General features: G+C 61.3%; 61 protein-coding genes and 1 tRNA gene (2 of these 62 cut by a window edge). 34 read left to right on the top strand and 28 right to left on the bottom strand.

The features are described from left to right. On the top strand, positions 1-1109 hold the 3' portion of the coding sequence (locus ACRANW_RS11625; protein WP_479431944.1) for a DEAD/DEAH box helicase. Its footprint begins 361 nt before the window's first position; the window shows 1109 of its 1470 coding nt (coding positions 362-1470); the start codon falls outside the window, past its left edge; its stop codon occupies positions 1107-1109. Between the two features lie 233 nt (positions 1110-1342). Here the strand turns inward: ACRANW_RS11625 and ACRANW_RS11620 are convergent, their stop codons facing one another. Next, the gene (locus ACRANW_RS11620; RefSeq protein ID WP_479431943.1) at positions 1343-3643 is read right to left on the bottom strand and encodes an ATP-dependent helicase; all 2301 of its coding nucleotides are present in this window, start codon (positions 3641-3643) and stop codon (positions 1343-1345) included. A 272-nt stretch (positions 3644-3915) separates the two neighbouring features. Between ACRANW_RS11620 and ACRANW_RS11615 the strand changes: the two genes are divergently transcribed. Next, positions 3916-4401, top strand: a complete 486-nt coding sequence (locus ACRANW_RS11615) for a hypothetical protein (protein WP_479431942.1) — start codon at positions 3916-3918, stop codon at positions 4399-4401. Here the strand turns inward: ACRANW_RS11615 and rsmD are convergent. From rsmD to ACRANW_RS11600, 3 genes are read right to left on the bottom strand one after another with little or no spacing between them, the layout of a single operon-like run. Further along, positions 4398-4979, bottom strand: a complete 582-nt coding sequence (gene rsmD / locus ACRANW_RS11610) for a 16S rRNA (guanine(966)-N(2))-methyltransferase RsmD (protein WP_479431941.1) — start codon at positions 4977-4979, stop codon at positions 4398-4400. The genes ACRANW_RS11615 and rsmD overlap by 4 nt on opposite strands. Continuing rightward, positions 4976-6100 (bottom strand): pseudouridine synthase, encoded by a 1125-nt coding sequence (locus tag ACRANW_RS11605; protein ID WP_479431940.1) that lies wholly within the window; start codon positions 6098-6100, stop codon positions 4976-4978. Before ACRANW_RS11605 ends, rsmD begins: the two co-directional genes overlap by 4 nt. Before the next feature lie 42 nt (positions 6101-6142). Further along, positions 6143-7312: an aromatic ring-hydroxylating oxygenase subunit alpha gene (locus ACRANW_RS11600; protein WP_479431939.1), complete on the bottom strand. Its 1170-nt coding sequence runs from the start codon at positions 7310-7312 to the stop codon at positions 6143-6145. Positions 7313-7384: 72 nt separating this feature from the next. Here ACRANW_RS11600 and ACRANW_RS11595 point away from each other — a divergent pair, with 72 nt between their 5' ends. After that, positions 7385-9142 (top strand): AmpG family muropeptide MFS transporter, encoded by a 1758-nt coding sequence (locus ACRANW_RS11595; protein ID WP_479431938.1) that lies wholly within the window; start codon positions 7385-7387, stop codon positions 9140-9142. Positions 9143-9326: 184 nt separating this feature from the next. Here the strand turns inward: ACRANW_RS11595 and ACRANW_RS11590 are convergent, their stop codons facing one another. The 12 genes from ACRANW_RS11590 to radC form a co-directional block, all read right to left on the bottom strand. Further along, positions 9327-10622 carry a bifunctional folylpolyglutamate synthase/dihydrofolate synthase gene (locus ACRANW_RS11590; protein ID WP_479431937.1) on the bottom strand — a complete coding sequence of 432 codons (1296 nt, stop codon included), beginning with the start codon at positions 10620-10622 and terminating at the stop codon, positions 9327-9329. A 7-nt stretch (positions 10623-10629) separates the two neighbouring features. Then, complete coding sequence (accD, locus tag ACRANW_RS11585) at positions 10630-11484, bottom strand: acetyl-CoA carboxylase, carboxyltransferase subunit beta (RefSeq protein ID WP_479431936.1); 855 nt, start codon at positions 11482-11484, stop codon at positions 10630-10632. Continuing rightward, entirely contained in the window at positions 11481-12275 is a 795-nt protein-coding gene (gene trpA / locus ACRANW_RS11580; RefSeq protein ID WP_479431935.1) for a tryptophan synthase subunit alpha, read from the bottom strand. Before trpA ends, accD begins: the two co-directional genes overlap by 4 nt. Next, complete coding sequence (locus tag ACRANW_RS11575) at positions 12272-12490, bottom strand: hypothetical protein (protein WP_479431934.1); 219 nt, start codon at positions 12488-12490, stop codon at positions 12272-12274. The genes trpA and ACRANW_RS11575 overlap by 4 nt, the downstream gene beginning before the upstream one ends. Continuing rightward, complete coding sequence (trpB, locus tag ACRANW_RS11570; RefSeq protein ID WP_479431933.1) at positions 12487-13713, bottom strand: tryptophan synthase subunit beta; 1227 nt, start codon at positions 13711-13713, stop codon at positions 12487-12489. Before trpB ends, ACRANW_RS11575 begins: the two co-directional genes overlap by 4 nt. Continuing rightward, a complete protein-coding gene (locus ACRANW_RS11565) occupies positions 13710-14342 on the bottom strand; it encodes a phosphoribosylanthranilate isomerase (protein ID WP_479431932.1) in 633 nt (210 codons plus the stop codon). The genes trpB and ACRANW_RS11565 overlap by 4 nt, the downstream gene beginning before the upstream one ends. Positions 14343-14351: 9 nt before the next feature. Beyond that, the gene (locus ACRANW_RS11560; protein ID WP_479431931.1) at positions 14352-14831 is read right to left on the bottom strand and encodes a GNAT family N-acetyltransferase; all 480 of its coding nucleotides are present in this window, start codon (positions 14829-14831) and stop codon (positions 14352-14354) included. Positions 14832-14854: 23 nt separating this feature from the next. Beyond that, a complete protein-coding gene (gene pyrF, locus ACRANW_RS11555; RefSeq protein WP_479431930.1) occupies positions 14855-15541 on the bottom strand; it encodes an orotidine-5'-phosphate decarboxylase in 687 nt (228 codons plus the stop codon). Further along, positions 15538-15921 (bottom strand): LapA family protein, encoded by a 384-nt coding sequence (locus ACRANW_RS11550; protein WP_479431929.1) that lies wholly within the window; start codon positions 15919-15921, stop codon positions 15538-15540. Before ACRANW_RS11550 ends, pyrF begins: the two co-directional genes overlap by 4 nt. 76 nt (positions 15922-15997) lie before the next feature. Then, entirely contained in the window at positions 15998-17308 is a 1311-nt protein-coding gene (gene purB / locus ACRANW_RS11545) for an adenylosuccinate lyase (protein ID WP_479433932.1), read from the bottom strand. A 70-nt stretch (positions 17309-17378) separates the two neighbouring features. Continuing rightward, positions 17379-19277: an acyltransferase family protein gene (locus ACRANW_RS11540; protein ID WP_479431928.1), complete on the bottom strand. Its 1899-nt coding sequence runs from the start codon at positions 19275-19277 to the stop codon at positions 17379-17381. After that, complete coding sequence (radC, locus tag ACRANW_RS11535) at positions 19277-20011, bottom strand: RadC family protein (protein ID WP_479431927.1); 735 nt, start codon at positions 20009-20011, stop codon at positions 19277-19279. The genes ACRANW_RS11540 and radC overlap by 1 nt, the downstream gene beginning before the upstream one ends. A gap of 181 nt (positions 20012-20192) precedes the next feature. Between radC and ACRANW_RS11530 the strand changes: the two genes are divergently transcribed. The 8 genes from ACRANW_RS11530 (at position 20193) to ACRANW_RS11495 (ending at position 26710) form a co-directional block, all read left to right on the top strand. Next, a complete protein-coding gene (locus ACRANW_RS11530; RefSeq protein ID WP_479431926.1) occupies positions 20193-23291 on the top strand; it encodes an intermembrane phospholipid transport protein YdbH family protein in 3099 nt (1032 codons plus the stop codon). Between the two features lie 107 nt (positions 23292-23398). Next, complete coding sequence (locus ACRANW_RS11525; RefSeq protein ID WP_479431925.1) at positions 23399-23566, top strand: YnbE family lipoprotein; 168 nt, start codon at positions 23399-23401, stop codon at positions 23564-23566. Between the two features lie 28 nt (positions 23567-23594). Beyond that, positions 23595-23975: a YdbL family probable chaperone protein gene (locus ACRANW_RS11520; protein ID WP_479431924.1), complete on the top strand. Its 381-nt coding sequence runs from the start codon at positions 23595-23597 to the stop codon at positions 23973-23975. Positions 23976-24104: 129 nt separating this feature from the next. After that, positions 24105-24452, top strand: a complete 348-nt coding sequence (locus tag ACRANW_RS11515; RefSeq protein WP_479431923.1) for an AtpZ/AtpI family protein — start codon at positions 24105-24107, stop codon at positions 24450-24452. 101 nt (positions 24453-24553) lie between these two features. Beyond that, positions 24554-25315, top strand: coding sequence for a F0F1 ATP synthase subunit A (locus ACRANW_RS11510; protein ID WP_479433931.1), 762 nt, complete (start codon positions 24554-24556; stop codon positions 25313-25315). Between the two features lie 63 nt (positions 25316-25378). Further along, a complete protein-coding gene (locus tag ACRANW_RS11505) occupies positions 25379-25603 on the top strand; it encodes a F0F1 ATP synthase subunit C (RefSeq protein WP_054118254.1) in 225 nt (74 codons plus the stop codon). A gap of 89 nt (positions 25604-25692) precedes the next feature. After that, positions 25693-26187, top strand: coding sequence for a F0F1 ATP synthase subunit B family protein (locus tag ACRANW_RS11500; RefSeq protein ID WP_479431922.1), 495 nt, complete (start codon positions 25693-25695; stop codon positions 26185-26187). Continuing rightward, a complete protein-coding gene (locus ACRANW_RS11495; RefSeq protein ID WP_479431921.1) occupies positions 26180-26710 on the top strand; it encodes a F0F1 ATP synthase subunit B family protein in 531 nt (176 codons plus the stop codon). The genes ACRANW_RS11500 and ACRANW_RS11495 overlap by 8 nt, the downstream gene beginning before the upstream one ends. Before the next feature lie 66 nt (positions 26711-26776). On the opposite strand, the gene ACRANW_RS11490 is transcribed toward ACRANW_RS11495, so the two are convergent. The 4 genes from ACRANW_RS11490 to ACRANW_RS11475 form a co-directional block, all read right to left on the bottom strand. After that, complete coding sequence (locus tag ACRANW_RS11490; protein WP_479431920.1) at positions 26777-27769, bottom strand: NADPH:quinone oxidoreductase family protein; 993 nt, start codon at positions 27767-27769, stop codon at positions 26777-26779. Between the two features lie 3 nt (positions 27770-27772). After that, a complete protein-coding gene (gloB, locus tag ACRANW_RS11485; RefSeq protein ID WP_479431919.1) occupies positions 27773-28528 on the bottom strand; it encodes a hydroxyacylglutathione hydrolase in 756 nt (251 codons plus the stop codon). A gap of 121 nt (positions 28529-28649) precedes the next feature. Further along, entirely contained in the window at positions 28650-30356 is a 1707-nt protein-coding gene (rpsA, locus tag ACRANW_RS11480; RefSeq protein WP_479431918.1) for a 30S ribosomal protein S1, read from the bottom strand. Between the two features lie 396 nt (positions 30357-30752). Further along, positions 30753-31379, bottom strand: coding sequence for a (d)CMP kinase (locus tag ACRANW_RS11475; protein WP_479431917.1), 627 nt, complete (start codon positions 31377-31379; stop codon positions 30753-30755). Between the two features lie 20 nt (positions 31380-31399). On the opposite strand from ACRANW_RS11475, the gene dcd reads away from it, so the two are divergent. Continuing rightward, a complete protein-coding gene (gene dcd / locus ACRANW_RS11470) occupies positions 31400-31966 on the top strand; it encodes a dCTP deaminase (RefSeq protein WP_479431916.1) in 567 nt (188 codons plus the stop codon). Positions 31967-32002: 36 nt separating this feature from the next. Here the strand turns inward: dcd and ACRANW_RS11465 are convergent, their stop codons facing one another. From ACRANW_RS11465 to aroA, 4 genes are read right to left on the bottom strand one after another with little or no spacing between them, the layout of a single operon-like run. Next, positions 32003-33031 (bottom strand): proline iminopeptidase-family hydrolase, encoded by a 1029-nt coding sequence (locus ACRANW_RS11465; RefSeq protein WP_479431915.1) that lies wholly within the window; start codon positions 33029-33031, stop codon positions 32003-32005. Then, positions 33028-33270, bottom strand: coding sequence for a hypothetical protein (locus ACRANW_RS11460; protein WP_479431914.1), 243 nt, complete (start codon positions 33268-33270; stop codon positions 33028-33030). The genes ACRANW_RS11465 and ACRANW_RS11460 overlap by 4 nt, the downstream gene beginning before the upstream one ends. Next, positions 33267-33539, bottom strand: a complete 273-nt coding sequence (locus tag ACRANW_RS11455; RefSeq protein ID WP_479431913.1) for a CBU_0592 family membrane protein — start codon at positions 33537-33539, stop codon at positions 33267-33269. Before ACRANW_RS11455 ends, ACRANW_RS11460 begins: the two co-directional genes overlap by 4 nt. Further along, positions 33536-34852 (bottom strand): 3-phosphoshikimate 1-carboxyvinyltransferase, encoded by a 1317-nt coding sequence (aroA, locus tag ACRANW_RS11450; protein ID WP_479431912.1) that lies wholly within the window; start codon positions 34850-34852, stop codon positions 33536-33538. Before aroA ends, ACRANW_RS11455 begins: the two co-directional genes overlap by 4 nt. Before the next feature lie 184 nt (positions 34853-35036). Here aroA and ACRANW_RS11445 point away from each other — a divergent pair, with 184 nt between their 5' ends. The 19 genes from ACRANW_RS11445 to ACRANW_RS11355 all read left to right on the top strand — a co-directional run bounded on the left by ACRANW_RS11445 (position 35037) and on the right by ACRANW_RS11355 (position 49889). Continuing rightward, positions 35037-35372 carry a TIGR02300 family protein gene (locus tag ACRANW_RS11445; protein WP_479431911.1) on the top strand — a complete coding sequence of 112 codons (336 nt, stop codon included), beginning with the start codon at positions 35037-35039 and terminating at the stop codon, positions 35370-35372. Between the two features lie 87 nt (positions 35373-35459). After that, positions 35460-35535: transfer RNA gene (locus tag ACRANW_RS11440), tRNA-Ala, on the top strand. Positions 35536-35667: 132 nt separating this feature from the next. Beyond that, complete coding sequence (gene ffh / locus ACRANW_RS11435; RefSeq protein ID WP_479431910.1) at positions 35668-37146, top strand: signal recognition particle protein; 1479 nt, start codon at positions 35668-35670, stop codon at positions 37144-37146. 60 nt (positions 37147-37206) lie between these two features. Then, positions 37207-37689 (top strand): 30S ribosomal protein S16, encoded by a 483-nt coding sequence (gene rpsP / locus ACRANW_RS11430; RefSeq protein WP_479431909.1) that lies wholly within the window; start codon positions 37207-37209, stop codon positions 37687-37689. Between the two features lie 6 nt (positions 37690-37695). Further along, complete coding sequence (gene rimM, locus ACRANW_RS11425; RefSeq protein ID WP_479431908.1) at positions 37696-38196, top strand: ribosome maturation factor RimM; 501 nt, start codon at positions 37696-37698, stop codon at positions 38194-38196. 4 nt (positions 38197-38200) lie between these two features. Beyond that, positions 38201-38746, top strand: coding sequence for a glycine-rich domain-containing protein (locus ACRANW_RS11420; protein ID WP_479431907.1), 546 nt, complete (start codon positions 38201-38203; stop codon positions 38744-38746). Next, a complete protein-coding gene (locus ACRANW_RS11415; RefSeq protein WP_479431906.1) occupies positions 38746-39549 on the top strand; it encodes a TIGR04222 domain-containing membrane protein in 804 nt (267 codons plus the stop codon). Before ACRANW_RS11420 ends, ACRANW_RS11415 begins: the two co-directional genes overlap by 1 nt. Positions 39550-39678: 129 nt before the next feature. After that, a complete protein-coding gene (locus ACRANW_RS11410) occupies positions 39679-40128 on the top strand; it encodes a hypothetical protein (RefSeq protein ID WP_479431905.1) in 450 nt (149 codons plus the stop codon). Continuing rightward, complete coding sequence (gene trmD / locus ACRANW_RS11405) at positions 40125-40877, top strand: tRNA (guanosine(37)-N1)-methyltransferase TrmD (RefSeq protein WP_479431904.1); 753 nt, start codon at positions 40125-40127, stop codon at positions 40875-40877. Before ACRANW_RS11410 ends, trmD begins: the two co-directional genes overlap by 4 nt. Further along, positions 40864-41232, top strand: coding sequence for a 50S ribosomal protein L19 (gene rplS, locus ACRANW_RS11400; protein ID WP_479431903.1), 369 nt, complete (start codon positions 40864-40866; stop codon positions 41230-41232). The genes trmD and rplS overlap by 14 nt, the downstream gene beginning before the upstream one ends. A 144-nt stretch (positions 41233-41376) precedes the next feature. Beyond that, entirely contained in the window at positions 41377-43620 is a 2244-nt protein-coding gene (locus ACRANW_RS11395; RefSeq protein WP_479431902.1) for a S9 family peptidase, read from the top strand. Between the two features lie 79 nt (positions 43621-43699). After that, positions 43700-44725: an aspartate-semialdehyde dehydrogenase gene (locus tag ACRANW_RS11390; RefSeq protein WP_479431901.1), complete on the top strand. Its 1026-nt coding sequence runs from the start codon at positions 43700-43702 to the stop codon at positions 44723-44725. A gap of 5 nt (positions 44726-44730) precedes the next feature. Then, positions 44731-45297 carry an aspartate-semialdehyde dehydrogenase gene (locus tag ACRANW_RS11385; protein ID WP_479431900.1) on the top strand — a complete coding sequence of 189 codons (567 nt, stop codon included), beginning with the start codon at positions 44731-44733 and terminating at the stop codon, positions 45295-45297. Between the two features lie 7 nt (positions 45298-45304). Beyond that, entirely contained in the window at positions 45305-46066 is a 762-nt protein-coding gene (locus ACRANW_RS11380) for an alpha/beta fold hydrolase (protein ID WP_479431899.1), read from the top strand. Positions 46067-46143: 77 nt separating this feature from the next. After that, complete coding sequence (locus ACRANW_RS11375; protein ID WP_479431898.1) at positions 46144-47994, top strand: M2 family metallopeptidase; 1851 nt, start codon at positions 46144-46146, stop codon at positions 47992-47994. Then, the gene (locus tag ACRANW_RS11370) at positions 47991-48443 is read left to right on the top strand and encodes an ATP-dependent zinc protease family protein (RefSeq protein WP_479431897.1); all 453 of its coding nucleotides are present in this window, start codon (positions 47991-47993) and stop codon (positions 48441-48443) included. The genes ACRANW_RS11375 and ACRANW_RS11370 overlap by 4 nt, the downstream gene beginning before the upstream one ends. A 24-nt stretch (positions 48444-48467) precedes the next feature. After that, the gene (rimK, locus tag ACRANW_RS11365; protein WP_479431896.1) at positions 48468-49373 is read left to right on the top strand and encodes a 30S ribosomal protein S6--L-glutamate ligase; all 906 of its coding nucleotides are present in this window, start codon (positions 48468-48470) and stop codon (positions 49371-49373) included. A 49-nt stretch (positions 49374-49422) separates the two neighbouring features. Next, the gene (locus tag ACRANW_RS11360) at positions 49423-49704 is read left to right on the top strand and encodes a hypothetical protein (protein ID WP_479431895.1); all 282 of its coding nucleotides are present in this window, start codon (positions 49423-49425) and stop codon (positions 49702-49704) included. Then, complete coding sequence (locus ACRANW_RS11355) at positions 49704-49889, top strand: hypothetical protein (protein WP_479431894.1); 186 nt, start codon at positions 49704-49706, stop codon at positions 49887-49889. Before ACRANW_RS11360 ends, ACRANW_RS11355 begins: the two co-directional genes overlap by 1 nt. A gap of 24 nt (positions 49890-49913) precedes the next feature. Here ACRANW_RS11355 and ACRANW_RS11350 read toward each other — a convergent pair whose 3' ends face one another. The 4 genes from ACRANW_RS11350 to rpsF all read right to left on the bottom strand — a co-directional run bounded on the left by ACRANW_RS11350 (position 49914) and on the right by rpsF (position 52696). After that, on the bottom strand, positions 49914-51350 hold the full coding sequence (locus tag ACRANW_RS11350; RefSeq protein ID WP_479431893.1) for an AMP nucleosidase: 1437 nt from the start codon (positions 51348-51350) through the stop codon (positions 49914-49916). A 141-nt stretch (positions 51351-51491) separates the two neighbouring features. Continuing rightward, complete coding sequence (gene rplI, locus ACRANW_RS11345; RefSeq protein ID WP_479431892.1) at positions 51492-52094, bottom strand: 50S ribosomal protein L9; 603 nt, start codon at positions 52092-52094, stop codon at positions 51492-51494. Between the two features lie 12 nt (positions 52095-52106). Beyond that, entirely contained in the window at positions 52107-52331 is a 225-nt protein-coding gene (gene rpsR / locus ACRANW_RS11340; protein WP_017665523.1) for a 30S ribosomal protein S18, read from the bottom strand. Continuing rightward, positions 52331-52696 carry a 30S ribosomal protein S6 gene (gene rpsF / locus ACRANW_RS11335; RefSeq protein ID WP_479431891.1) on the bottom strand — a complete coding sequence of 122 codons (366 nt, stop codon included), beginning with the start codon at positions 52694-52696 and terminating at the stop codon, positions 52331-52333. Before rpsF ends, rpsR begins: the two co-directional genes overlap by 1 nt. Before the next feature lie 207 nt (positions 52697-52903). On the opposite strand from rpsF, the gene ACRANW_RS11330 reads away from it, so the two are divergent. The 3 genes in view from ACRANW_RS11330 to chrA are tightly spaced (at most 33 nt apart) and all read left to right on the top strand, a layout consistent with a single transcriptional unit that may run on beyond the window. Continuing rightward, positions 52904-53866, top strand: a complete 963-nt coding sequence (locus ACRANW_RS11330; RefSeq protein ID WP_479433930.1) for a DUF808 domain-containing protein — start codon at positions 52904-52906, stop codon at positions 53864-53866. Beyond that, on the top strand, positions 53863-54498 hold the full coding sequence (locus ACRANW_RS11325; protein WP_479431890.1) for a glutathione S-transferase family protein: 636 nt from the start codon (positions 53863-53865) through the stop codon (positions 54496-54498). The genes ACRANW_RS11330 and ACRANW_RS11325 overlap by 4 nt, the downstream gene beginning before the upstream one ends. A gap of 33 nt (positions 54499-54531) precedes the next feature. Beyond that, on the top strand, positions 54532-54811 hold the start of the coding sequence (chrA, locus tag ACRANW_RS11320; protein WP_479431889.1) for a chromate efflux transporter. It continues 1043 nt past the right edge of the window; only the first 280 of its 1323 coding nucleotides appear in the window; its start codon is at positions 54532-54534; its stop codon lies off the right edge, out of view.

Below are 54811 nucleotides of genomic sequence, written 5' to 3'. Positions count from 1 at the left end.
ACGGCGTTGATGTATTGATCGCGACACCGGGCCGGCTGATGGACCTGTTTGAGCGTGGCAAGATTATGCTCAACGGCTGCGAATTGCTGGTGATCGACGAAGCTGACCGGATGCTCGACATGGGCTTTATTCCCGATATCGAGTTCATCTGTTCCAAGCTGCCGGAAACCCGGCAGACGATGCTGTTTTCGGCCACCATGCCGCCGCCGATTGAAAAGCTGTCCAAAAAGTTTCTGACCAATCCCAAGCGGATCGAAGTCAGCCGTGCTGCTTCGACCAATGCCGATATCACAGCCTTCAAGGTGCCGGTAAAGTCGCGATCGAAGAAAGACACGCTGCGTTGGTTCCTCGAGAACGATCTCGTTGAAACTGCCATGATCTTTGCCAATCGCAAGACCACTGTGCGCGACCTTAATCAGAGCCTCGCGCGGCTTGGTTTCCGGTCATCCGAAATTCACGGCGACATGGATCAGTCGAGCCGGATCAAGGAGCTTGATCGGTTCAAGGCGGGCGAAGTCAATATTCTCGTGGCGTCCGATGTTGCCGCACGCGGTCTCGACATCAAGGGCGTGTCCCACGTGTTCAATTACGACACGCCTTGGCATCCCGATGATTACGTTCACCGCATCGGGCGCACGGGCCGCGCAGGCGCCAAGGGCCGCGCCTTTACCTTCGTATCGGAAGAAGACGCCGAGGCGATCAGCAATGTCGAAAAGCTGACCGGCAGCGCGATCAAGGTGTTCGGCAAGGAAGACGTTCGCGTTGACCTGAGTGCGGCGATTGCCAAGGCCTATGCGGCCAAGGTGGACGAACCGCGTGACGAAAGCAGCGAGGAGCGTCCCGCACGCAAATCCCGCCGCGCCCGTGAAGATCGCGCACCCCGCGAAGAAAAGGCTCCCCGCGAAGAACGGGCTCCGCGCGCGGAAAAGGCGCCGCGCGATGAGCGCAGCGAACGCCCGAGCCGTGAAAGGGCCGAGCACCGCACCGACCGCGTCACCGCCAGTGACAGCGCCAAGCCCCGGCGCCGTTACAACGAAGATGATACCCCGGTTCCTGCAGGCGAGTGGAACGGTCCGCGCCCCAGCTTCCTCGACGTGGGATTTCGTTGATAGTCGGTCGCTTACGGCAATCAGGATCTTGAAGGCCACGGCACCGGCGGCTCAAGCAAATGTTATTGATTGTACGACACCGTCAACGGAAAGTCAGACAAGCGCCATTTTTTCGATTTCATCGGGCTCGAATTGAGCAAAAGCATGAAAAGTCAGATCGGTAGCCCACCAATCCACACTGCAACCATGCACGATATGCTTTGTCGTTTGGTAATATTGCCGACTGCATCTCTTCAGCCCACCACCGTCACAAAGCTATCCAGAACCCGCTTTTCGCCGGCGTCTTCGAATTGGATCGTCAGCTTGTTGCCCTCCTGATCAATCACGCAGCCAGTGCCGAACTTGGCGTGCGTCACCATCGCGCCAATGGCAATATCGCTGCGGGCTGGCGCTGCAAAGCTTGCAGCGGAGCGGGTGCTTTCGCGTAACCGGACCGGCTTGGCATCGTATCCCGAGCTCAATGCGCGCTGCCAGCCAGGGCCGCGCTGCTCCGCTTTGCCGGGATGATCACGCGCAACGTGGGCGAAGGGGTCTTCCTGCTCGCTCCAGTTCGCGCGCCACAGCGAAGCACCGCCCGTCAGCGTCGTTTCCTGTTCGATATGCTCTTCGGGCAAATCTTCGATGAAGCGTGATGGGATGGAGCTGGTCCACTGGCCATAAATTCGTCGGTTTGCGGCGTGCAGAATAGTGCAATGCCGCCGTGCGCGAGTGATCGCGACATAGGCAAGGCGGCGTTCTTCTTCGACCGCGGCGAGGCCGCCTTCGTCGATGGCGCGCTGTGAGGGGAACACCCCTTCCTCCCAGCCGACACAGAAGACATTGTCGAACTCGAGACCCTTGGCGGCATGGATCGTCATGATCGTCACTGTTTCTTCGGCGTCCGAACGGTCATTGTCCATGACCAGGCTGACATGCTCGAGGAAATTGCCCAGACTGTCATATTCTTCCATCGCGCGGGCAAGTTCGGTCAGGTTTTCAGCGCGACCGGCGCTTTCGGGCGTACGGTCGGCAGAGAGCATGGCGTTGTAGCCCGATTCTTCTAACACCAGTCGCAGCAGATCCGACGGCGTCATTGTTTCCGAAGCTTCGCGCCAGAACAGAAACTGTCGCATCAGCCCGCCGATGGTGGTTGCTGACCGCTTGGGCAATTCGTCGCTATCGGCCAGTTGCAGCGCGGCCGCCGCAAGCGGCAAGCCAGTGCGGCGCGCATGGCTGTGCATCTGTTCCAGCGCCTTGGCACCCAATCCGCGCTTGGGCTGATTATGAATCCGCTCGAACGCCAAATCGTCTTGCGGCTGCGCGATCAGGCGCAGGTAGGCCAGCGCATCGCGTATCTCGGCGCGTTCGTAAAAGCGGAAACCGCCGATAATGCGGTAATTGATCCCGATCTGGATGAAGCGGTCTTCAAATTCGCGGGTCTGATATTGCGCCCGCACCAGAATGGCGACCTGATTGAGCGCCGCGCCCTCACGCTCCAGCCGCTCGATCGTCTCGCCCACCCGGCGCGCTTCTTCGGGCGCGTCCCACACGCCGATGACCTTGACCTTGTCGCCGCCGTTGACTTCGGTCCACAAGGTTTTGTCGTGGCGCTGCGAATTGGCGCGGATCAGGCCTGAAGCTGCGCCCAGGATGTGCGGGGTGGAACGGTAATTCTGTTCCAGCCGGATCACCTCTGCGCCGGGAAAGTCCTTTTCAAACCGCAGGATATTGGCCACCTCGGCCCCGCGCCATGAATAAATCGACTGGTCATCGTCGCCCACCACGCAGATATTCTTGTGCTCTTGGGCGAGCAGCCGCAGCCACAAATATTGGACCGCGTTGGTGTCCTGATATTCGTCCACCATGATGTAGCGGAAACGGCGCTGATAATCGGTCAGGATGTCGCGGTGCTGTTTGAGGATATTCAGCATGTGCAGCATCAGATCGCCGAAATCGCAGGCGTTCAGCGCCTTCAGCCGCTCCTGATAGCGGGCATAGAGCTGTGTTCCCTTGCCATTGGCATAGGCCTCATTCTCCACCGCATCGAGATCGGCGGGATTGAGACCGCGATTCTTCCAGCGATCAATCAGGCCTGCCAGCTGCCGCGCAGGCCAACGCTTCTCATCAAGATCGGCCTCCACGATCAGGGCTTTCAGAAGCCGCAACTGATCGTCGGTGTCGATGATGGTGTAATTGGATTGCAGGCCAACAAGTTCGGCGTGGCGGCGCAGCATCTTGGCGCAAATCGAATGGAACGTGCCGAGCCATGGAATGCCCTCCGCCCCCGGCCCCAGATGATGCGCCACGCGCTCCCGCATTTCGCGCGCGGCCTTGTTGGTGAAGGTGACGCACAGGATTTGCGAGGGATAGGCGCGCCGTGTTGCCACCAGATGCGCCAGACGTGACGTCAACGCGGCGGTCTTGCCGGTGCCTGCGCCCGCCAGCATCAAAACAGGGCCCTCGGTCGCGAGGACGGCCGCGCGCTGCGGCGGATTAAGCCGCGCAGCATAGGCCGGAACAGGGGTAGGGGCGGGCGAGGGCAAATTGTTGTTCATGATATTGTGCGAACAGGTAGGGAACAATGACGGCAGGGGCAAGCCGCCAGGCAGTCCTTGGCTCACAAACTGCTGCGCCCCTCGGGTCACTTTGCCGTCTTTCAGTCACAATTACCGACGGACTGCACCGACCGCGCGATGATCGGCCCGATGTCAGAACGGTGGCCGGAACTTGCTCACCCATATGCGGCTTTATCCGAACAATAGGGAAACAATTGCCTCACATTTTGATGCGTTCGTCTGGTCTGGCCAAAAATGAAATGGAGATATTCATGACCAAGTATTTCAACACGTTCGGTCTTTCGGTAGCTGCTTTGGCGCTCGCCGCGACCCCGGCAATCGCTGGCGCGCAAGATCAAACCATGCCTGAGCCGGTGCCGGGAACGTCCACGCCGCCGACCGGCGATGCGTCGATGCCGCCGATGGATGACACCACGGCGCCTTCAATGCCCGGCACCACGCCGCCGCCGATGCCGACTGAGACGCCGCCGCCTGCAACTGCGGCTCCCGCGTCCGCTCCGGAACCGACGCCTGAGCAGATGGCGATGATGCAGGAATGGCCAGCTGAAAAGCAGGCCTCGTATCAGGCTTGGACGCCCGAGACCCAGAATTACTACTGGTCGTTGAGCGAAGACCGCCAGGAGATGTTCTGGCGTCTGACTGATGACGACAAGGCGGCGCTTCCCAAGCTTACCGAAGCCCAGCAGGAGTCCGCTTGGGCTCAGATTAAAACGAAGCTTGCAGAGATGAGCAGCTAGGCTTCGGCTTCAGCGATTTTCGGGTCGGCATCAGGTGCGCCGAGCTTCAACAAGCTCAGTTTGCCCTTGCCGACCCGGCGTTCTGCCTCAAGCTTCAGACCTTTTACGCTAAAATCTTCCTTGAAGCTCGTCTCGACAGCAATCCATGTTTCGGGACCGATCCACCCCAGGCGCAGCAGGCGATCGAGTGCAACTTCGCCCGCGCCCGATTGGTAGGGCGGATCGGCAAGGATCAGATCAAGCGGACGCTGCGCAGCCCGCAATTGCATGACGGACGCCGCTTCGACGCGTGACCTGGCCCCAGCGCCCAGTGCTGTCACATTGGTTCGAATCACGTCCACTGCTGGGCGGTCCTGTTCCACGAACAGGCAATGCGCGGCACCTCGTGACAGGGCTTCAAGGCCCAAGGCGCCGGACCCTGCAAACAGATCGGCAACCTGCAACCCCTCAAAATCGCCCAATCGGCTGGTCAGCATTGCGAACAAGGTTTCGCGCGCGCGATCTGCCGTTGGCCGCGTGCTTTCGCCCTTGGGCGCGATCAGCTTTCGCCCGCGCCATTCGCCTGCAATGATCCTCATTTGCGCGGCGCTCGTGGTGGGGTGTTTCCGCGCGTGGCGGGCGGACGCTTGCGCGAACCTGTGCCTGAACGGGGGCCAGAGCGCGGTGCACCGGGGCCGCCAGCGCCTTTGCGCGGCGCATTCGTCAAGGTCTCCCGATCCTTGCGCGGGGCAGGCGAAGCTACCGATCCTCTACGCGGAGCGCCCTTCGCGGCTTCGCCATCCTTGCGGGCAAACGTCGTGGCTTTGGCAGCTTCAGGTTTTGCAGGGCGCGCAGTTGGGCCGTTGCGGGACTGCGGGCGGGCGGGGCGCGGTGGATTGGCCGCGGCGATTACGACCTTTTCGGCCTTTTTCACGCCCCCACGCGGGATCGGCGCGCCGGTCATTTCCGAAATGAAATGCGCCACCGGCTTCCCAAGCAATTCCACCGCCTGGCCGCGCGGCAGATCACCGATGTTGAACGGGCCATACCCGGTGCGGATCAGCCGATTGACCTGCAGGCCCAGATATTCAAGTATTCGGCGCACCTCGCGGTTCTTGCCTTCCGTGATCGTCAATTCGATCCACAGATTGCGGCCTGACGAACGTTCAAGGTTCGCATTGATCGAACCATAGCGCATCCCGTCGATCTCGACCCCGTCCATCAGATCTTCCAGCTGGCTCTGTGTCACCGCGCCAAAGGCACGGGCGCGGTAGGTGCGCGGCACATTGGTGGCGGGCAATTCCATCGTGCGCTTCAACCCGCCATCATTTGTGAGCAGCAACAGGCCTTCGGTGTTGAGATCAAGCCTGCCGACCGGCATCAGCCGCGGCGTATCGCTGGGCAGGGCATTGCGCAGCGCGGTGTAAATCGTCGGGCGGCCGGTTGGATCGCGTTCTGCCGTGATCAGACCGGTGGGCTTGTGAAAGGCGAACAGGCGGGTGGCTTCGGCGGCGGCAACCGGGTTGCCATCCACCGTCACACCCTTGAGGCTCGCAAGAATTGTCGCCGGGGTGTCGAGCACCTTGCCATCCAGCGCCACGCGGCCTTCTGTGATCATGCGTTCGATCTCGCGGCGGCTGGCGATACCGGCGCGCGCCAGCAGCTTGGCAATGCGGTCGCCTTCGGGACGGGTTTCGGAGCGGGGGGGCAGGGTCGGCATGGCGCGCGCCTAGAGCATTTCTTCAGGAAATGCGACCAGCGATCACACGCCTTGTGACGCCGCTTCCAAGGCTTCGCGCACGATCTGGTCAAACCGCGCAATCCCGCCTTCCAGCGTGCCGAGCGTGAGATGGGCGATCGCTCCTGATGAAAGCCCCTGCTGGCCAAGTTCTGCCGCACGGAAATCTTCCGACGCGAAGACTTCGCCGTCGAGCAAGTTCCAGCTTTTCTCCCAATGCGCCAGCGCCTTCTCGGTCACAGGGGCTGCGGGGATCATCATGAAGTCCTCGACCAGCGTCACGTCGGCCGCCTGCGGCATCAGCACCATCACGTTCACGTAATCGGGACTGGGGACAATGATGGTCGCAGGGAGAAGCTGATAAGCGAACGTCACCACCCGCCGCAGCGCCGCCATGTCGGTCAGATCGACCTGCTCCATTTCCTCTAGCCGACCGACGGCGGAGCGCTGGTGGGGCCCAATCTGGTCGCCTGCGGTGATCCCGTCCTTGAAGAACGGGCCAATGGTGCCGGCGTGAAGCCGTGTCACGTGATAGCTTTCCAGGAAGGCATCCATGATGAGCTTCCAGTTGCCTTTTACCGCGTGCGTCTTGCGCCGGAACAAATGGGCGGCGCCAAGGCCGAAACTGTCGAGATCGCTGCCCAATTTCCGGGCATCGCTGAAATCGGCGCTCTCATCCGGCGCAAACCAGATCAGCCCACCGGCCTCAAGGCTGGGGAGTTCGACCAGCCCGTAATCGGCCTTGTCCAGCCCCGGAAAGGTTTCGGGCCGGGGAAGGGCCAACAATCCGCCATCAAGCCGGTAGGTCCAGGCATGATAGGGACACACCAGCCGCTTGGCGCATTGTGCCTGGTTGCCTTCGACCAGCCGCGTGCCACGGTGGCGGCAGACGTTGAGGAAGACGCGGGCGTGCCCCTGGGTGTCGCGGGTTATCAAGAGCGGTCGGCCGGTGGCGTCATGTGGCACCGCCATGCCGGGCTCGGGCAGCAGCGCGGAGGGGCAGAGCACCTGCGGGAGACGGTCGAACAGCGCAGTTTTTTCGCGGGCAAAGTGTTCGGGGCAGGTATAATTGCTGGCCGGCACCGTCTGAATGGCGCCCGCAACCTTGGCGTGGCCATCCCGGATCGCTTCCGCAAGCGCCAATTGACCCGGTGTGGGGCGCAATGTGGGGACAGTGGTTTCCCTAAAGTTCATGCTCTCTTCCCCAAACCTCTGCCGCGCGGCTAGTGTCGCAGAATTTGGCGCCAACGGGAAGGACGCTAGTGCATGGCCGAGGATACTAATGTGATGGCCAAGCCGGGTTGGCGGACGCTGATCGGCGCGCTGCGAAGCCCGAAAACGGGTTACATGGTTTTGTTTGGCTTTGCGCAAGGATTGCCGCCTGCGCTGTTTTTGGGCACGCTTTATGCGTGGCTATCCGAGGCTGAGGTTGATCTGGAAACGATGGGGGTCTTCTCGCTCGTCGGCTTGGCCTATGCGTTCCAGTTTCTGTGGTCACCTTTGCTCGACAAGGTCGATATTCCGGTTTTGCGGCGGCTGGGCAAGCGCAAGCAGTGGATCGCACCGATGCAGCTTGTGATCGGGATCGTATTGGTGGTGATGAGCTTTCTCGATCCCAAGAATGCCCTCGCCTCCTTCAGCCTGCTGGCGGCCATCGGTGCCTTTGCCAGCGCCACGCAGGATATTGCGATCAACGCATGGCGGATCGACGTCGCTGACGAAGTGGCGACGATCGACATTTTGTCGACCATTACCCAGATGGGGTTCCGCCTAGCGTCACTGGTGGGCGGCGCGATTGGTTTGATCATGGCTGACCGATACGGCTGGCCCTTCGTCTATGTCATGTTTGGTGGATTTATGCTGGCCATCGGGATCGCTGGCCTGTTTGCACCTGATGCCCACGTCACCGAAGACCGCGTGGCCAACACCGCGCATAATCATGATGAAGTGGCCGAACTCTACAATGTCGGGGAAGTGACCGTAAAGGTGCGTAACCGCGCGTTGCTGGCGGTTGGCCTGCTATGGACGTGGGCTATCGCAACTGTGATCATTTTCATGGTCCGGTCGATGACCGAAAGTCCCGAGACGCGTCCTGATGTGACGATTTTCACGACCACATACGGACCGCTGATTGTGCTGGCGACGATCGTGTTGCCGGCCTTTATTGCTGCGTGGGTTGTGAAACAGAAACATGATGGCGCAAATGTCATCGCGGCATCGCCGGGCGGCCTTGCAGATCACAGGGTGAAGTTTACCGACCACCTGTACCGCGCTCTGGTGCTGCCGCTGGTCGAATTCGTTAACCGGATGGGCTGGTCCCTGATGCTGGTCCTTGCGCTGGTGCTGACCTACCGGATCACTGACTCCGTCTGGGGCGTGTTTGCCTACCCCTTCTACCTTGGCGAGTTGGGATATACGGGCGAGGAAGTCGCGTTCGCTTCAAAGATCCTCGGCATTTTCGCGATCCTGGTCGGGCTTGCGCTGGGTGGGTGGCTGATCACCGTGTTCGGGCGCATGTTCATGCTCACCTTGGGGGCGATCATCGCTGCCGCGACGAACCTGCTCTACGCCGATCTGGCGCAAGGCGGAGCGATGATGCAGGCAGCAAGTGATGCCATCGGTTTCACCTGGCTGGTCAACATGACGGCGACCGGGCTTGCCCCGCTGTTCTTTGTTGCCGCGCCGCCTTCGGAGGGACTGGCGCGGCTCGCCTTCACGATCTTCTGGGAAAACCTTGCCATCGGAATCGCCGGGGCTGCCTATATTGCGTGGCTCTCCAGTATCGTGGCCAAGCGCTATGCGGCGGTGCAGTTTGCGCTGCTCACTTCGTTGACGCTCCTGATCGGAACTTTAGGGCGCGGCGCGCTGGGCCAGATGATTGAGGATCGCGGCTATTACTTCGTCTTTATCTTCACCGCGCTGATCGGAGTGGTGGCCGTTGTGCTGTGCGCGTTGGAATGGTGGCGGCACGCCCGCTCAGACGGGAGCCCAAGCGCGCCTCTTCCGGCGCCTGCGCGGGTGTGACCGATTGGCCTGCGGCTGTGGTTTGGCAGGACTTTCCTACTTCCGCTGGCACAGTCACCTTGCCAGCGTGACAAGCAACCTTCGCCCTAGTGTTGCCGATATTAGAACCGAACTGACGCGGCGAGAGCTTTTCTGTTTCTGGACAGTGTCTCATGTGTCTCCAACACGAGAGCGGGCAAACTGCCTAATCAGGCAGTTCGTCGTTCAGCCGCAGCACTTCGCCCGCAAGATAAAGCGAGCCTGCGATAAGGATGGGCAAATCGTCCGAAGGGACGCCAAGCAGTGCCTCCCCCAGATTGCCTGCAGCCCCTGCGCTTGGTCCGAAGGCACTGGCCGGATGGCATTCATGCCCCGGCACAGGAACAACGGTCAGCGTTCGCACGCGCTCGCCCAGCGGATCGATGATTGCGCGCGGGTCTTTGCCTTCGATCATGCCGAGGATGAGATGCAGTGGCCCGTCGAAATGTGCGGCAATCACCGCACCCGCGCTGGGGTTGTGGCCGCCATCGAGCCAGACTGTCTGATCCGCGACGAGCGCGGTCAGCGGCCCATCACCCATGCGCTGCATCCGGGCGGGCCAGTTTGCGTTCCGGACCCCTGCCAAGATCGCATCGCCAGACACAGCAATGCGGGTCTGCGCACGCAGCATCGCTACAGCGAGGCCAGCGTTGGTCATCTGGTGTCCGCCAATCAGCGAAGGCGCAGGAAGGTCCAAGTTGCCGCGTTTGTCTTCGAAAACCCCGTTATGCGCACCGATGTACCAATCCTTGTTGTGGGCAAGGAGGTCGGCGCCAAGACGCTCTGCCATGAGCGCTATCTCGCGATTGGCCTCCTTGCCGTTATCCATGGCAATCAGCGGCACACCCCGCTTCGCAACCCCTGCCTTCTCGAACGCAATCCGCGCCATTGGTTCCGTGGGCACCCCGTCCTCAGGCGCGAGCAGGAAGCGTTCGTGATCGAGGCCCAAGGCGGCAATCCCGCAGGCCGCCAGCGCCTCGGGCTCCAGCACGTTGGTGGCATCGAAGCGCCCGCCCATGCCGACTTCAATCACGCAGGCATCGGCTGGCGTGCGGCTGAAGGCGAGGAACGCGGCGGCGATGGTGATTTCGAAAAAGCTGGGGCCCAAATCCTCGCCCGCATCCAGCACTTCGGCCAGCACGGCTGCCAGGGCCTCGTCCGAGATCAGCTCCCCCGCCAGCCGGATACGCTCGTTGTAGCGCACCAGATGCGGCGAGGTCGTAACATGAACCCTGTACCCTTGCGCCTCCAGGATTGCGCGCAGGAACGCGCAGGTGGAACCCTTGCCGTTGGTGCCCGCCACGTGGAATACCGGTGGCAACTTGCGATGCGGACTGCCGAGGCGGTCCATCAGGGCGCGGATTGTCTCCAGCCCTAGCCGCCCTTGCGGCAGGCTCAGCGCGGAAAGCCGATCAAGCTGCGCCTGAACGCGCGGGTCGTCCGACCGACCGAAGTCACGCATCGGCGCGTTACGCCGCCTTTACCGGAGCGAGATAATCCAGCACGATCGCCAAGGTTGCCCGCAGGTCGCGGCGGGGGACGACCATATCGACCATGCCGTGCTTGTGCAGATACTCGGCGCGCTGGAAGCCTTCGGGCAGCTGTTCGCGGATCGTGTCCTGAATCACGCGCTGGCCGGCAAAGCCGATCAGGGCGCCGGGTTCCGCGATATGGATGTCGCCGAGCATGGCGTAACTTGCGGTCACGCCGCCGGTGGTGGGATCGGATAGCACCACGATGTAGGGCAGCCCCGCCTGCTTCAGCCGCCGGGTCATCACGGTCGCGCGCGGCATCTGCATCAGCGACAGGATGCCCTCCTGCATCCGCGCACCGCCTGCCGCGGTCACCACGACATAAGCGCAATGGCGATCGAGCGCCTTTTGCGCGCCTTCGCAGAACGCCTGCCCCACGGCCATGCCCATGGACCCGCCCATGAAGCTGAAATCCTGCACGCCGACCACGGCAGGCCGGGTGTCGATCGTGCCCGAGCCTACCACGAAAGCGTCCTCATGCGGATTCGCAGCGCGCGCGGCTTTCAGCCTGTCCGTGTATTTCTTGGTATCCTTGAAGCCCAGTGGATCTTCGGTCACCTTTGGCAGGGGCAGCAGCTCAAAACCGGGGTCGAGCAGCAACGCCAACCGCGCATCCGCGCCGATGCGGCCGTGATGATCGCATTTTGGACAGACGCTGAGGTTGTTCTCATATTCGGCGACAAACAGCATTTCCTGGCACGAAGGACACTTGATCCACAGGTCCTTTTCTGTGGTGGTCTTCTGCTCGGAGGTAAAGCCCAGCGAATTGCGGACACGGGTCAACCAGCTCATTGCGCATGCTCCTGTCGGGCGGCGTGGACGGCCGTTGCGAGGGCCGCTGTGAGTTCCCTTAGCTTGGCCGGAGCCTGAGCGCCATATTCGCCGCAGATTTCCACCAGCGCCGAGCCGACGACCACGCCATCTGCCACGCGGGCAATGGCAGCGGCCTGTTCGGGCGTGCGCACGCCGAAGCCGACGGCAATCGGCAGATCGGTCGATTGCTTGAGCCGCGCCACGGCTTCCTCGATGCTGGCCTGCACCGCCTGCTGCTTGCCAGTGATCCCTGCGACCGAAACGTAATAGATAAACCCTGCCGATCCTTCGAGCACCTGCGGCAGGCGCGCCGCATCGGTGGTCGGTGTGGCGAGGCGGATCGGAGCGATGCCAGCAGCGCGCAGCGCCGGGCCGAGCGCGTCGTCTTCCTCGGGCGGGATGTCGACGCAGATCACGCCGTCAACGCCAGCATCAGCCGCAGCCTGCGCAAACCACTCCGGCCCGCGCCGAACCATCGGGTTGGCATAGCCCATCAGTACCAGCGGAATATCGGGGTGGCGTGTGCGGAATTCGGTCGCGTAGCGCAGCACGTCCGCCGTGGTCGTGCCCGCGCCGAGGCTGCGCAGATTGGCGCTCTGGATCGCGGGGCCATCGGCCATCGGATCGGTGAAGGGCATGCCGAGTTCGATCACATCCGCGCCGCCTTCGACCAGCGCATCGAGATTGGCCGCCGTGTCGCCATCGCCTGCGGTAATGAAGCAGACGAGCGCTGGGCGGGGGGCGGCGAAGGTTGAGGAAAGGCGGGTCATCGGTTCCCAAGTCTCTTAGATGGCAAAGCCCGACGAAATCTTTTCACTTCAAAAATAAGCATTCCCATGCTTGCAAAAGTTGCGCGCACATAAGCCCGCATTTCGACTTCCCAGCCATTGCCAAATAACCAATCCATGAATGGAGAACCGATGTAAGCTACAAACCCAAAGACAGAAAAAATTCGCGCCAACCCTGACAAAATAGCAAAGATCAAAGCTCCACTCCCAGCTTCTCCGCCACGGTGAAGATGTCCTTATCGCCGCGCCCGCACAGATTCATCAACACGATGCTGTCTTTGGGCATGGTCGGCGCGACCTTGGCCACCGCTGCAATCGCGTGAGCAGGCTCCAGCGCGGGGATGATGCCTTCGGTGCGGCACAGAAGCTTGAAACCTTCCAGCGCCTCGTCATCGGTGACGGCGGTGTAATCGACGCGGCCCGATTCTTTCAGCCACGCGTGTTCCGGCCCGATGCCGGGGTAGTCGAGGCCAGCGCTGATCGAGTGGCCTTCGGTGATCTGGCCGTCTTCGTCCTGCAACAGATACGTGCGGTTGCCGTGGAGCACGCCAGGCGATCCGCCGAGCAGGCTCGCGGCGTGTTCGTCACCGTCGAGGCCATGCCCCGCCGCTTCGACCCCGAGCATCTTCACGTCAGCATCGTCGAGGAACGGGTGGAACAGCCCCAGCGCATTCGACCCGCCACCGATGCAGGCGATCAGCAGATCGGGCAGGCGGCCGGTGCGGCTCAGCATCTGCGCGCGCGCTTCCTTGCCGATCACGCTCTGGAAATTGCGCACCATTTCTGGGTACGGATGCGGCCCGGCGGCGGTGCCGATGATGTAAAATGTATCGTGGACGTTCGCGACCCAATCGCGCAGGCCTTCGTTCATCGCGTCCTTCAGCGTCGCGCCGCCGCTGGTGACGGGGATGACCTCCGCGCCCAGCAGCTTCATGCGGAACACGTTGGGCGATTGCCGCGCGACGTCTTCGGCGCCCATATAGATCACGCAAGGCAGGCCGAAGCGCGCGCAGACCGTCGCGGTTGCCACGCCGTGCTGTCCCGCGCCGGTTTCCGCGATGATGCGGGTCTTGCCCATGCGGATCGCGAGCAGGATTTGCCCGATGCAATTGTTGATCTTGTGCGCGCCGGTGTGATTGAGCTCGTCACGCTTGAACCACACCTGCGCGCCGCCAAGCTCTTCCGTAAGCCTCGGCGCGAAATAGAGCGGGCTGGGGCGGCCGACGTAATGTTCGAGCAGATCGTCGAACTCGGCCGCAAACGCCGGATCAGCCTGCGCGGCGCGGTATTCGCGCTCCAGATCAAGCACCAGCGGCATCAGCGTTTCAGCGACATAGCGCCCACCGAACTGGCCGAAATGGCCGCGCTCATCGGGCTGCGTGCGGAAGGAGTTGAGGGGCGTGTTTATAGGGATGTTCATACAAGGACCGCTTTGCAGAAGGCAGCGATTTTGTCCACGTCCTTGATCCCCGGCGCGCTTTCCACGCCCGAGGAGGTGTCCACCAGCGGCGCGCCCGTCAGCCGGATGGCGTCGGCGACGTTGGCAGGGGTAAGCCCGCCTGCCAGCCCCCACGGCGTCGGCGCTTTGTAGGCGCGCAGCAAATCCCAATCGAAGCGCGTCCCATTGCCGCCCGGAAGGCCGCTCGCAGGCGCATCGAACAAAAGCCGGTCTGCCGCGCCGTGGAAGCGGGCCGCACTGGCAAGTGAGTCCGCGTCTTTAACACCCAGCGCGCACCAGGCCTCGATCCCGGTTTCAGCGCGGAAGCGGGCGAGCGTTTCGGGGGTCTCGTCGCCGTGAAACTGCACCACGTCCGGGCGCACCTCACGCACCGCTTCGGCCAACGCGGCGGCCGCAAGGTTTACGACCAGCAGCACGACTTTGACGGTCGGCGGCACCAATCCACGCAGGCGCGCCGCTTGTGCAAGGCTGAGGTGACGCGGACTCTTTTCGAAATGGACCAGGCCGACATAATCCGCTCGCGCCTCGGCAGCGGCGGCCAGAGTTTCGGGCGTCGATAGCCCGCAGATTTTCACGAGAGTGGCAGTCATCGCGTTGCCTTAAGCCGGACCGAGCGGTTTTTCCAGCACCGCAAAGGTCAGCGGCGGATCGCGCAGTACCGGGAAAGGCCGGGTCTCGCCCGTGCGGACATAACCGCGCCGTTCGTACCACGCGATGAGACTTGTCCGGCTGTCGATTACGGTCATTTCCATCGCCGAGATGCCAAGGCCGCGGGCATGATCCTCCGCCGCATTAAGCAATTGCCGCCCGACCCCTGTCGATTGCAGGGCGGGCTGAACGCACAACATCCCGAGATAGGCGAGCGCGGCATCTTTCACCGTCACGGCGACGCAGCCGATTGGCGCTTCACCATCATGCGCGCTCAGAATTGTGACGGCGGGATCGGCCAGCAGCGCCTCTACCTCACCCGGCGCGACACGCTCGTCATCGAGGATATCCGCCTCATGGTTCCACCCACGCCGCGCCGAATCGCCGCGATAGGTCGCTTCAAGCAGGGCTTTGAGGGCAGGGGCATCCACCTGGGACGCCGCAAGGAAGCGGATCAAAGCGTCGCCTCGATCGCGCGCGCCGCTGCCTCCGGGTCTTCTGCGCGAGCGATGGGCCGACCGATGACCAAAACGCTGGCCCCATTGTCACGCGCCTGCCGCGGGGTGACGACGCGCTTCTGATCGCCGGTCCCACCGCCGTTCTTGGCGCCGGTGGGGCGCAGGCCGGGTACGACGAAAAAGCCATCCTTCCATGCCTTGCGCACCATGGCGACTTCCTGGCCCGAACACACGATCCCATCCAACCCCGCTTCGTGCGCGAGTTCCGCAAGCCGCATCACTTGCGTTTCGGCGCTGCCATAGACGCCGGTGGCGGCAAGGTCCGCCGTATCCAGGCTGGTGAGCATCGTGACGGCGACGACCTTGCACCCTTCGGCGGCGGCAGCCTTGGCATCCTCCATCATCGCGCGACCGCCGCTAGCGTGGACGGTGACGATGGCGGGTTCATAGACGTGGATCGCCTGCATCGCCTTGGCGACGGTATTGGGGATGTCGTGGAACTTGAGGTCGAGAAAGATCGGCAGGCCCAGATGCGCAATTTCATGCACGCCGTGCGCGCCGTGGGCGCAGAAGAATTCAAGGCCCAGCTTCACGCCGCCGATATGCGAACGGACCTTTTCAACCAGCGCCTTGGCAGGTTCCAGGCCGGGCACGTCGAGTGCCAGATAGATGGGGTTGCTCATTTTCCGCTTCCGTCTGCGCCATAATCGCTGGGGCCGAGAGGATCGGCCGTTTCTACCGGTTTTGTGCCGGGCTTATCCACAGGGCCATCCACCGCCGGAACCACGGGCACGTGCGTGTCGCGCTGGCGTGCCATCGCAGCGTTCTGCAGCGAGGTTTCCAGCGCGCGGATCCGACGGTTCTGGCTCCACACCACGCTGCGATGCAGCACCCACATCGGCACGAAACCGGCGATGAAAGCGAGCGCCGCCAGCACCGGCACCTTGGTTTCGAGCACGAGGTTCTGCCACAGCGTCAGCTCAACAGGCCGCCAGTTGTAGATCGCGAAGATCAGGAAACCGAGCGCGGCCAGAACCCACAAGATAGTGCGAAGGATCTTCACGGTGATTGCCTCTCCCGATGGCCGCTGACAGGGCTGAACCTAGGCCATTCCGGCGATGAGTCCAGCATCCCCGCCGTCACACGAACACCCGCGCAAAGATCGTGTCGACATGCTTGAAATGGTAACCCAGGTCGAACAACTGGTCGAGCGCTTCGGGTGTCAGGCGTGCGGTGACATCGGCGTCCGCTTTCAGCAGATCAAGCAGGTTCAGCGCGCCGTCGGCTTCCCACACCTGCATCGCGTTGCGCTGCACCAGGCGGTACGAATCGTCGCGCGTCAGACCGGCTTGTGTCAGCGCCAGCAGCACACGTTGCGAATGAATCAGTCCGCCCATGCGATTCAGGTTCTTTTCCATGCGCGCAGGATAGACCAGCAGCTTTTCCACGACCCCGGTCAGCCGCGCGAGTGCGAAGTCGAGCGTGATGGTTGCGTCCGGCCCGATGAACCGCTCCACTGAAGAATGCGAGATATCGCGTTCATGCCACAACGCGACATTCTCAAGCGCGGGCGTGACAGCAGAACGCACCAGCCGCGCAAGACCGGTGAGGTTCTCGGTCAGGATCGGGTTGCGCTTGTGCGGCATCGCTGACGATCCCTTTTGGCCGGGAGAGAAATACTCCTCAGCTTCCAGCACTTCGGTCCGCTGCAGGTGACGGATTTCGGTGGCGAGGCGTTCGATGCTGCTGGCGATGACGCCCAGCGTGGCGAAATACATCGCGTGGCGATCCCGCGGGATTACCTGCGTTGAGACAGGCTCGACGGCCAAGCCCAGCTTGTCGGCAACATACTCCTCCACCGCCGGATCTATATTGGCAAAGGTGCCGACCGCGCCGCTGATGGCGCAGGTCGCGATTTCTGCCCGCGCCGCCACCAGCCGTGCACGGCAGCGGTCGAATTCGGCATAGGCCTGTGCCAGCTTCAGCCCGAAGGTCACCGGCTCGGCATGGATGCCGTGGCTGCGGCCGATGGTGGGCGTGTATTTGTGCTCTTCAGCGCGGGTGCGGATCGCGGCCAGCAGTGCGTCAAGGTCGGCCAGCAGAATGTCGCTCGCCTGCGCGAGTTGCACCGACAGGGTTGTATCGAGCACATCCGAGCTGGTCATGCCCTGATGCATGAAGCGCGCTTCCTCACCCACTTGTTGCGCCACCCAGTCAAGGAAAGCGATCACATCATGCTTGGTCACGGCCTCAATCGCATCGATCGCGGTAACATCTATCTTCGGATTGGTCGCCCACCAGTCCCACAGTGCCTTCGCGGCGCTCTGCGGCACCACGCCAAGGTCAGCCAGCTTCTGGGTCGCGTGCGCCTCGATTTCGAACCAGATGCGATATTTCGCCTCCGGCTCCCACAAAGCGGTCATGGCGGGGCGGGCGTAGCGGGGGACCATCATCGACTCCGGTGTATCTGGGCTGGCGCAGCGCCTAGGCAACGAGGGCGGTCAAGGCAAGCGCACCGCCCTATCGGACTGTGACCAGCAGGGGGTCAATCTGCGCCAACACCCTCCCAGCGGCGGTGCGGGTCATGTGGCTGCCGTCCCAGTAGTTGAGCTTGCCGTCCTGAATCAGCCAGCAGCGCGCCGCTCCGCAAAGCGGTGCGGCGGCAGCGATATAGGTCAGGCGGGGATCGTTCGCTGCAAAGGCGCGCAGCAGCGTGTTGACCTTAGAGCCTTCGGCAAGGCTGACCGGATAGCTTTCGGGGCAGGTGACATTGCGATAGGCCCGGCAGCGCAGCAAGCCGTTTTCCATCATCGGGCCTGCCACCCATGCGGTCGGGGAATTGCCGATGAGGATCACGCGGGTGCCGGTCGGCAGGCGATCGATCGTCTGCTTGATGGCAGCCATCAGCGCCGGTCCGGCCTTCCCCGAACTTGAACCGATCAGCTTGTCGCTGGCCATCTCGTAGAGCGCCTTATCCCAGCGCTGTGCCCAGATCACGGTCCCTACCTTGCGGGCTTGCACCAGCCGGACCAGATCATCGGGCAGAGCGTGGCAGATGGCGGCTTCGAGAGTGCCAGAGGGACGGTCAGAAAGGCCATCGGCGGCAAGACAGCCGGATTTCATCATCACGGCGCCGGGGCCAAACCGGGCGACGGCGGCTTCGTAATACTGCCCTGCATGACTGTCGCCATAGAGCACGAAGGCAAGTGGTGCGTCGGGCGGGACGATGCGGGCTTCTGATGTACTCGGGGGGCGCAACCCGTCCAGCCGCTCGGCCAAGGCACCGGAATGTGGCAGAAGCAGGCGCAAATAGCCCAGCCCGCCTGCGCTGAGGGGCACGGCCAGCGCGGCGGCGCAGACCGCCGCCAACACAACCGGCCCCGCCAGCCGCCCGCGGGATCGCACTGGCTGCTCGACCCAGCGATAGGAAGCGATGGCCAGCCCCGCTGCGGCCGTGACCGCCGTCACCGTTGCCCAGACGGGCAAGGGGCCAAAATGAACATATTGTGCCAGCGCCAGCAACGGCTGGTGCCACAGATAGAGGCCGAAGGAGATCAGCCCAATGCCCACCAGCGGGCGCGCGGCCAGCAGGCGGCCCGAAATGGTCTGCGCGCTTGCGTAACGCAGCACCAGCGCGGTGCCGAAGGTGGGCAGCAGGAAGGCAAGGCTCGGCCCCGGTGCCTCAGGGTCGATTACAGCAAAGCCGGTCAGAATCAGCCCCAGCCCCGCCGCCGCCAGCCGTCCATCGGGCCGCGCAGGGCGGGGCAGCACCGCCGCCGCCGCGCCCAGCACCAGCTGCCACATTCGTGTCGGTAACAGATAGAATGCAACCAGCGGCATGTGCGGTGCCAACCACAACGCCAGCAGCAGGCTTGCGGCCCCGATCAGGCCGAAGACCGGCAGCAGCGCCGCGGGTCGCCAGCGACAGACGGCCAGCATCAGCAGCGGGAAGAGCAGGTAGAATTGCTCCTCCACCCCGAGCGTCCATGTGTGGATCAGCGGCCGGGTTGCTTCGTCGCTCGCGAAATAACTGGTGCCGCGCGCAAAGTGGATGTTTGAGGCAAACAACGCCGCCGCAATCAGCCCCTTGGCGAACTCCTGAAAGTCCTCCGGCGTCATGATCGCCCAAACGGCCACGCCGGTCGCGACGAGCATCACCGATAGCGCTGGGACGATCCGGCGCAACCGCCGCTGCCAGAAGCGCCATAGGCTGAAGCGCCCCTCGGCCAGCTCGCCAGCAATAAGGCCGCAGATCAGATAGCCGCTGATGACAAAGAACACATCCACACCGACAAAGCCGCCGGGCAGCACGTCGGGTGCAGCATGGTGGAGCACGACTGGTGCAATCGCGAGCGCGCGCAGCCCGTCGATTTCCGGGCGATAGCCGGAATGCGACGCCGACTGCGAGGCGGACTGCATCAGATCAGTCCTTTGGCTCTAAGGCTGGTATGCCCCTCGCGTCCGATGATGACATGATCATGGACGGTGACACCCATGAGCCGCCCGGCTTCCGCAATCCGCTGCGTGATCTGAATATCGGCGCGGCTGGGTTCGGGCGAGCCGCTGGGGTGATTGTGCACGAGGATCATGGCGGACGCGCCAACGTCCATTGCACGGCGGATGACCTCGCGCGGGTGGATTGCAGCTTCGTCGATCGAACCGTCGCCTACGTGATGATCCTCGATCAGGCGGTTTTTCGTGTCGAGATACAGCACCCGCACGCGCTCCACGGTCAGGTGCGCCATATCAGTGGTGAGGTAATCGATCAGCGCCTGCCAGCTGCCTAGCACCGGCTTGCCCATGATTTCCGCCCGCGCCATGCGCCGTGCGGCCAGAGCAACCGCCTTCAGGGCCGCGGCGCTGTTTTCGCCCACGCCTTTGACCCGCTGGAGCGCCTTGGGATCGGCGTTCAGCACACCTGCCAGGGTGCCATATTGCGCCAGCAGCGCCTTGGCGATCGGTTTGGTGTTACCGCGTGGGATCGCCGCGAACAGCAGATATTCCAGCACTTCATAATCGGCCAGCGCCTCGGCCCCGCCGGTCAGCAACCGGTGGCGCAAGCGCGCGCGGTGCCCGTCGCCTGCGGCCTTGCCCGCATCGAAATCGGGCACGGCCCCATCGAGAAAATCGAAACTGTCTTCAGCTTCCGGCAATGCGACCCCCCGGAAAAGCGTTGAACCTGCGTGCCTCATTGCCTTTGGACGATGATACGCGCAAGGGTTGGAGACAATGTCGGTGCCGGACGCGCAGCCTATGGATGAGCCGGAAGGCGGCAGCACGCGGCGTCTCCGACCGCGGCGCTTGCGCAGGCGAATCGCCTTGGGCGTGGCCGCGGTGGCCTTGCTCATCGCAAGCGCAGCCTGGATCAGCCGCGAACGGATCGCGGGCAACGCGATCGACGACTATCTTCAGGCCAATAATGTCCCGGCAACCTACGATATCGTAACCATAAGCCCGCGCGCGCAGGTGATCGAAAATCTGGTAGTGGGCGATTCGGCGAGGCCTGACCTTACCGTCAAACGCATGGTGGTTGAGATCGGAGTCGGGTGGGCCAGACCCGAGGTGCGCCGGGTGCGTGTGGAGGGGGCGCGGCTATTTGTGCGCTTCAACAACGGCGCCTTCAGCCTCGGCGCGCTCGACCCGCTGATATTCACCGGCTCGGACGCGCCGCCTGCGCTCCCGGCAATGAATGTCACGCTGTCCGACGCGCGCGCATTGCTCGAAACGGATTTTGGCCCGGTTGGTCTGACGCTTGAAGGCGCTGGGCGCATTGACGACGGGTTTGCCGGAACCATCGCCGCCGCAGCGCCGGGAATTGGGGTGGAGAACTGCCGTGCCGAGACCGCGACGGTCTACGGCAAATTGACCACGCGGAATGGTGCGCCGCAGCTCGATGGCCCGCTGCGAATTGGCAATCTGCAGTGCGGCGGCGCGCAGCTAGCGCGGGCTGACATTGGCACTCAGCTGAGCCTGAACCGGGACTTTTCTACCGCCAAGGCCGATTTGCGCCTGATAGGTGAGCGAGCGGGCTATGGCGTTTTTTCCGGCGAAGCACTCTCCGGCACCGCGAAGGTCAATTGGTCCGCCGGACGGCTCGCACTGGGACATGATCTGGCGCTGACCGGCCTTTCTAGTCCGCAAGGACGGATTGCGCGGTTCGCAGCGGAAGGAAGCTGGCGCGGTGCGGACAATGGTAGCAGCGGCCAATGGGATGGCACGCTGCGCGGCGAGGGCCTTGATCCAGCGGATGATCTGACAGCCAGCCTCGCCTCGGCCGAGCGCGGGCTTGCGGGCACGTTGCTCGCTCCCTTGTTGGTGAAGGCACGGAGCGCGGCGGTGCGTTTGCTGCAGGGTGCCAGCCTGCGCGCCGACGGTATTATCCGCCACAAAGGCGCGGACATTTCGCTGGTGATCCCCGAAGCGAGCATCGCTGCGCGCAGCGGCACGCGGGTTCTCGCGCTCTCGCGCCTCAACGCGGGTCTCCGCTCCGGGAACCTGACGGGTCTTGGTGGCAACATCCTGATAGGGGGCGCAGGGCTACCCAATATCAATGGCCGGATCGAGCGACAGGCAGGCGGTAGCGGCTGGACGCTTCGGGCAGCGATGGCGGAATATGCGGTGGGCGCAAATCGGCTGGCCGTTCCGCGACTGACATTGCGCGGCGCGCCGAGCGGAGCCTTGGCTTTTGACGGCCTCGTCACGGCGAGTGGCGATCTGCCAAGCGGCGCGGTGAATGACCTTGCTGTTCCACTGGAAGGGACGTGGTCGCAGGCACGCGGGCTGGCGCTGGGCACCCGCTGCACACGCTTGCGCTTTGCCAGTCTTGGGCTGTCAGGCCTTGCGTTGAAGGGGCAGCAGGTGACGCTGTGTCCGCAAGGCAACGCGCCGATCCTGGCCTATCGTGACGATCTGACATTGGCGGCACGTACGGGCCCACTCACCCTCGCTGGATCGTTGGGAGAAAGTCCGGCGACCCTTTCAGCGACAGGCGCGGTGCTGCGCTATCCGCAGCCTTTCGCCATCGAAGGCCTTGCCGCCACGATCGGCAGCGGTGACAGCGAGGTGCGCCTTTCCGCTGCCAATCTTACGGGAAATCTTGGTGGCACACCGTCCGGCACCTTCGCGGGCGGGGCAGCGCGGCTGGCGGTGGTGCCGCTCGATCTCGATGCGATCACCGGGCGCTGGTCTTTCGCCGATGGCGCGCTGCGGATCGAAGACGGCGCCTTCACCTTGACGGACCGGCCGGCGAAAGGCGCGGTGCGGTTCGCGCCGCTCGCCGCGAAGGGCGCAAGCCTGACGCTGCGGGACAATCGCATCGTGGCCGATGCCGCGCTGGCGCATCCCGCATCGGGCCGCGGCGTGGTGCAAGTGGCGATCACGCATGATCCTGGCACCGCCACAGGCCGCGCGCGACTGTCTGTGCCGGGGCTGCTGTTCGACAGGGGCTTGCAGCCGGATGAACTGACGCCGCTGGCCAAAGGTGTCATTGCGCTGGCGACAGGCACCATCACCGGCGATGGTCGGATCGACTGGACGGGCGACACCATCACCAGCAGTGGCACGGTTCGTTCCGACAGCTTTGACTTCGCCGCGGCCTTCGGACCGGTGCGGGGCGTCTCGGGCAAGGTGGTCTTCACCGACCTGCTCAACCTGACGACCGCGCCTGACCAGACCCTCAGCATCGCCGCGATCAATCCCGGCATCGAGGTGTTGGCGGGCACGGTTCGGTTCGATTTGGAGGACGCGACACTTCTGAGCCTGCGGGACGCGCAATTCCCGTTCATGGGCGGCACGCTGTCCATGCGCCCGCTGGTGATGGATTTCAGCCAGCCCGAGGCCCGCCGCTACGTGTTCGAGATCGTCGGATTGGATGCCGAACAGTTCGTGACGCAGATGGAATTGACCAACATAAACGCCACCGGCATCTTCGATGGCACCGTGCCGATTGTGTTCGATGCCGACGGCAATGGCCGGATCGAAGGCGGCCTGCTGATCGCAAGGCCGGGCGGCGGCAATGTCGCCTATATTGGCGAGCTGACTTATGAAGACCTCGGCACGATGGGCAATTACGCCTTTTCCGCCCTGCGCTCGCTTGATTACCGGCAGATGCAGGTAGGGCTGGGGGGCGATCTGGCGGGCGAGATCCTGACCAGCTTCGATTTCGACGGCGTACGCCAGGGTGCGGGCACCAGCCAGAACTTCGTCACCCGGCGGCTGGCGAAGCTGCCGATCCGCTTCAAGATCAATGTCCGCTCGGAAAACTTCTACGAGTTGGCGACCATGGTGCGATCCTTCTGGGACGCCAATTATATCCGCAAACCCGAGGATGTTGGGCTGTTCCGGCAGGAAGATGGCCGTCTGGTGCCGATCCCCAAACCTGTTCAACTGCTCGAAAATGCCGTTCAACCTACCGAAAGCGAAGGTCAGCCATGACGCAACACGAATTGACCGTGCCGGGACGCACTGCCACATCTTCGCGCCTGAATGGGGAAGGGGCAGCAGCAATGGGGCGGCAATCACAAGGAAGAGGTCGGGCCTTGATGGCTGCAGCGTTGATCCTTTCGGCAGGCCTTGGCGGATGCATCAACATCGCCGCGCCCGACAAGCCGATCGTGATCGAGCTGAACGTCAATATCCGGCAGGAAGTGATTTACCGGTTGGCGGAAGATGCTTCCAATACGATTGACGAGAATGCGGACATCTTCTGATGCTGTGCCGCTTCGAGGAGAATTAACGATGCGCAAATCAGTTTTCGCCGCAATCCTCGGCGCTGCGACGCTCAGCGCCGTGGCTGCCCCGGCCTTTGCGCAGCGTGATCCCGCTTATGCCGCTGCACGCTCCGCCGGTACGATTGGTGAACAGCCTGACGGCTATCTCGGGATCGTGGGCGCGGCGGACAAGACCCTGCAAGATCTAGTGAATGACATCAATATCAAGCGCCGTGCCATCTATGCTGAAAAAGCCAAGGAAAACAATGCGACTCAGGAAGCGTACGCGCTCACCTCTGGGTGCCAGGCTATTGCCCGCACGACGCCCGGCGAAAAATACCGCGCGCCTGACGGCAGCTGGCAGACCCGCACGTCCGCTCCGCCCATTCGCGATCCGCGCTGCCCTTAAACTCTTCGCACCTGCACAAACATTCCCCACCTTGTGTTGACACCATTCGGCCCCCCTTCTAAGGGGGCGGCGCCCTCGGCGGGCACCTCGATGCGCGTGTCCTGGCCCTGGTTTTGACGAGGATCAGGCATGAGCGACGAGAAACCTGCACGAGAACCCATTCACGAGGATGCGCGGATCGATGCGCTCGAAGCGCGGCTGAAAGCTGCACGCGAGCGTGAAGATCAACGCAACCGGTCGCGGGCGCAAGGCACCGATGCGAATTACCGCAGCGGCAACCGCGCTCTGGCCAATCTTCTTGGAGGGATCATCGGCGGCCTGGTGATCGGCTTTGCGGTTGACGCATTGCTGGACATCGCGCCCTGGGGTCTGTTGACCGGATTGTTCCTTGGGACAGTGTCGGCCTTCAGGTCGATTATCATAAGTGCGAATACACGTCCCGAAGATGAGGCCCAGCGGCCCGATGGTGAGGGTTAGACCCCCGCTAGACCGCTTCAGGCCCCCTCTAGGGTTGTGTTTCATGTGAAACATTTGGGGATCTTTCGATCGTGGCAGCCGAAGAAGGCAAGGTCGATCCAATGAAGCAGTTTACCATCGAGCCCATCCTGGGTTCGGATTGGCAACTGGCTGACGGGGTCAACATCGCATTCACCAACTCCGCACTGTGGATGGCGATTACTGCCGTCCTCGTGTGGGTGTTTGTGGCAGGCGGTATGAAGCGCGCGCTTGTGCCCGGCCGCTGGCAGATGGCGGTCGAAAGCATGACCGGCTTTATCGACGATCTGCTCGAAGCCAATGTTGGCGCCGGCGGGCGCAAGTATGTGCCTTACATCTTTACCCTTTTCATGTTCATCCTGTTCGGGAACCTGCTCGGCCTTGTGCCGGTCGGTCTGATCCCGGGGATCCATGCCTTCACCTTCACCAGCCACTTCACCGTGACCGGCGTGCTTGCGATCATGAGCTTTGCGATCGTGCTGATCGTGGGTTTCTGGAAGCATGGGCTGCATTTCTTCTCGCTGTTCGTGCCTGCAGGCACGCCGCTACCGATGGTTCTGTTCATTGCGCCGATCGAATTCGTTTCATTCATGGTGCGACCCTTCAGCCTTGCGCTGCGTCTGTTCGTGGCGATGATGGCAGGACACGTTTTGCTCAAGGTGTTGGCGAGCTTCGTGATTGCTGGCGGCGCTGGCGGGATCGGAACCGGCATTCTGGTCGGCGTGCCGAGCTTTGTCCTGATGGTGGCGATCAGCGCGCTCGAAATCCTCGTCGCTGGCATTCAGGCCTATGTGTTTGCGCTGTTGACCTCGCTCTATATCAACGATGCGGAAAACCTTCACTGAGAGCTTGGGTGCTCTCGAATTAACCTTCACTAACACACAGATTTTTCTAAGGAGTTTACTATCATGGACGCAACTGCTGCAGCTCTACTCGGTGCCGGTCTTGCGGCGATCGGTGCCGGTCTGGCCGCGCTTGGCGTGGGCAACGTGTTCGCTTCGTTCCTCGAAGGCGCGCTGCGCAACCCGGGTGCTGCCGACGGCCAGCAGGGTCGCCTGTTCATCGGCTTCGCGGCCGCCGAACTTCTCGGTCTGCTCGCCTTCGTGATCGCGGTTCTGCTGATCTTCCGCTAAGTCCGACACGCAGCCTGACGGGTGGTGCGAGGATCGCCTCGTGCTTACCCGTCAGGGTGATCAACTGGCGCTCCGGCAAAAGGTCAACGATGCCACAGATCGAACAAATCGCTGCAACATTGTCGAGCCAGGTCTTCTGGCTGCTGGTGTTCTTCGGCCTCACATTTGTCTTTGTGGGCCTGGGCATGGTGCCGAAGGTTCTGGGCACAGTCGATTTGCGGGATAAGCAGATCGCCGACGATATCGCTGCAGCGCAGACGGCACGCGATCATGCCAACAGCGAAGAAGAGGCTTGGCGCAAGCGCGAGAACGCAAACCGTGCTGCCGCGCAGGGCGTGATCGGTGAAGCCAAGGCCATGGCTGCTGCCGAAACCGGCGCCAAGCTTGCTGAGGCGCAGGTGCGTCTTGATGAGCGCCTTGTTCAGGCCGAAACTGCGATCGAAGCGGCGCGCAGTAGTGCGATGGCCGAGATCGAAGCGGTCGCTGCCGATGCCGCACGCGACATCGTCGCGCGGGTTGCCGGCGCGGATATTGAACCCGCCGCTGCGCAAGCTGCGGTCAAGGAGGCTATGGCGCATGGCTGATATTCTGATGCTGCTGGCCGCCGGATCTGAGGGTCAGGTCGAACCTGGAATCCTTGGTCTTGATTCGTACCAGTGGGTCGCGTTGGCGATGACCGTTCTCATCGCGGTGTTCGTCTGGAAGAAAGTCCCCGGTATTGTCGTCGGTGGTCTTGATAGCAAGATTGCCGCCATTCGTACCGCGCTTGATGAAGCCAAGGCTTTGCGGGCAGAGGCCGAAGGCCTGCGGGCCGAATACGCCGCCAAGATTGCGGCGTCCGAAAAGGATGCCGAGGCGATGCTGGCTGGCGCGCGCGAGGAGGCCGCAGCAATCCTCGCCAAGGCTGAGGCCGACAGCGAAGTCATGGTCGCCCGCCGCCAGCGCATGGCCGAGGACAAGATCGCCGCAGCTGAGCGTGCCGCGATCGCAGAAGTCAAGGACCGCGCCGTAACAGCAGCTGCTTCTGCCTCAAGAAAGTTGATTGCCGAGCGGCATGATAGCGTGGCTGACAGAAAGCTTGCTGATGAGGTCATCGGCTCGCTCTAGGCAGTTCGTGATTAGAGGATCAGGTAAGGGCGGTCCGGCGTGGCCGCCCTTTTCTTTTGTGAAGGTCTATGGGTCTGGCACGAAGACGACTTTGCCGACCAATTGGCGTTGCGCCATCGCCGCAAATCCTTCGCGCCAGCGTGAAAGGGGCAGAGTGCGATCAATCACTGGGCTGATCGCGCCCGTCTCTGCCAGTTGGCTGATAGCGCGCTGGATCGCGGTACCACGCTCTGGGAAGCGACGGGCGTATTCCCCCGCGCGCAAGCCGACGATGCTAAATCCCTTGATCAGCGGGATGTTGGTGGAAATCTCGGCGATCCGTCCGCTCGTAAAGCCCACAATCACCAGCTTTCCGCCGAAGGTGACACAGCGGGTGGATTCATCGAAAGCATCACCGCCCACAGGATCAAATACGATATCCGCGAGGTGTCCTTCCGTGAGCCTTGCGACGTCTTCACGAAAACGGCCTTCCGCGAGGATGACGGCGTCAAGGCTCGTGTTGGTGCCGGCCTTCATCACGATCGCGTCCATTTTGGCGTCCGAGCCGGTCGTGGCAATAACCTTGGCTCCCAGAGCAAGGGCCAGATCGCAGGCGGCAAGGCCCACCCCGCCACTTGCTCCGTGAACCAGCACCCACTGGCCTTCCTGCAATCCGCCCAATTCGACCAGGCCCGAAAAGGCGGTGGAATAGGCCGCGCCCATTGCTGCGGCAGCAGCAAAGTCGATGCCTTGTGGCATCGGAGATAGCTTTCCAGCGGGGACACTTGTGAACTCGGCAAAGGCCCCTGTCTTGTTGCCGCCCATCACCCGGTCACCAATGGCAAATCCGCTTTCCGGGTCTGCTTCCAAGACTTCGCCAGCGAATTCGAGGCCGCTGGTAAAGGGCGGCTCCGGTTTGAACTGATAGTCCCCACGCGTCATCAGCAGGTCGGGGAAGTTGAGCGACGCGGCCTGGACCCGAACCAACACCTCGCCAGCAGCACGCAGAGGGGGCGGGATGTCAGCGAGCATAACGCCGGACAGGTCGTCCGTCAGCCGTTCGACTCTCAGAGCCTTCATGGGTTAGAAATTGTCCTTCGCGGCGCGCAAGGCTGCAAACGTTTCGTGCGGTTCGCTGCCGCCCCAACGGCGCATCAATTCCGGATCATCGGCCCGCAGAAAGGGGTTGGTGGCAAGCTCTCGCGAGAGCCGCGTCGGTACTGTCGGCTCATCTTTGGCGCGCTTGGCTGCAATTTCATCGGCATAGGCCTTGAGCGCCAAATTGTCGGGATCGGCGTGGAGCGCGAATTTCGCATTCGATGCGGTGTATTCATGCGCGCAGTACAGCAGTGTCTCGGACGGCAGGGCCTTGATCCGGCCAAGGCTTTCCCAGAACTGCCTGGGTTCGCCTTCGAACATCCGCCCGCAACCCAGCGCAAATACCGCGTCGCCAACGAAGGCGATGTCGGCCGAGGGAAGGTGGAAAGCGATATGGCCATTGGTGTGGCCGGAAACGTCAATGACGTGCGCTTCGACACCGCCCACTTTTACGGTGTCTCCGTGACCGACAATGCGGTCGACCGGGAACTTGCCGTCAAGCTCGGCAGGGCCGATAATTGTGCAGCCGGTTTCCTCGTGGATCACCGCATTGCCGCCCGCGTGGTCAGGGTGCCAGTGGGTGTTCCAGATTTGGGTGATTTTCCAGCCCTTCATGGCCGCTTCAAGCAGGTAAGCTTTACCGTCGGGCGTGTCGATCGCGACGGTTTCGTGGCTATCGGTGTCGTGAACGAGGAAGCCGTAATTGTCGTGAAGGCAGGGGAATTGGTGAACATGGATCATGCTGGCAGTCTAGCACGTCCCCCATCGTAGGAAAGGCCCACCTGCTCTGGTGAGCAGGTGGGCCTTTCTTGTCGTCGTGTTGACGATGACGCTCACCCGAACAGGCGAGCGACCATCAGCCTCAGTCCTGATTCTTCTTGAGCGCGGCGCCAAGGATGTCGCCGAGCGATGCGCCCGAATCCGACGAGCCGAACTGTGCGACAGCTTCCTTCTCTTCGGAAATCTGACGGGCCTTGATCGAGAAGTTGGGCTTCTTCGAACGGTCAAACCCGATCACCATCGCGTCGATCTTGCTACCGACCTGGAAGCGGTCAGGACGCTGTTCGTCACGATCACGGCCCAGATCTGCGCGCTTGATGAAGCCGGTCGCGCCGTCTTCGCCAACCTGAACTTCAAGGCCGCCGTCACGCACTTCAAGCACAGTGACAGTGACGGTCTGGTTCTTGCGCAGCGCGCCGCCGCTAGAGGCGGCTTCAGCCGATGGCGCACCCTTTTCAAGCTGCTTCATGCCAAGGCTGATGCGCTCCTTTTCGACGTCCACATCGAGAACGATGGCCTTGACCATTTCACCCTTGCGGTGGAGCGCCAGCGCGTCCTCACCCGAAATGCCCCAGGCGATGTCCGACATGTGCACCATGCCGTCGACGTCGCCATCGAGGCCCACGAACAGGCCGAATTCGGTGGCGTTCTTGACTTCGCCTTCGACTTCGGTGCCGACCGGGTGCTTTTCGGCGAATTCGTCCCACGGGTTGCGCTGGGCCTGCTTGAGGCCGAGGCTGATGCGACGCTTTTCGCTATCGACTTCCAGCACCAACACGTCGACTTCCTGCGAAGTCGAGACGATCTTGCCGGGGTGGACGTTTTTCTTGGTCCAGCTCATTTCCGAAACGTGGACCAGGCCTTCGATGCCGGCTTCCAGTTCGACAAAAGCGCCATATTCGGTGATGTTGGTCACCTGACCCGTCAGCTTCATGCCAACCGGGTACTTGGCGGCAACGCCATCCCATGGATCGCTTTCCAGCTGCTTCATGCCAAGGCTGATGCGCTGGGTTTCGGCGTTGATGCGCACGATCTGCACGGTCACGGTATCACCGATATTGATGACTTCGCTGGGGTGGTTGACGCGCTTGTAGCTCATGTCGGTGACATGGAGCAGGCCGTCGATCCCGCCGAGATCCACGAACGCACCGTAATCGGTGATGTTCTTGACGACGCCGTCGATGATCTGGCCTTCGACCAGGTCATTGATGAGTTCGCTGCGCTGTTCGGCGCGCGTTTCTTCAAGCACGGCACGGCGCGAGACGACGATATTGCCGCGGCGACGATCCATCTTCAGAATCTGGAAGGGCTGCGGAATGTCCATCAGCGGCGTGACATCGCGCACGGGACGGATGTCGACCTGTGAGCCGGGGAGGAAGGCCACGGCGCCATCGAGGTCAACCGTGAAGCCGCCCTTGACGCGGCCGAAGATGCGGCCTTCGACGCGCTTGCCTTCGCCAAATTCGCTTTCCAGCTTGTCCCAGGCGGCTTCGCGGCGGGCGCGGTCGCGCGACAGCATGGCTTCGCCGTCAGCGTTCTCGACGCGGTCAACGAAGACTTCGACTTCGCCGCCGACGGTTAGACCGTGGTCGTCTTCGCCGCGGCTGAATTCCTTGAGGGAGATACGGCCTTCGCTCTTGAGGCCGACATCGATCACGGCAAAGCCATTTTCGATTGCAGTAACGGTTCCCTTGACGACGCGGCCTTCAAAGCCGTCTTCGCCGGCACCGCCGAGTTGTTCGTTGAGCATCGCCTCGAAATCGGCGCGCGTGGGCATCTGGGTTGCCATAGGCTGATTTAGTCCTGTTATCGTTGTGCTACCGGCCACCGGTTTTTCCGGGGTCTTAAACTGCTTCCCGTGCACCATTGCGCGGGCTGGCAGGGCAAGAGGCCGTGTCTCTCCGCGCCGCCGGATGCGAATGCGCGAAGGTTCTGCAATCAGAGGTAGATTGCACGAACGGCCGCGCGGCTAGGCGAGAGCGCGGCAAAAGGCAAGGCAATTCGCCCTCGATCCCCCTTCGTATCGCGTTAATGCCATGCGCTGTTGGAGACACATGAGACACTGTCCTAAAGCGGAAAGGCATCCTCCCTTGGGCCGATTGCTTCCCTCTGCCTTGCAGGCCTGTTGGGCACTTGAAAGCGTATCTGCGTCAATCTGACGCGTGAGAGATCGGTAGGAAAGGCTTCAGTGCCCGGCCAACCGCATCTGCACAGCTTCAATCGCCGCTTCAATGGCTGCATCGCGGCCGAAATGGGTGGTGTCGATGACCAGCGCATCGGCGGCGGCGATCAATGGAGCGTCGGTGCGGTTCATGTCGCGCGCATCGCGGGCAGCGATATCGCGCTCTATCGTGGTGAGAGGAACATCGATGCCGCGTCCAGTCATTTCCAGCCAACGGCGGCGAGCGCGTTCCTGAACGCTGGCAGTGACGTAGAGCTTCACTTCGGACTCTGGAAACACAACCGTTCCTATGTCGCGCCCATCGACAACTACACCTTTACTATGACTTAAGAGATTGCTTACATGCTTTCTGATTGCGGACGTAGCAAACATCCTTATCATTGGGTTTGCGGCAATTTGAGCCGCCTTTGTTCCATGGCTTTCATCTCGTAAATTATCTTCATCAAGGTTCTGAAAGTATGATAGGAAATCTTGAATGTTCATCGTTTGGGAATCCGCCGAATTTAGATAAGCTGGCAGCGCACGGTAAAACAAACCAGTATCAACATTCTCATAGCCTAAAGCTTTGGATATGGCTTTTGCCAATGTTCCTTTTCCGCTCGCGGCTGGTCCATCTATAGAAATTATCATATCTGTCTCGGAGTGGATTGATGACCGTACTTCAGTATCAAAGAATAAAAAGTCTCGTTGAACTCTATCACATTATAGAAGATTATGATCTGAATAATATAGGGCCTGCAAGCTATGAGCTTCGGATTGGCTCCGCCTTGAGTCCTAATGAAAAAAAGAAATACGATATTGAAGTAGGTGAGGAGTTTGTTATACGACCAAATAGTCACGTATTACTTGGGACAGTCGAAAAGGTAAAAATGCCTAATAATATGATCGGAACTATGTTTCTCAAGTCAAGATTCGGTCGGGGTGGCTTCATACCTTGGGGTCAGGGGATGGTGGATCCGGGATATGAAGGGACACTTACAATGTCGCTCGTTAATCTCACGCAACACCCTCAAATATTGAAAGGTGGGGATAAAGTCTGCCATCTCATTTTTCAGAATCTCGAAGGGGAAACTGAAAAACCTTATGACGGTGTGTACAAAGGTTCTGAAGGTGCCGTTGGCCCTGCTGAGAAACCAATGAAGATCTTTGGGGATACCGTCAATGCAGCGATTTCTGGTGTTGCAAGTGGCCTAGCCCAAGGCGTAATTACCGGTTAGAATTTCTCAACCTTTCATTGTAAGATGGTTGTTATGTCATGGCCATGCGTCCTTTGCATCGATGCGGGTCATCCAGTCACGGTAGATCATCTCGGCAACTTCGGGGCGTTCGGAGATGAAGGCGTGGCTTCCGCCAGGCACCACCGCAAGTTCCGCGCCGGGGGTGAGGGCGACAAAATCCTGCACCGTGTCAATTCGCGCTTCGTCATATTGGCCCACCACGAACATAACGCGTGAGCCATCGACGCGGTGCAGCAGTCCGCTGGCATCGTAGCTCGCCAACGATCCCGATGCGCGGAATTCGGTCGGTCCCCACATCGCATTGTAGACCGTGGCATTGAACCCGTTGCCGCCATAACGCGTCCGATAGGCGACAGCTTCGGGCGAGGGGGCAGGGCGGTCGGGCCGGCCGTTATAGGCTTTGTAGAAGGCCGCCGTGGCAGGGTCGCACATCGCAGCGGCGGGCGGGGTCGGGCCTTCGCAGGCGCGGATTGTGACCGCGACGTCATCGGGCAGGTCGCGGATCAGCAGGTTGGTGCCGGTGATCCAGTGCGAAGTCGAAAGGTAGGTGCCGCTCAGCACCGCAGAGGCGGTATGCTCAGGGTAGGCCGCCGCATATTCGAGCGCGAGGGCCGAGCCCCAACTGTGCCCGATCACGTGCCAGCGTTCGACGCCAAGCTCGCGGCGGATCGCCTCTAACTCGGCCACGAAGCGTTCGGGCCGCCAGTTGGCCGGATTCTCGGGCCGGTCGGACATGCCGCTGTCGAGCTGGTCATAAAGGATCACAGGGCGCTGGTCGGCAAGGCTCAAAAGCCCGCCGAAATTGACATGGGTGCCGCCCGGTCCGCCGTGGATGATGATAACGGGCGCGGCGCCTTCCCCGATCCGGCCATTGACTCGCACCCAGACCTGCCCGCCCTCGACAGCGACACGGTGTTCGGACGTCGCCACCGACCAGTCTGCGGTGGGATCGGTGGGAAGGGCGGCTGTGTCCTGCGCGTGGACCGGTATCGCGAGACACCAAAGCGAAAGAGCGCCAAAGGCTCTGGCGATTGTGTTGGTCATGAGAATATGTCCTGAGCCTTGGCAGGGGTCAATTCGCGCTTCTCGCGCGCACGCCATCGGAAATGAAGAATGATGAGGGCGACGCACGCCGCGCCAAGATGAAGGCCTAAGTCGACTGCGTTTGGCTTTGTCCCCGCGCGCAGGAACGTAACGATCACAGCCGCGCCCACCAGGATTACGGCTGCCACCACCCGCCGGATCGCCGGCGTTTTTCCAAGGGTAAGCAGCACCTTTTTCATGCCGTATCCGTGTCGCCGATCGATCGGTTCCTCCAGGCTCGCAACAAACCATAGATCGCGATCGCGGCCCAGAAACCTTCCAGAACGAGGCTTGCCCAGTTCGTATGATAAAGCAAGGACACCGTCAGCAGTGCAGCGCCCAGCAGGTTGGTTCCGTGGAGCCAGAAGGGGTTAGTGGCCTTTGCCAGCGTCAGATAAGCATAGGCGGCGATGATGCAGACGGTGCCCGCAAGGCCGACGATGCTCGGCCAGTCGAGCGGGGCGTTCACTGCGTCGCCTTTTCAAGCAATGGCATGAAGGTTGGGAAGCTGGTGTTGATCGGGCTGATGTCGTCAACCTCGACCCCGCCTTGGCTGACAAGCCCTGCCACCGCCATGCTCATGCAGATGCGGTGATCGAGCAGCGAATTGATGCAGGCGTTGCTGGTACCTCGCAGCGGTTCGCCGCCTGTGCCGTGGATGGTGAGGCCGTCTTCATGTTCATCGACCCGCGCACCGGCCGCGTTCAGCGCGGCGGCCATTGCGGCCAAGCGGTCACTTTCCTTGACCCGCAGTTCCTCCAGGCCGGTGGTACGGGTGGTACCCTTTGCAAGCGCTGCGGCGACGAACAGAACCGGAAACTCGTCTATCATTGACGGCGCGATCGCGGGATCGACATCGATCCCGGTCAGCGCGGCATGGCGCACGCGAAGATCGGCAACTGGCTCGCCGCCGACCGTTCGCGGGTTCACCTCGGTGATGTCGGCGCCCATCTGCCGCAGCACGTTGAGGAGACCGGCGCGGGTCGGGTTGAGGCCGACATTCCTGATCGTGAGATCACTTCCCGGCACGATGGTGGCCGCGACCATGAAGAAAGCGGCGGATGAAGGATCGCCCGGCACGGTCACATCCATCGGGTGCAGATCGGCCTCACCGTGAATTTCGATAATGCGCTCTGCGGTTTCCTCGCCAACCGTCAGTGCCGCGCCGAAGCCGGTCAGCATCCGTTCGGTATGGTCGCGCGTGGGGACAGGTTCGATGACGCGGGTGATGCCGGGTGTGTTGAGGCCGGCTAGAAGCACCGCGCTTTTTACCTGCGCGCTTGCCACCGGAAGGCGGTAAGTGATTGGGACGGCGGGGTTGCTGCCACGCAGCATAAGCGGGAGTGTGCCGTTCAGCGAGGCTTCGATGCTCGCACCCATCTGCGACAAGGGATTGATCACCCTGTTCATGGGGCGGCCTGACAAGCTGGCATCGCCGACGAAAGTGGCGCTAATCGCGTGGCTTGCGACAAGGCCCATCAGCAGGCGCGTTGAAGTGCCCGAGTTGCCCATGTCGAGCGCCTGTCGGGGCTCAAGCAGGCTTCCAACACCGACTCCGTCCACGATCCATGTGCCATCGGCTTCGCGGATAATTTGTGCGCCGAACTGGCGCATCGCGGCGGCGGTCGCCAGCACATCTTCGCCTTCAAGCAGGCCGGTGATGGTGCTGCGGCCCACGGCAAGCCCGGCGAACATCAGGGCACGGTGACTGATGGACTTGTCGCCGGGGATGCCGATAACACCGCGCAAGGGGCCAGAGAACGCAAAGGTATGACGGGTCATAAGGCCGCGGTCTTTGACAGCGCCCCGCGCTTCTGGCAAGGCGCGCCGCGCATCGGATCGGACCCGTTGATTCAATTCACTTGAAGCAAAGCCCGCCGGACCCCAGAGTTTTTCGTTCAATCCCGCGAACCCGCACCCGCGCTTCGCCCGCCCTTTGATGGGGCGGCCAGTTTGAGGACTTTTTATGGCCAAGCCTGAATGGGGTACCAAGCGTACCTGCCCCAAGTGCGCCGAGCGTTTCTACGATCTCGGCAAAGAAGATCCGGTGACCTGCATCGAATGCGGAGAAACCTGGTCGCCTGAACCGGTTCTCAAATCAAAGCAGCCGATCCCCTTTGAAGACGTCGAAAAGAAGAAGAAGGAAGCCGATGCAGACGCTGACTTGGGCGGCGATGACGAGATCGACGATCTGGAGGACATCGAGGACGACAATGACTCCCCCGATAACGATGTCGATCTTGGCGGAGATGACGATTTAGGCGTTGCGACCACGGGTGACGACGACGACGACGAAACCTGATTTTTTGCTTGCAAGCAGGAGGCGGCCCCACTATTCGCCGCCTTCCGCACACGAAGTTCATCGCTTTGTGTGGTCGATGACTGTTTTGGGGCCTTAGCTCAGCTGGGAGAGCGCAACACTGGCAGTGTTGAGGTCAGCGGTTCGATCCCGCTAGGCTCCACCAGTCATCCTGTTCAAAGTCGAAATGTGATGTCCCGGAGGGGCAACGTTTCGCAACGCTGGCCGACGAGGTTTCGTCCGCCGGCGTTTTTCGCATTTTTCCGGTGGCCTTGGCCTCCGGCTGGAGAAGTTGGCGATGTTCGACACGCTGTCCGACCGTCTTGGCGGGGTCTTTGACAAGCTCAAGGGCCGTGGCGCACTGCGCGAACAAGACGTGCGCGATGCGATGCGCGAAGTGCGGATCGCGCTTCTCGAAGCTGACGTGGCGCTGCCTGTCGCCCGCCGCTTTATTGACGCTGTCACTGAAAAAGCGGTTGGACAGGATGTGCTGCGCTCGGTCACGCCGGGCCAGCAGGTCATCAAGATCGTACACGACGAGCTCGTGGAAACGCTTGGCGGGATGGATGTCGAAGGGCTGAAGCTCGACGCCAAACCGCCGGTTGTGATCATGATGGTCGGCCTTCAGGGCTCGGGCAAAACCACCACCACGGCAAAGCTGGCCAAGCTGATCCGCGAGCGCCACGGCAAGAAGGCTTTGATGGCCTCGCTCGACGTCAATCGCCCGGCTGCGCAGGAGCAGCTGGCAGTCCTCGGCGGCCAGGTCGATGTTGCCACCTTGCCGATTGTGCAGGGCCAGCAGCCGGTCGACATCGCACGGCGCGCGATGGAATCGGCACGCCTCCAGAACTTTGACGTGTTGCTGCTCGACACCGCAGGCCGTCTGCATGTCGATGATGCACTGATGGCCGAAATGAAGGCCGTCGCCAGTGTTTCAGCGCCTACCGAAGTGCTGCTGGTGGTCGATTCGTTGACGGGTCAGGACGCGGTCAATGTCGCGCAAAACTTCAGCAGCGAAGTGCCGCTGACAGGCGTGGTGCTGACCCGGATGGATGGCGATGCCCGCGGCGGCGCTGCGCTTTCCATGCGTGCGGTGACCGGCAAGCCGATCAAGTTCGCAGGCACGGGTGAAAAGCTTGATGCGATCGAGCCGTTCCGCCCCGGGTCGGTTGCTGACCGTATCCTCGGCATGGGCGACGTCGTCAGCCTGGTTGAGCGCGCCGCTGCGTCAATCAAGGAAGAGGACGCCGAAAAGCTTGCTCGCAACATTGAAAAGGGCAAATTCGACCTCAATGATCTCGCCATGCAATTGCGTCAGATGCGCAGCATGGGCGGGCTCGGGATGCTGGCGGGCATGATGCCGGGCATGAAACAGGCCAAGGCGGCGATGGCGACCTCGGGCATGGACGATAAGGTCCTGATCCACATGGAAGCGATCATCGGTTCAATGACGGCCAAGGAGCGCGCCAATCCCGATCTGCTGAACGCCAAGCGCAAAAAGCGCGTAGCAGCAGGCAGCGGCACGGATGTGCAAACGGTCAACAAGCTGCTCAAGATGCATCAGGAAATGGCCCGCGCCATGAAGCAGCTCAAGAAGATGGGCGGCCTTAAGGGGCTGGCGTCCATGTTTGGCGGCGGCGGTATGGGCGGTGCGGGTCCAATGGGCGGGATGGGCGGCCCTGGTGGCTTTCCCGGCCTCGGCGGCCCGTCCGGCGGAATGGGTGGTGGCATGGGCGGCCTGCCCGGTCTCGGTGGCCCGCCGCGCACCAAGAAATAGCATTAGTTCAAGCGTTTCAATTCAACAGTTCAACGTAATTCCAATCGAAAGGTATACCAAATGTCCATTTCCATCCGGCTTTCGCGCGGCGGTGCCAAAAAGCGTCCCTATTATCGTATCGTGGTTGCCAACAGCCGCAGCCCGCGCGACGGCAAGTATCTTGAACAGGTCGGCATCTATAACCCGCTGCTCGCCAAGGATAGCGGTGAGCGCGTAAAATTGACCGAAGACCGTGTGCGTTATTGGCTCGGCGTTGGTGCGCAGCCGACTGACCGTGTGGCTCGCTTCCTGGACGCAGCCGGCATTGTCGAGCGTGCAGCGCGTAACAACCCCAAGAAGGGTGAGCCGGGCGAAAAGGCCAAGGAGCGCGCCGAAGAGCGTGCGTCCAAGATCGCTGAAGCTGAAGAAGCCGCACGCGCCGCTGAGGAAGAAGCCAAGGCCGCTGCTGCCGCGCCTGCCGCAGAAGAACCGGCCGCTGAAGAGCCTGCTGCTGAAGAAGCCGCAACCGGTGATGCCGCGACCGAAGAGAAGGCCGAGGGCTGATCTGACATGACCACGCCCGTCACCCTCGCCGCCATCATCGGCGCACACGGGGTGGCGGGCGAGGTGCGTCTCAAGCTGTTTGGCGAGGGCGCGCACACACTTACGGGCCACAAAAGCTTTAACGGCGGAGCCCTGACGCTGGTGAAAGTCCGGGATGATGGCAAGGGCGGAGCGATTGCTCGCTTTGCGCAAAGCACTTCACGCGGCGATGCCGAGAAACTGCGTGGCACCGCGTTGACCGTTCCCAGAGACGCGCTGCCGCCGCTCGCCGAAGGGGAATTCTATCACGCCGATCTGCTCGGCCTGCCTGTCGTCACAGACACCGGAACGCCGGTCGGGACCGTTCTTGCCATCGAGAACTTCGGTGCGACCGACATTATCGAGATCACCCGCGATCCCGTTCCTGAAAAGGGTTCAAAGACCTTCATGGTCCCTATGATACCGACGGCTGTGATCGAATGGGATGCCGCAAGGCTTGTGATCGGAGCTGATTTCGCCGAAGAATAGGCGCGTGGCAGCGACGAACAGCGCATTGTGGCACCGCATCGTGGCCCACCAGATTGGGCCGGTGGACGCTTCATTCACCTTCGCGGCACGCTTGGCCCGCGAAAATGGCTGGAGCCGTGATCACGCCCAGAGAGTGATCGGTGAGTACAAGCGGTTCTGTTTTCTTGCCATAACGGCCGGACACGCGGTTACGCCTTCGGATGCCGTCGATCAGGTCTGGCATCTGCACCTCACTTACAGCCGCGATTACTGGCACGTGTTCTGTCCGCTTGTGCTCGGCGCAGACCTACACCACGGGCCCACGCAAGGGGGGCCGGTAGAGCGGGCGCGCTATTACGAGCAACACGCGGATACGTTAGCGGCGTATGAGATCGCATTTCAAACACCCGCACCCGTCGACATCTGGCCCACCGCACGGCAACGTTTTGTCACGGACCCGCAAGGTGTCCGCGTTAACGCTTTCGATGTTATCATTGTCAAACGCCGGGTCGCGCTGGCGCTGAGCCTACTTGTCTTGTCGCTGGGATGGCTCGCGGGAAGGATGATGTAATGCAGCTGTTCTCGTCCTGGACGGGCAGCGATTTTCTGCTGTTTTACACGATGTTGCTGGGGCTATCGGGCTTTGTAGCATGGTGGGTGCCAGCGCATTTGCGTGAATTCGGCCGACGCGGCGAACCGGATGATTTCGAAAGCATCGCAGTGCTTGCGGGCGGTCGTTGGCGTATGGCTGATTCGCTGCTGGCGGACCTTTATGTCCGCGGCGCACTGGTGCCGGCCGAAAAGGGCAAACTTGCCGTTATAGAGCCCGACTTGCCCGCAAGCCCCGGCGGCACAGCCCTGTTGGCGATTGGCGCTCCGGTAAGCCTTGAAGAAGCACGCAAGGCAATCCTCGCCCATTCGGAACGGGTCATGGCCCGTCTGCGCCGCGCCGGATTGTTGCTGCGTCCTGAAGAGCATGCGCGCCTTCGCATCCTTTCAATCACACCGTTTGCCGCGCTGTTCATGCTTGGCCTCTATCGGCAGCGCGCCGGAAGCGCGGTGGGTGAACCGACGGGTTTCCTTGTGGGGTTGCTGATCCTTACAGTCGTCGTTGCAATCATTCGCTATGCCAGATGCGATCCGCGCACCGTGGCCGGTGTGGCCGCCGTTCAGGATTTGCGGGCGCGCAATAGCCGTTTCGCTCGTGCGCCGCGGCCAGACGAAGTTGCCATGGCCGTGGCGTTGTTCGGCACTGGGGTATTGGTGGGAACGCCGTGGGAACCAGTTCACGCGCTGCGTCAGCACAGCGGTGTTGGTGGTGAAGGCGGCGGGGCTGATGGTGCCGGCGATGGCGGCTCAGGTTGCGGCGGCTGATCTCTCGGGATAAGGAAACGCAGCGCATCAAAGACATCGGCGCCGTCAGTAAAGACCGCATCAAGGAAGTACATTGCAATGGACTGGAAATTGCGCAGGCCGAGCGAAAAATGGTTTTTCCTCCTAGCTTTGCCGATCGTCATTGCAATCGAATGGGGTTTTGCGCGCACTCTGGATTGGACGGCCTATCCGCGCAGCGAGTGGGTTGCGCTGTTTGATCTTTGCGTCTTCCTGCCGACGCTTTATCTTAGCGCTTTCGCCTCCGACTTGACACGCAAGGCCCAGTTGCTTCGGTGCCTGGGGATCGCCGGGACCGGCCTATTCGCTGCAAGCCTAATCGTGCCGCAAACCAATCAGTTCATCATCAGCGAGCTTTCTGCCCTACGCAATATGGCGTTGATCGGCGTCGTTGCTTTCGAGGGCTGGTTTCTTTGGAAGATGATTGGTGCCGTCTATCGCCAGAATGTGGAAGCTAAGACGCTTGAACGAGAATTCGCGATGCCAGGATGGATCGCGAAGTTGATGGTGCTCGAAGCGAAGTTCTGGAAGGCCGTTTGGGCGTTTCTGCGCCATAAATGACCTTCGCTGCCACCATCCTCACGCTCTACCCTGAGATGTTTCCCGGGCCACTCGGGCACAGCCTCGCCGGCCGTGCCATGGCTGAAGGTAAGTGGGCCTGTGAAACCGTGCAGATCCGCGACTTCGCCACAGACAAGCACCGCACCGTCGATGATACGCCCGCTGGCGGCGGGGCGGGCATGGTGCTGAAGTGTGATGTACTGGCACGTGCCCTCGACAGCACGCCGGTCGCTGGGCGCTCTGTCCTTGCCATGACCCCGCGGGGGGCGCCGATCACACAGGCGCGCATCCGCGATCTTGCCAGCGGCCCCGGCGTCATCATTCTGTGCGGGCGCTTTGAAGGGTTCGACGAACGCTTGTTCGAGGCGCGACCGCAGATCGAACAGGTCAGCCTCGCCGACGTCGTGCTGTCGGGCGGTGAGATGGCCGCGCTTACCATCCTTGATGCTTGCATTCGGCTGCTTCCCGGCGTAATGGGCGCGGCTTCCAGCGGGGATGAAGAGAGCTTTGAACAAAGCCTGCTCGAATATCCGCACTATACCCGGCCTCAGCAATGGGAAGGGCGCACGATCCCCGAAGTGCTGCGATCGGGGGATCATGCGAAGATCGCTGCTTGGCGCAAGGCAAGAAGCGAGCAAGACACACGGTTACGCAGGCCGGATTTGTGGGAGCGCTATGAGGGCGCTCGGGTCCAGCCTGCCTCTGGCGCGCGGCGTGAACGAAGGAACGCAGGTCATGAACCTGATTAAACAGATTGAAGCCGAAGAAATCGCCAAGTCCGGTAAGGACATCCCGACATTCCGCGCAGGCGATACCGTCCGCGTCGGCGTGAAGGTGAAGGAAGGCAACCGTGAGCGTGTTCAGAACTACGAAGGCGTCGTGATCGCCCGTTCGAACCGCGGCATGGGCAGCAACTTCACCGTCCGCAAAATGAGCTTCGGCGAAGGCGTCGAGCGTGTCTTCCCGCTCTATTCGCCGATCGTGGAAACCATCACCGTGGTTCGCCGCGGTGTGGTGCGTCGTGCCAAGCTGTATTACCTGCGCGGCCGCACCGGCAAGAGCGCGCGTATCGTCGAACGTCGCGATTACGCGCCCAAGGCGTAAGGCTTACCAGCCACCGAATTTGTGAAGGGCGGCGCTGCAAGGCGCCGCCCTTTTCGTTTGCGCCCCTTGCCATTCCGCGTCGTCATTGCGAGGAAAGACGCGCGCGGCCACCAGGCGGCCCGCGATGAAGAGGTGAGCTTTTGGATGCGTTTGGTTTTAGCTGCGGTTGCCTTGTCTCTTTCCACCTGCTTGACAACACCGGTGTTTGCGCAGGACGCCATGACTGAGGAGGCTCCGATGCTCAGGTTTGAGCGGGTTTTCGCCAGCCCCGGCCTTGATGGCCCTGCGCCGCGGCAGGTGAAGTTGGCCCCTGATGGCCGTTATCTCACCTTGCTGCGCAACCGCGCCGACGATCGTGAGCGGTACGACCTTTGGGGCTATGATATCGAGAGTCGCGAATGGCGGATGCTGGTCGATTCTGAAAAGCTGGGAACCGGCCGCGAATTGTCCGAAGACGAGAAAATGCAGCGTGAGCGCGCCCGCGTCGGCAGCTTGAAAGGCATCATCACCTATCAATGGGCAAGTGATGGCTCTGGCGTGCTCGTGCCGCTCGACGGTGATCTGTTCCTGGCAAAGCTAGACGGTAGCGTCACCCGGTTGACCGATACCGAGGGCACTGAGCTTAATCCCAAATTGTCCTCCAAAGGCGGTTATGTCAGCTTCGTGCGCGATCGGCGGCTGTGGACCGGCCCGGTCGGTGGTGAGGCGCAGCCAATCACGCCCGCAGATGAGGCCGAGACGATCCGCTGGGGCGAAGCCGAATTTGTCGCGCAGGAGGAAATGGCGCGTTTGTCCGGATATTGGTGGTCGCCCGATGACAGCCGCATCGTGGTCCAGCGCACTGATGAAGCCAGTGTGGGCATTGTGACCCGCGCAGCGATCGGCGCAACCGGCACCAAGGTGTTTGACCAACGCTACCCGGCGGCGGGAACCGATAACGCGGTGGTTGAGCTGTTCGTCATGAACCCGGACGGCACGGACAGCGTGAAGATCGACCTTGGGCTCGATCTCGATATCTATGTTGCCCGCGTTGATTGGGCGCGGGATGGCAGCGCGGTCTTTGTTCAGCGGCAGAACCGCGCGCAAACCAAAACCGATATGCTCCGGGTTGATCCGGCCACAGGCGCAAGCACGGTTTGGTTTACCGAAAGCGCGGCGCGGCCCGATTACTGGGTCAATCTTTCCGACAATTACCGCTTTCTCAAGGACGGATCGTTGCTGTGGTGGTCGGAGCGCAATGGTTATGGGCATTTCTATCGCTATGCAGATGGGCAGTGGCAGCAATTGACCAGCGGCACTTCGCCCACCACGTCGCTTGTCGGAGTGGATGAGGCAGCCGGCACGTTCATCTATCAAGCCACCGCCGACGTGTTGACCCAACAGATCTATCGCGCGCGGCTTGATGGGACGGGGGAGCCGCAACTGCTTACCGATCCTGCCTTCACCAACAATGCCAGCATGGATGGGGCAGGGCGGCTGCTGTACGTCACCCGATCGGCACCCAGCCAGCCGCCGCAGTCCTACCTCGCAACACCCGATGGCAAGCAGGTAGCCTGGATCGAGGAAAATCGCGTCGCAGGCGATCACCCTTATGCGCCGTACCTTTCGGGCCATGTGACGCCCGAATATGGCACCATCGCTGCCGAGGATGGCACGCCGCTGCACTGGATGATGCTGAAGCCCGCTATCGAGCCGGGCAGACGTTACCCGGTGTTCTTCAGCCACTACGGCGGCCCCGGCCCGCAGATGGTGACGAAGGGTTGGGGCGGGGCGCTGGCGCAGTCGATCGTCGACAAGGGGTACATCTATTTCGTTCTCGACAATCGCGGATCGGCCAACCGGGGCGTCGATTTTGAGCAGCCACTTTACCGGGCCATGGGTACGGCTGAGGTCCGCGATCAGAGGGCGGGCGCGCAGTTCCTCAAAAGCCTCGATTTCGTCGATCCGAACAAGGTCGCGATCTACGGGTGGTCCTATGGCGGCTACATGACGTTGAAGCAGCTGGAAGCCGACCCCGGCCTCTACGCCGCCGGCATTTCCGGCGCGCCGGTAACCCGGTGGGAGCTTTATGACACCCACTACACCGAACGCTACATGGGCGACCCGCGCGAAGTGCCCGAGGCGTACGAGAGGGCCAGCGCTATCCCCGACGCCTCGAAGATCAGCGATCCCCTGCTGCTGATCCACGGCATGGCGGACGACAATGTGGTGTTCGAAAACTCATCGGAACTGATTAGCGTGCTTCAGGAAAGCAACACGCCGTTCGAGATGATGCTCTACCCAGGCTACACCCACCGCGTATCAGGTGAAAAGATCGGGCCGCACGTCTGGAACAGCATAATGCGCTTTCTGAATGCGCATGGTGTGACGCCGCCGCCGGGCGAATAGGTCTGCACAGCGACGATAGCGGTTGCGCTGGGGGCAGCGCACGCTATCTCGCGCAGCCAGGGTTCAAGGAGAACGTGTAGTGGGTTATCGGGTGGCAGTGGTCGGTGCGACCGGCAATGTCGGGCGCGAGATAATGCAGGTTCTCGCCGAGCGAGAATTTCCGTGCGACGAGGTCGCTGCGGTCGCTTCGAGCCGCTCGGTGGGCAGTGAAGTTGAGTTCGGCGACACCGGCAAGATGCTCAAGTGCAAGAATATCGAGCATTTCGACTGGGCTGGATGGGACATTGCGCTGTTTGCCGCAGGCTCAGGCCCGGCCAAGGAATATGCCCCTAAGGCAGCGGCTGCCGGTTGCATCGTGATCGATAATTCGTCGCTCTACCGCATGGATCCCGATGTGCCGTTGGTGGTGCCGGAAGTGAACCCGGACGCGATCGATGGCTACACCGCGCGCAACATCATCGCCAACCCCAACTGCTCCACCGCACAGCTGGTCGTCGCGCTGAAGCCGCTGCATGACTTTGCCAAGATCAAGCGCGTCGTCGTCTCGACCTACCAATCGGTATCGGGCGCAGGCAAGGCGGGCATGGACGAGCTGTTCCAGCAAAGCCGTGCAATTTTTGTCGGTGATCCGGTGGAACCCTCCAAATTCACCAAGCAGATCGCCTTCAATGTGATCCCGCACATTGATGACTTCCTGGATGATGGATCAACCAAGGAAGAATGGAAAATGGTGGTCGAAACCAAGAAAATCCTCGATCCCAAGATCAAGCTGAACGCCACCTGTGTGCGGGTGCCGGTGTTTGTCGGCCATTCCGAGGCGGTGAACATCGAATTCGAAAACGAGATCTCGGCCGAACAGGCGATGGATATCCTGCGCGAAGCGCCCGGCGTCATGCTGATCGATAAGCGTGAAGATGGCGGCTACATCACCCCGGTGGAATGTGTTGGCGACGCTGCGACTTTCATTAGCCGGGTGCGCGAAGACCCCACGGTTGAAAACGGCATCACGCTGTGGTGCGTGTCCGATAATCTGCGCAAGGGCGCGGCGCTGAACGCGGTGCAGATTGCCGAATTGCTCGGACGCCGACATCTGAAGAAAGGCTAAAGCTGATGCGGTTTGCTCTTCTGGCTTTGACAGGCGCTCTGGCTTTGACCGGATGTGACAATGGCGATGTGCCCAGCCCGGCCGAACGTCAGCAGGGCGAAGCGGCGCAGAGCGCGGTCGCTGCCAACGCAGTCGAACTGCGCGGCGATGGGTTGTCCGCCGGTTCCGAAGCCTTCTACTTTGCTGCCGGACAGGCCGAAGTCGAAGGCGCGTTGACCAAAACACTGGGCGCGTCGCTGCGATCGGGCCAAAATGCCGAATGCGGAGCAGGTCCGATCACCTTCACTGACTTTGCGGGCGGATTGACCGCGCATTTTCAAAAGGGGCGGCTCGTCGGCTGGAATTGGCATGCGCGGCAAGATGGTGACGCCGCACCCACCGGCACCGTCGGTCTGCCGGGTGACGTGCAGGTCGGATCGGCACGGGCGGCGGTAGAGGCAGCGACGGGGTTTGCTCCTGTCGATGGCAGCACGCTTGGTGAAGAATTCGCGCTTGGCAACAACATCGGCGGTTTCATTGCGGGCGACAAAGTCGAAATGCTTTACGCCGGAACGCAGTGTTTCTTCCGTTGAACGAAGCATGACCCGGTTGAGCGAGCACTTTGTCAGTTTCGATGGCGCGCGTCTTGCTGTCCATACCGAGGGTGAAGGCCGCCCAGTCGTCTTGCTTCACGGGTTGTTTTCGTCCTCACACATGAATTGGATCAAATGGGGCCATGGCGCGCGGCTTGCAGCGGCAGGGTTTCAGGCAATCATGATGGACTTTCGGGTGCACGGTGCGAGCGAAGCCCCGCGTGACGTCAGCGCCTATCCCGCCGGCGTGCTGGTGCGCGATGTTGTTGCTATGGTTGAACATCTCGGTCTGGAACCCGGCGGCTTCGACCTTGTGGGCTTTTCGCTTGGCGCGCGTACCGTGATGCATGCGGTGGGTTACGGCATTCTCGATCCGCGCCGCTTGGCGATATGCGGGATGGGCGTTGCGGGGCTCGTCCAATGGGAACGGCGTGCCGCGCATTTCAAGCGGGTGATCGACGAATTCGACACGATCAAGCCCGGCGATTCCGCCTACACGGCGCGCACGTTCCTGAAGTCGCAAGGCATTGACCGGGTTGCGGCAAGATTATTGCTGGACGCAATGGATGATTTCGATCTCGCGCGCCTAGCCGGCATTACCATGCCAACCGCGCTGATCTGCGGCGAAGAGGATGATGACAATGGTTCCGCCGCGGAACTGGCCGCGCTGCTCCCGGACGCCAAATATATCGCGGTTCCGGGTACGCACCTCAACAGCGTAACCAAGCCAGAGTTCGGCGAAGCCATCACCCGCTTTCTCTTGGTCTGACCGCTGCGGGTTGATTCCCGGCGCACGGAGGTTCAAACCGCTCGCCATTGTCACATGACTGACGGGAACGACCACTGATGAAATTTGCTGCCCCCTTGCTTCGCAGCGCCGCCGCTGCTGCGTTGGCTATAGCTGTTGCAACGCCTCTGATGGCTCAGGAAGCCGCGGCCCCTGTCGCTGCCGAATCGCTCACGCCCGAAGATGCGCGCGCCTGGATCGCAAAGGTAGAAGCCGACCTCGCGGCGTTCTCGGTCGAGTTTGCGCATATTTCTTGGGTCAATGCGACCTACATCAATCATGATACCGATACGCTCGCCGCGAAGTATGGGTCGGAATTGACGTTGAAGCAGGTCGCCTTCGCCACTGAGGCTGCGCGTTATGCCCGGATCGTTGGACTCGATGCCGAAACCACGCGCAAGCTCGATATGCTGCGCAACAGCATCTCGCTCCCTGCGCCAAACCGGCCGGGCGCCGCCGCGGAATTGAACGACATCGCCACGCGCCTTGGCTCGGCCTATGGGCGCGGCAAGGGCACGCTTAATGGCGCGCCGATCAATGGCAGCGATATCGAGGCCGAGATGGGCAATCTCGAACGCACCCCTGCCGAATTGCAAGAAATGTGGGCCAGCTGGCACGACAATGTGGGCGCGCCGATGCGGGAGGATTACACCCGGATGACCGCGCTCGCCAACGAAGGTTCCAAGGAATTGGGCTTTGCCGATTTTGGCGCGATGTGGCGTTCAGGTTATGACATGAGTCCGGAAGAATTTGCCGGCGAGACTGAGCGGATGTGGCAGGAGGTGAAGCCGCTTTACATTGCGCTGCACACCTATGTCCGCGGCAAGCTGAACGACAAGTATGGCGATGCCGTGCAGTCGCGCACCGGCCCGATCCGCGCCGATCTTCTGGGCAATATGTGGGCGCAGGAATGGGGCAATATTTACCCCCTCGTGGCGCCGGCAGGTGCAGGTGACATTGGATATGACCTTACCGATCTGATCGCGAAGAAGGATCTCGATGCGATCAAGATGACCAAGGTGGGCGAGCAGTTCTTCTCCTCGCTGGGCTTTGATCCGCTGCCCGAAACCTTCTGGGAGCGTAGCCAGTTTACCAAGCCAGCCGACCGTGAAGTGGTGTGCCATGCCTCGGCCTGGAACCTCGACAATGTCGATGATCTGCGCATCAAGATGTGCATCAAGCCTAACGCGGACGACTTCACCACGATCCACCACGAATTGGGCCACAATTACTACCAGCGCGCTTACAACAAGCAGGATTTTCTGCACCTGACCGGTGCAAATGACGGCTTTCACGAAGCGATTGGCGATATGATCGCGCTGTCGATCACGCCAGAATATCTGGTGCAGATTGAACTGCTTGACTCCAAGGACGTGCCGAGCGCCGACAAGGATATTGGCCTGCTGCTGCGTCAGGCGATGGATAAGGTCGCGTTTTTGCCATTTGGGCTGCTGCTTGACCGGTATCGCTGGGGCTTGTTTGACGGCTCAATCCCAGAAGCCGCCACCAATACGGGCTGGAACGATCTGCGCCGTGATTATCAGGGTGTCGTTCCACCGGTTGAGCGTGATCCCGCCGGCTTCGACGCAGGCGCAAAATATCACATTCCGGGCAACGTCTCCTACACCCGTTACTTCCTTGCGCGGTTGCTGCAGTTCCAGTTCTACAAGGCTGCCTGCGACACTGCCGGGTGGGAAGGGCCGCTGCACCGCTGCTCGTTCTACGGCAACAAGGAAGTCGGTGCGAAACTGGATGCCATGCTGGAGTTGGGTGCATCAAAGCCTTGGCCCGATGCTCTGGAAGCCTTCACCGGCGAGCGTCAGATGAACGGCACCGCGATGGTCGAATACTTCGCACCGCTAATGACGTGGCTGGAACAGCAGAACAAGGGCGAGGTCGCCGGTTGGTGAGCCAGCGCACGCCGATGATGGTAGGCTGGCGCGAACTCGTCAGCCTGCCTGAACTCGGCCTGACGGACATTCCCGCCAAGATCGACACCGGCGCGCGCACATCCTCGCTTCACGCCGATGTCCTCGACGATTTCCAGCGTGACGGCGAACGATTTGTTCGCTTCGCCGTCAACTGGGACGGCGTCCGCCACACCTGTGAGGCAGTACACGTTGATCTGCGCGGCATCACCAGTTCGAACGGCGATCAGCAGACCCGCTTTGTCATCAAGACGCCGCTGACAATCGGTAATCTTAACTTCCGGGCAGAAATCAGTCTGGCGGACCGGTCCCAGATGCAATTCCCGATGCTGATCGGGCGTACCGCACTCAGGCGGCGCATGGTGGTTGATAGCGGTCATTCGTGGCTGCAATCGCCGGGAAATGCAGATAAAGGGCTGACCCGCCGGTAAAACGCCGGACTCGAAAGGCACCTCATGAAAATCGCGATGCTGGCGCGCAACGCCAACCTTTATTCGCACAAGCGGCTGAAAGAGGCCGCCGAAGCGCGCGGCCATAGCCTCGACATCCTCAATACGCTGCGCTGCACGGTGCATATCGCCAGCCATCGTCCCGAGGTGTTCTATAATGGTGCGCCGATTGAGGCCTATGATGCGGTGATCCCGCGTATCGGGGCCTCAATCACCAATTATGGCCTGGCGATCCTGCGGCAGTTCGAAATGCGCGGCAGCTGGTCCCTGAATGAAAGCGTTGCGATCGGGCGCAGCCGTGACAAGCTGCGATCCTTGCAGATCCTCGCCAAGCACGGATTGGGCCTGCCGCTGACGGCCTATGCCAATGATCCCAAGCAAGCGGAAGAGATTATCCGCGCGGTCAAAGGGCCGCCAGTGGTCATCAAATTGCTGGAAGGCACGCAAGGGATCGGTGTTGTTCTGGCGGAAACGATGAGCAGCGCCAAATCGGTGATTGAGGCGTTTCGCGGGGCCAACGTCAACATTCTGGTGCAGGAGTTCATCAAGGAAGCTGGCGGCACCGATATCCGCGCGCTGGTTGTGGGCGGCAAGGTGGTTGCCGCGATGAAGCGTACCGGCGCGCCGGACGAATTCCGGTCCAACCTGCATCGCGGCGGAAGCGCTCAAGTGATTAAAATTACGCCCGAGGAACGCTCCACCGCCGTGCGCGCAGCCAAGCACATGGGGCTGAACGTGTGCGGGGTAGATATGCTGCGCTCCAACTACGGCCCCGTCATCATGGAAGTCAATTCGTCGCCCGGACTCGAAGGCATCGAAAGCGCGACGGGCAAAGATGTGGCAGGTCAGATCATCGACTTCATCGCGGCCAACGCGAAGGATGGGCAGACGAGGACGAAGGGGCGAGGGTGATAATCTTCGATATTGAAGAAGAAAAGAGGGATGAATGAAGCTCGTAATAATGCCCGGACTGCGGTTGGCTTTCTTCGCGACCGCGCTCATCAGTGCTGCGGTGCAAGCGAATGACTCGACGGTAGAAACGCGCCTCGACGAGCTCGATCTGAGTTATGAAATCGACGGCGACGGTGACTACAAGATCGTCGTCAGCTACCCCGAAGAAAAGCGCACCCAATTAATATTTGTGGCGGGTAGCACCGAAACAATGACTGGCATTACAATCCGTGAAATCTTTGCCCCGCGGCTTTGGTCAAAGAACACGAGATCAATGGCGCAAAGGCTGTAATGCTGCTGGAAAATGCCAGCGAAAACAAGATTGGCAGCTGGGAAATTCGAGGCGAGGTTGTCTACTTTGTTGCCAAGATTGCCGAACCGATAAGCAGCACGGACCTCGGAACTGTCATAGACGCCGTGGCCGCAACCGCAGACGATATGGAAATCGAACTCACGAGCGGCAGCGACGGGCTGTAAATCGACCGCTGCCGCCTTGAGGTCTCATCGAAACGGCGGCTCGTTAAATGCGCGCAGTTTGCGGCTATGCAGCCGGTCGCCTTCGTCCCGTAGCCTTGCAACCGCCACAATGCCCATTTGCAGGTGGGCCGCGATGGCCTCTTCGTAAAACTTGTTCGCCTGGCCCGGCAGTTTGATCTCGCCGTGCAGCGGTTTGTCTGACACGCACAGCAGCGTCCCGTAAGGGACTCGGAAGCGATAGCCCTGTGTTGCGATAGTCGCGCTTTCCATGTCGATCGCGATGGCCCGGCTTTGCGAGAACCGCTTGGCCGAGGAGGAATAGCGCAGCTCCCAATTGCGATCATCGGTGGTGACAACCGTGCCGGTGCGCATGCGCTGTTTGAGGTTGGCGCCCTGCACGCCGCTGACTTTTTCCGCAGCGCCCGCCATGGCCTGCTGCACTTCGGCAATCGGAGGAATAGGAACTTCGGGCGGCAAGACCGCGTCAAGCACGTGATCATCGCGCAGGTACGCATGAGCGAGCACGAAATCACCGATCTTCTGGGTTGAGCGCAGCCCGCCACAATGGCCGATCATCATCCACGCGTGTGGACGCAACACCGCAAGGTGATCGCAGATCGTCTTGGCGTTGGAGGGGCCGACGCCGATATTGACCAGCGTGATCCCACGACCATCATCGCGGACGAGGTGATAGGCGGGCATTTGGTGGCGGCGCCAGGCGGTGTCGTTGAGCTGGTCCTGCGCATGGGCGGTCGGCTCACGGATATTCAGCCCCGCGGCTCCTGTCAGCGCAACATATCCTTCGGTGCCGATTTGCGTAGCGCCCCAGTTCACGAATTCATCGACATAGCGGTGGTAGTTCGTGAACAGGATGAAGTCCTGAAAATCGCTGACTTCGCTGCCGGTGTAATGCTTCAGCCGGGCGAGTGAATAGTCGGTCCGCAAGCCGTCAAACAGCGAAAGCGGAATGTCGTTGGTGCTGTCAATTTCGATCCCGTCGGCCAGCTCATCGCCAATCAGCGCAAGATCGGTGGAGGGAAAATGGCTTGCGATATCCTGCGGTGATATGCCCACCATCGCTGCGCCAGCTTCACCATCCAGCACATAAGGAAAGGGAATTTCCTGCCGCGACCGGCTTACGCGCACGTCGATGTCGTATTCGTCTGCAATCAGTTGCAGCTGTTCGGTGAGGTACTGCGCGAAGAGATCCGGGCGGGTGATCGTCGTGGTGTAGGTTCCCGGCATCTCCAGCCGACCGAATGCCCGACTACGATCGCGCGGAGCGCCGATCCCGGCATAGCGCAATGTGAGCTGCGGATAGGCATAGCTGCCATCAGTGCGTTTCGACGGGGACGGCAGCGTGCCATCGCGCCCGAAGGCGATCACATCGTCGCGCAAAGTGCGCACCGCATCGTCATAGTGCTGCTGCAATTGGGCAAGGATTGCGGGAATGTCGATCATGGCAGGTGTTCTGCTCCCTTCTTGTTATCGTTGTGCGTCAGGACCTTTGCGCAAGTCGTGGCCTGTTACAAGAAGGGCGCGGAGACCATTCCGATCTCCGCGCCCTCTTGCGACAATAATTGGCTGACTAAGCCGCGACGATCACTCTTCGCCGTCTTCCATCAATTCTGCCGGGATTTCGCCGGGCTCAAGGCCAGGTTCGATACGGGTCGCATCGGCCTGTTCCTCAATCTCGCGCTGTTCGTCTTCGAACATCTGCGCAAGTACGTCGACGCCTTCGCTTTGCAGCTTGGCTTCGTCGTCCGAGCGGGCGACGTTCGCCTTAACAGTCACGCGGACTTCAGGGTGCAGGGCAACGGTTACATTGTGCATACCGATGTTCTTGATCGGTGCGCCAAGGATAACCATGCGCTTGTCAACGTCATGGCCCTGATCGGCAAGACCAGCGACGATATCGCGCACGCTGACCGAACCGTACAGCTGGCCGGCGTTCGAAGCGGCGCGGATCAGCACCACTTCTGCGCCTGCCACCTTTTCGCCCTGCGATTCAGCAGCCGAGCGACGCTCGGCGTTCTCGGTGACCAGCCGTTCACGGTTGGCTTCGAAAACCTTTTTGTTGGATTCGTTTGCGCGAAGAGCCTTCTTCTGCGGCAGCAGGAAGTTACGCGCGTAGCCGTCCTTAACGGTGACAACGTCACCGATCGAGCCGAGCTTTTCGATGCGCTCAAGGAGAATGATGTTCATTGTCGCTTCTCCCTACTTCACGATGAACGGCAAGAGGCCGATCTGGCGGGCGCGCTTGATCGCCTGGGCCAGTTCACGCTGCTTTTTCGCCGAAACGGCGGTGATGCGCGAAGGCACGATCTTGCCACGCTCGGACATGAAACCCTGCAGCAGGCGCACGTCCTTGTAATCAATCTTGGGGGCGTCCTTGGCCGCGAACGGGCAGGACTTGCGGCGGCGGAAAAAAGGACGTGCCATCAGTCGCGATCCTCACGTGCATCGCGACGCTTACGCTCGCGCTCGTTCTTGCGCATCATCACGCTGGGGCCTTCCTCGTGTTCGTCCACGCGAATGGTCATGTAGCGGATGACGTCTTCGTTAATACGGGTCTGGCGTTCGAGTTCTGCCACAACCGAGCCGGGGGCTTCGATGTTGAGCAGCACGAAATGCGCCTTGCGGTTACGCTCGATCTTGTAAGCAAGCGACTTGAGGCCCCAGGTTTCGGTCTTGACGACCTTGCCCTTGCCGGCCTCGACGATTTCGGTGGCTTGCGCCGCCAGCGCGTCAACCTGAGCTTGGCTCAGATCCTGACGTGCGAGAAAGACGTGCTCATACAGAGCCATCTCGCGTCCTTTCACTTCCATGCCGATCGCTGGCTTGTCCGTGCCGATTGCACGGGGCCCCTCCGGCTTTCTTCAAACAATCGCAGGGCGGTTCCCGTGCGAAGAGCGCCCCTTACAGCGTTGGCGAAGAATTGCAAGGCTTGCCGCGCGGCAGGCGGACGGGCAGTCGGTGAGGAACACTGCGTGATTCGCGTGAGAGGGAACGTTATGCCGTCAGGTCTTGTCGCATTACTCGACGATATTACACTCATTGCTAGGGCGGCGGCTGCTTCAATTGATGATATCGGCGTGGCTGCCAGCCGCGCCGGCGCCAAGACTGCTGGGGTGGTGATTGACGATGCGGCCGTGACGCCAAGCTACGTCACCGGTCTTTCGCCTGCACGTGAATTGCCGATCATCTGGAAAATCGCCAAAGGCAGTCTCAAGAACAAGCTGTTGTTCCTTTTGCCGGCCGCATTGTTGCTATCCGAGTTTTTGCCAGGAGCGATCATCTGGTTGCTGATGCTGGGCGGGGCTTTTCTATGTTATGAAGGGGCGGAAAAGGTCTTGGAGAAACTCGGCGCAGCCAAGCATGGCGCGACGTTGGAAGACGAGATCAGCGATCCTGTTGCGTTCGAAAACAAGCGCGTGGCCGGCGCGATCCGTACCGATTTCATTCTTTCAGCTGAAATCATGGCGATCACGCTGGCCGAGCTTAATCTGGACATTTGGTGGGAACGCGGCATCGCGCTCGCGCTGGTGGCGATTGTCGTGACGGTGGTGGTTTACGGCGCGGTCGGCTTCATCGTGAAGATCGACGACATCGGTCTTTATCTCACCAAGCAGGCCAGCAATGCCAAGCAGAAATTCGGGCATTTTCTGCTGCGTTTCGTGCCCAAGTTGCTGGTTTTCCTGTCGATCGTTGGCACGCTGGCTATGCTGTGGGTTGGCGGGGGGATCATCGTTCACGGCACGCACGAAGTCGGGTTCGACGCGATCTATAACGTCGTCCACGGCGCGGAATATGCCGTACGGGACGCTGTCGGCGCTGCGAGCGGCGTCCTAGGTTGGTTGACCTATGCTATCTTGTCGGGATTGGTCGGACTTGTTCTGGGCGGCATCATTGCATTCGTATTGCATAAAGTGATGGCTGTGGGCGCGGATGAGGGACATCAGGTCGCCCATCCATGACCCAGCCAGCACTTTACACCTGCGCCGGTTCAAGAGGGCTGCGCGCCACTTGGGCAGCAGAGGAGGCGGGTATCGATATCGACCTTCGGATCCTGCCGTTCCCGCCCCGTTACCTTGCACCGGAGTTCATGGCGCTGAATCCTCTCGGCACTGTGCCTTTGCTGGTCGATGGCGATGCGCGGCTCACCGAAAGCTGCGCTATCGCCCATTATCTCGCCACCCGTGACGGCTTTACCCACCTCGCCGTAGCACCGGGCGAGCCAGATTACGCTGCTTACTGCGATTACACCTTTCACGCTGACGCCACGATCACCTTCCCGCAAACCGTTTTCATGCGCTTTGCGATCTTCGAAAAAGACAAAGGATTGGCTGAAGCAGGGTATGCCTATGCCAAGTGGTTCCACAAGCGCCTGATCAAGATCGATCAGCGCCTCGAAGGGCGCGAGTTCCTGTGTGCCGATCGATTCACGGTCGCGGACATTTGCGTTGGATACGCGCTGGTCCTCGCTGAAAGCGTCGGACTGGACGGCGGCGTGCCAGAGAGTCTCAAGATCTATCGTGCGCGACTGATGGCACGGCCAGCATATCAGCGTGCAATCATGCGCGAAGAGGAGGGCCGTAAGGCGCTTTAGTTCCTTGTGCGAAACGACCTCTCCCGGCAGCGCATGATGGCAGCGCCCAGTCCCGCCCACCGCGTTTCCTTTCGTGAACTGTTGCCGGTGTTTGCCCGCATCGGCTTTCTCAGTTTCGGAGGGCCTGCCGGACAGATCGGCCTGATGCACCGCGAATTGGTCGAAGAGCGCGACTGGATCGAGGAGCAGGATTTCCTCCACGCACTCAATTTCTGCAACCTGCTCCCCGGACCCGAAGCCCAGCAACTGGCGACCTGGACCGGCTGGCGGCTACACGGTTGGCGCGGAGGGCTAGCGGCGGGAACGCTGTTCG

Source organism: Erythrobacter sp. 'gip.4 top 5', from assembly GCF_056495765.1.
Note: the sequence above shows the minus strand (reverse complement) of the source record. Positions and strands in the feature narration are given on the sequence as shown.

Excerpts from the sequence above, each read along its gene's own strand:
- ACRANW_RS11605 (WP_479431940.1), bottom strand. The coding sequence starts at position 6,100 with ATGCCGACCCTGCCCCCCCGCTCCGAAACCCGTCCCGAAGGCGACCGC.
- ACRANW_RS11475 (WP_479431917.1), bottom strand. The coding sequence starts at position 31,379 with ATGATAATTTCTATAGATGGACCAGCCGCGAGCGGAAAAGGAACATTG.
- ACRANW_RS11460 (WP_479431914.1), bottom strand. The coding sequence starts at position 33,270 with ATGAAAAAGGTGCTGCTTACCCTTGGAAAAACGCCGGCGATCCGGCGG.
- ACRANW_RS11330 (WP_479433930.1), top strand. The coding sequence starts at position 52,904 with ATGCCGTCAGGTCTTGTCGCATTACTCGACGATATTACACTCATTGCT.
- ACRANW_RS11350 (WP_479431893.1), bottom strand. The coding sequence starts at position 51,350 with ATGATCGACATTCCCGCAATCCTTGCCCAATTGCAGCAGCACTATGAC.
- ACRANW_RS11325 (WP_479431890.1), top strand. The coding sequence starts at position 53,863 with ATGACCCAGCCAGCACTTTACACCTGCGCCGGTTCAAGAGGGCTGCGC.
- rplI (WP_479431892.1), bottom strand. The coding sequence starts at position 52,094 with ATGAACATCATTCTCCTTGAGCGCATCGAAAAGCTCGGCTCGATCGGT.
- ACRANW_RS11445 (WP_479431911.1), top strand. The coding sequence starts at position 35,037 with ATGGCCAAGCCTGAATGGGGTACCAAGCGTACCTGCCCCAAGTGCGCC.
- ACRANW_RS11600 (WP_479431939.1), bottom strand. The coding sequence starts at position 7,312 with ATGAACTTTAGGGAAACCACTGTCCCCACATTGCGCCCCACACCGGGT.
- ACRANW_RS11510 (WP_479433931.1), top strand. The coding sequence starts at position 24,554 with ATGAAGCAGTTTACCATCGAGCCCATCCTGGGTTCGGATTGGCAACTG.
- ACRANW_RS11565 (WP_479431932.1), bottom strand. The coding sequence starts at position 14,342 with ATGACTGCCACTCTCGTGAAAATCTGCGGGCTATCGACGCCCGAAACT.
- rpsF (WP_479431891.1), bottom strand. The coding sequence starts at position 52,696 with ATGGCTCTGTATGAGCACGTCTTTCTCGCACGTCAGGATCTGAGCCAA.
- rimK (WP_479431896.1), top strand. The coding sequence starts at position 48,468 with ATGAAAATCGCGATGCTGGCGCGCAACGCCAACCTTTATTCGCACAAG.
- ACRANW_RS11540 (WP_479431928.1), bottom strand. The coding sequence starts at position 19,277 with ATGCAGTCCGCCTCGCAGTCGGCGTCGCATTCCGGCTATCGCCCGGAA.
- rpsR (WP_017665523.1), bottom strand. The coding sequence starts at position 52,331 with ATGGCACGTCCTTTTTTCCGCCGCCGCAAGTCCTGCCCGTTCGCGGCC.
- ACRANW_RS11375 (WP_479431898.1), top strand. The coding sequence starts at position 46,144 with ATGAAATTTGCTGCCCCCTTGCTTCGCAGCGCCGCCGCTGCTGCGTTG.
- ACRANW_RS11615 (WP_479431942.1), top strand. The coding sequence starts at position 3,916 with ATGACCAAGTATTTCAACACGTTCGGTCTTTCGGTAGCTGCTTTGGCG.
- ACRANW_RS11505 (WP_054118254.1), top strand. The coding sequence starts at position 25,379 with ATGGACGCAACTGCTGCAGCTCTACTCGGTGCCGGTCTTGCGGCGATC.
- rpsP (WP_479431909.1), top strand. The coding sequence starts at position 37,207 with ATGTCCATTTCCATCCGGCTTTCGCGCGGCGGTGCCAAAAAGCGTCCC.
- ACRANW_RS11500 (WP_479431922.1), top strand. The coding sequence starts at position 25,693 with ATGCCACAGATCGAACAAATCGCTGCAACATTGTCGAGCCAGGTCTTC.
- ACRANW_RS11490 (WP_479431920.1), bottom strand. The coding sequence starts at position 27,769 with ATGAAGGCTCTGAGAGTCGAACGGCTGACGGACGACCTGTCCGGCGTT.
- trmD (WP_479431904.1), top strand. The coding sequence starts at position 40,125 with ATGACCTTCGCTGCCACCATCCTCACGCTCTACCCTGAGATGTTTCCC.
- ACRANW_RS11355 (WP_479431894.1), top strand. The coding sequence starts at position 49,704 with ATGCTGCTGGAAAATGCCAGCGAAAACAAGATTGGCAGCTGGGAAATT.
- ACRANW_RS11590 (WP_479431937.1), bottom strand. The coding sequence starts at position 10,622 with ATGCGTGACTTCGGTCGGTCGGACGACCCGCGCGTTCAGGCGCAGCTT.
- rimM (WP_479431908.1), top strand. The coding sequence starts at position 37,696 with ATGACCACGCCCGTCACCCTCGCCGCCATCATCGGCGCACACGGGGTG.
- ACRANW_RS11595 (WP_479431938.1), top strand. The coding sequence starts at position 7,385 with ATGGCCGAGGATACTAATGTGATGGCCAAGCCGGGTTGGCGGACGCTG.
- trpB (WP_479431933.1), bottom strand. The coding sequence starts at position 13,713 with ATGAACATCCCTATAAACACGCCCCTCAACTCCTTCCGCACGCAGCCC.
- gloB (WP_479431919.1), bottom strand. The coding sequence starts at position 28,528 with ATGATCCATGTTCACCAATTCCCCTGCCTTCACGACAATTACGGCTTC.
- aroA (WP_479431912.1), bottom strand. The coding sequence starts at position 34,852 with ATGACCCGTCATACCTTTGCGTTCTCTGGCCCCTTGCGCGGTGTTATC.
- ACRANW_RS11495 (WP_479431921.1), top strand. The coding sequence starts at position 26,180 with ATGGCTGATATTCTGATGCTGCTGGCCGCCGGATCTGAGGGTCAGGTC.
- pyrF (WP_479431930.1), bottom strand. The coding sequence starts at position 15,541 with ATGAGCAACCCCATCTATCTGGCACTCGACGTGCCCGGCCTGGAACCT.
- trpA (WP_479431935.1), bottom strand. The coding sequence starts at position 12,275 with ATGACCCGCCTTTCCTCAACCTTCGCCGCCCCCCGCCCAGCGCTCGTC.
- ACRANW_RS11620 (WP_479431943.1), bottom strand. The coding sequence starts at position 3,643 with ATGAACAACAATTTGCCCTCGCCCGCCCCTACCCCTGTTCCGGCCTAT.
- dcd (WP_479431916.1), top strand. The coding sequence starts at position 31,400 with ATGACCGTACTTCAGTATCAAAGAATAAAAAGTCTCGTTGAACTCTAT.
- rpsA (WP_479431918.1), bottom strand. The coding sequence starts at position 30,356 with ATGGCAACCCAGATGCCCACGCGCGCCGATTTCGAGGCGATGCTCAAC.
- ACRANW_RS11380 (WP_479431899.1), top strand. The coding sequence starts at position 45,305 with ATGACCCGGTTGAGCGAGCACTTTGTCAGTTTCGATGGCGCGCGTCTT.
- rsmD (WP_479431941.1), bottom strand. The coding sequence starts at position 4,979 with ATGAGGATCATTGCAGGCGAATGGCGCGGGCGAAAGCTGATCGCGCCC.
- ACRANW_RS11520 (WP_479431924.1), top strand. The coding sequence starts at position 23,595 with ATGCGCAAATCAGTTTTCGCCGCAATCCTCGGCGCTGCGACGCTCAGC.
- ffh (WP_479431910.1), top strand. The coding sequence starts at position 35,668 with ATGTTCGACACGCTGTCCGACCGTCTTGGCGGGGTCTTTGACAAGCTC.
- ACRANW_RS11395 (WP_479431902.1), top strand. The coding sequence starts at position 41,377 with ATGCGTTTGGTTTTAGCTGCGGTTGCCTTGTCTCTTTCCACCTGCTTG.
- ACRANW_RS11465 (WP_479431915.1), bottom strand. The coding sequence starts at position 33,031 with ATGACCAACACAATCGCCAGAGCCTTTGGCGCTCTTTCGCTTTGGTGT.
- ACRANW_RS11385 (WP_479431900.1), top strand. The coding sequence starts at position 44,731 with ATGCGGTTTGCTCTTCTGGCTTTGACAGGCGCTCTGGCTTTGACCGGA.
- ACRANW_RS11515 (WP_479431923.1), top strand. The coding sequence starts at position 24,105 with ATGAGCGACGAGAAACCTGCACGAGAACCCATTCACGAGGATGCGCGG.
- ACRANW_RS11415 (WP_479431906.1), top strand. The coding sequence starts at position 38,746 with ATGCAGCTGTTCTCGTCCTGGACGGGCAGCGATTTTCTGCTGTTTTAC.
- purB (WP_479433932.1), bottom strand. The coding sequence starts at position 17,308 with ATGGTCCCCCGCTACGCCCGCCCCGCCATGACCGCTTTGTGGGAGCCG.
- rplS (WP_479431903.1), top strand. The coding sequence starts at position 40,864 with ATGAACCTGATTAAACAGATTGAAGCCGAAGAAATCGCCAAGTCCGGT.
- ACRANW_RS11525 (WP_479431925.1), top strand. The coding sequence starts at position 23,399 with ATGGCTGCAGCGTTGATCCTTTCGGCAGGCCTTGGCGGATGCATCAAC.
- accD (WP_479431936.1), bottom strand. The coding sequence starts at position 11,484 with ATGAGCTGGTTGACCCGTGTCCGCAATTCGCTGGGCTTTACCTCCGAG.
- ACRANW_RS11360 (WP_479431895.1), top strand. The coding sequence starts at position 49,423 with ATGCCCGGACTGCGGTTGGCTTTCTTCGCGACCGCGCTCATCAGTGCT.